The following is a 57,671-nucleotide window of genomic DNA, read 5'->3' as shown; positions in this document are numbered from 1 at the left end:
CGGACTCGACGTTGGAGAACTTCACGTACAGGGCGAAGCCGAACAGCATCAGCATCAGGACCGGGATGGCCCGGAAGAACTCCACGACCGTGCCGACCGGTATGCGTACCCAGCGGTGGTCGGAGAGCCGGCCGATGCCGAGCAGCGCGCCCAGCGGAAGCGCGATCACCATGGCGATCACGCCGGCCTTCAGCGTCTCCAGCAGACCGGGGATCAGGAACGTCGTCCAGACCTCCCCGTCGGTGACGAACGGGCTCCACTTCTCGCCGTCGAGCTGGTGCTTGTCCGCCATGAGTCCCAGCGCCCACCACAGGGCCAGACCCAGCAGCACGACGAAGACGGCGGAGTAGATCCGGTTGCGGACCTTGGCCTTCGGGCCGGGGGTGTCGTACAGCACGGAGGTCATCGCTTCACCGCCATTCGCTTGGCCACCCAGCCCAGCAGCAAGCCGGTGGGCAGGGTCAGTACGACGAAGCCGAAGGCGAACACCGCGAAGACCGCGAAGAGCGCGTCCGCCTCGTTCTCGATCATTTCCTTCATCAGCAGGGCCGCTTCGGCCACGCCGATGGCCGCCGCCACGGTGGTGTTCTTGGTGAGGGCGATCAGTACGTTGGTGAGCGGCGCGACGACCGCACGGAAGGACTGGGGGAGCACGATCAGGGTGAGCACTTGGAAGAAGCTCAGGCCCAGCGCGCGGGCCGCCTCCGCCTGGCCCACGGGCACGGTGTTGATGCCGGAGCGCAGCGCCTCGCAGACGAAGGTGCCGGTGTAGGCGGTCAGACCCAGGACGGCCAGCCGGAAGCCGGTCTCCTTGAAGGTCTCGCCGCCGAGCGTGATGCCCAGGGTCTGGCTGAGCCCCAGCGAGCAGGCGATGATGAGCACGGTCAGCGGGGTGTTGCGCACCACGTTGACGTACACGGCGGCGAAGCCGCGCATCAGCGGGACCGGGCTGACCCGTATCCCGACCAGGACGGTGCCCCATATGAGGGAACCGACCGCCGAGTAGAGGGTGAGCTGAACCGTCACCCAAAAGGCTCCGAGCAGGTCGTACTGCCCGGAATCAAGAAAGTCGAACACGTTGCCCTGCGCTCTCCCCAGAGATGGCCGGTGGGGCGCGCCGCCGCCCGCGGCAGGCGGGCGGCGACGTTCCTCACCGGGGAATCAGCTGCCTTCGGTGATCTGCGGGGCAGGCTCGTTCTTGTAGTCGGCCGGCCCGAAGTTCTTCTTCACGGCCGCCTCCCAGGCACCGTCCGCGACCATCTTCTTGAGGGCGGCGTTGACCTTGGTCTGGAGGTCCTTGTCGCCCTTCTTGAGGCCGATGCCGTAGTTCTCGTTGCTCAGGTTCAGCCCGACCAGCTTGAACTTGCCCTTGTTCTTCTCCTGCGCGGCGTAACCGGCCAGGATCGAGTTGTCCGTGGTCAGCGCGTCCACGGCTTTGTTCTCCAGGCCGGTGAGGCACTCGGAGTAGCCCGGGAACTCCTGGAGGTCGGCCTCGGGCGCCAGCTTGGTCTTGACGTTCTGCGCCGAGGTGGAGCCGGTGACGGAGCAGAGCTTCTTCTTGTTGAGGTCCTCGGCCTTGGTGATCGAGGTGTCGTCGGCGCGGACCAGCAGGTCCTGGTGGGCCAGGAGGTACGGACCGGCGAAGTCGACCTTCTGCTTGCGCTTGTCGTTGATCGAGTAGCTCGCGACGACCAGCTTGACGTCGCCGTTGGCGATCAAGTTCTCGCGCTCGGAGCTGACGGCCTGCTTGAACTCGATCTGGTTCGGCTCGTAGCCGAGTTCCTTGGCCACGTACGTCGCGACGTCGACGTCGAAACCGGTGAACTTGCCGTCCGGGGTCTTGAGACCCACACCCGGCTGGTCGAACTTGATGCCGATGACGATCTTGCCCTTGGAGTCACCGGACGCACCGCCGCCACCGGAGGACTTGTCGCTGCTGCCGCCACAGGCGGTCGCGGTCAGGGCGAGAGCGACGGCCGCGGCGACGGCCGCACCAGCCTTGTAAACCTTCATCGTGAACTTCCCTCGGATGAGACGTGGTTGAACGCCGGGCGGGACATGATCCGTGACGTGATCTGCCGACGCGTCCGGTCGTTGCGGTGTTCTGACACCGGATCACTACCAGAGCGGGACCGTCAGTGGTGCAGGATCTTCGACAGGAAGTCCTTGGCGCGGTCGCTGCGCGGGTTGGCGAAGAACTGCTCCGGGGTGGCCTCTTCGACGATCTTCCCGTCGGCCATGAAGACGACCCGGTTGGCAGCGGAGCGGGCGAAGCCCATCTCGTGCGTGACGACGACCATCGTCATCCCCTCCCGGGCGAGCTGCTGCATGACCTCCAGCACCTCGTTGATCATCTCCGGGTCGAGGGCCGAAGTGGGCTCGTCGAACAGCATCACCTTCGGGTCCATCGCCAGCGCCCGGGCGATCGCCACGCGCTGCTGCTGACCACCGGAGAGCTGCGCCGGGTACTTGTCCGCCTGCGAGCCGACCCCCACCCGGTCGAGCAGCGACTTCGCCTTCTCCAGCGCCGCCGCCTTGTCCGCCTTGCGGACCTTGAGCTGTCCCAGCATCACGTTCTGCAGCACCGTCTTGTGCGCGAACAGGTTGAAGGACTGGAAGACCATGCCGACATCGGCCCGCAGCCGAGCCAGTTCCCTGCCCTCGGAAGGCAGTTCCTTGCCGTCGACCGTGATGGTCCCCGAATCGATCGTCTCCAGCCGGTTGATGGTCCGGCACAGCGTGGACTTGCCCGATCCCGAGGGACCGATCACCACGACGACCTCACCGCGGGCAATGCTCAGATCGATGTTCTGAAGCACGTGCAGCGCGCCGAAGTGCTTGTTGACGTTGCTCAGTACGACCAGGCCGTCCGCGGCCCCCGCCGCGTCCTGCACGTCCTTGGTCACTGATACTCCGCTCATCGGCTTCTTGCTCCGTCCTCCGTCGGTTGGGAGGACAGTAGTGACGTGATGCTCACACCGTCATCACATCTGAGGGAGAATTGAGCATAACGATCCGGCCTCGCCCGGATACGCTCCGTGGGCGACCGCGGTCCGCGCTCTCCGTACGCGTACCGGGTGCATAACGGAAGACTCGCGAGACCGGAACCCTCTTGACGTGGCAGTCTGCATCGGCGTGGATGCAGGGTGGCCACGCCGTGCGCCATGGACCGATCGAGGAAACCGATCGAGGAAGGGGACCCCGTGAGACTTCTGCTCGTCGAGGACGACGACCACGTCGCCGCCGCACTGTCCGCGATCCTCGCCCGGCACGGCTTCCAGGTCACCCACGCCCGCAGCGGCGAGGAGGCCCTCCACGCCCTGCTCCCGCCCGGCGCGCCGGCCGCCGCCTCTCCCTACGGGGTGATCCTGCTCGACCTCGGCCTGCCCGACCAGGACGGCTACGAGGTCTGCGGCAAGATCCGCAAGCGCACCGCCACACCCGTCATCATGGTGACCGCGCGCGGCGACGTGCGCTCCCGCATCCACGGCCTGAACATGGGCGCCGACGACTACGTCGTCAAGCCCTACGACACCGGCGAACTCCTCGCCCGCATCCACGCCGTCGCCCGCCGCACGGGAGCCTCCGAGGAGGCCGCCGCCACCGGGAACGGCGCCCCGTCCGTGGTCCGGCTCGGCCCCGTGGCCATCGAACTGCCCACCCGCCGCGTCACCGTGGACGGCGCCGACGTCCCCCTCACCCGCAAGGAGTTCGACCTGCTCGCACTGCTCGCCCAGCGCCCCGGCGTCGTCTTCCGACGCGAGCAGATCATCAGCGAGGTGTGGCGCACCAGTTGGGAGGGCACCGGGCGGACCCTCGAAGTCCATGTGGCCTCGTTGCGCTCCAAGCTGCGTATGCCCGCCCTCATCGAAACCGTCCGCGGGGTGGGCTACCGGCTCGTCGCCCCGGCCGCCCCCTAGCAAGGTCCCGTCGTGCGCGCCCGGCTGCTTCCCCTGCTCATCGTCCTCATGGCGGGCGTCCTGCTCGCGCTCGGCTTCCCGCTCGCCGTCAGTCTCGCCGCCGGCCAGCAGCAGCGCGTGGTCGTCGACCGGATCGACGACAGTGCCCGCTTCGCCGCCCTCGCCCAGTTCGTCATCGACGCCGAGGGCTCCGCCTCACCCGGCGTCGAACAGCGCCGCGAGACCCTCCAACTGGAACTGGCCCGCTACCAGGCGCTGTACGGAATCCGCGTCGGCATCTTCAACCGCGACGACAACGCCATGGCCCGCGCCCCCGGTTGGTGGCAGCTCCCGGAGTCCGGCGAGGGCCGCACGGCCTTCGAGGAGGCCCTCGCCGGACGCCGCAGCCACGACCCGGGCCAGGTGTGGCCCTGGCAGACCCAGGGGAAACTGCTCGTCGCCTCCCCGGTCGTCCTCGACGGGGACGTCGTGGCCGTCGTCGCCACCGAGTCGCCCACCGACCAGCTGCGCGCCCGCATCCTGCAAGGCTGGCTGCTGATCGCGGGTGGCCTCGCCGCCGCCATGCTCCTCGCCTTCGGGGCCGCCCTGCGGCTCACCAGCTGGGTCCTCAAACCCGTCCGCACCCTCGACGCCGCCGCCCACGGCATCGCCACCGGGCGGATGAACTCCCGGGTCGCGGCCGCCGGCGGTCCACCGGAACTCCAACGCCTGGCCCACTCGTTCAACGAGATGGCCGACAACGTGGAAGACGTACTGGAGCAGCAGCGGGCGTTCGTCGCCGACGCCTCCCACCAACTGCGCAACCCGCTCGCCGCGCTGCTCCTGCGGATCGAGCTGCTCGCCCTCGAACTGCCCGAGGGCAACGAGGAGATCGCCTCCGTACGTACCGAGGGCAAGCGCCTGACCCAGGTCCTGGACGACCTGCTGGACCTCGCGCTGGCCGAGCACGCCACCGCCGAGATCAGCCTGACCGATGTCGGGGCGCTCGCATCGGAACGGGTCGCCGCCTGGCGGCCGTACGCCGAGGAGAAGGGTGTACTGCTGACCGAGACCGCTCCGGCCGCCGTCACCGGGTGGGCCGATCCCATCGCGCTGTCCAGTGCGCTGGACGCCGTCATCGACAACGCCCTCAAATTCACCCCCGAGGGGGAGGAGGTCGAGGTCTCGGTCACCGCGCGGGGCAACTCCGTCCAGGTCGTCGTCGCCGACCGGGGACCGGGTCTGACCGAGGAGGAACTCCAGCGCGTCGGCGACCGCTTCTGGCGCAGCGGACGCCACCAGAACGTCAAGGGCTCCGGCCTCGGGCTGTCCATCTCCCGGGCGCTGCTCGCCTCGGGCGGCGGGTCCCTTTCGTACGAGACGAACCCGCCCCACGGACTGCGGGTGACGGTCACGGTCCCGCGCACAGCCCCGCACGCCTCCTGACCCTCAGCCCCACGCCAGGGTGGTACGGGCCGGGGCGGAGACGGCGTACACCTCGTCGACGGACCGGACCTCGAATACGGCATCCCGCTCCCGGCCGCAGCGGATGACGTCGGGGAGGTACAGGGCCGTGCCGCAGGTGCCGCCGAGGAAGCGGCGGGTGCCGTCGGGCAGGCGTCGGTGCAGCTCGTAGTGCCGGACCGGGCCGGCCGCCCGGCGCCAGGAGAGGCGGAGCTCGGCCGTGCCGTCCCGCCGGGCCGAGGCGTCCACCGTGAGGGCACCCGGGGCCGCCGGGGGCCGCCGCGCCGTGGTGTCGCGTACCGACACGGCACCGATCCGCCGGCGCACGGGCACGGTACCGCGCGAGGTGATCCGTACGGCACATCCGTACACGGTCGTCCCCGGCGGCGCGTCGAACACCGCCCGGGCCCGCAGCCAGCCCCGCCCGGCGCCGCGGGTCACGGCCGTGAGCCAGGTGTACGGGACCGGTTCCCCCGGCGCGGCCGGCTCGCGCAGGGCGATCCCGACCTCCACCGTGACCGGGTCCGACCCGGCGGAGTGGACCAGCTCCACGACGGTGGGACCGGACAGGGGGAGCCGGGTGGAGTGCAGGCCGATGACGACCGGCGCGGTGAGCCGGCCCGCCACGAGCAGGCTGGAGCCGCCGCGCCAGGCGTCGGCGAAGTCCAGGGTCACGGCGGGGCGCTCCCCGTCGGTGTCCACGACCCAGCGGCGCCCCGGAAGCCGGTCCTGGAGCCCGAGGTGGTTCCAGGGTGCGTCCGAGGTGACCTCCCCGTCCTCGTACCACCGCAGCCCGTGCCCGGTGTTGAAGGCGCAGGCGAAGGGCAGCGCGTCGACGGTCGAGCGGTCCGCGACGGCCGTCGCCGGAGCCCGCCAGCCGGTTTCGGGCGCGGGACGGGCCGGATCGAGGGACTCGCCCGTCCAGAAACGGTCGTCGGCCCGGTGGAAGGCGCCGGGGGAGCGGTCGGAGAGGTGGCCGAGGGTCCACTCGGGCCGGTAGAGGCCGTAGCCGGCCACGTGGTCGCGGTCGCGGGGGATCACTGCGTCCCAGTCGACGGGTGTGTCCCAGCCCCGGGACTCGGTGTCCACGGCCGCCCACAACTCGTAGGGGGAGCGGCCCAATCGGGTGGCGAGCGCGCCGGACGCGGCCAGGGAACGCGCGGTCCAGCGGAAGTCGACGAACATCGTGTCCGCGACCCGACCAGCCCGGTCCTCGAAGAACTCCTGGTTGAGGGCGTCCAGTTCCCCCTGCCAGCCGACCCTTCCCGTGCTGTTCATGGCGTCGTACCAGGTGATACGCAGGCCGTACGGCTCGCCGGCGGCGCGCAGCGCGCGCAGGAACTCCCGCATGCGGTCGGCGAGCGCGCTGTCCCCGCCGTCGGTCTCGGCGTTGACGAACCAGCCGTCGAAGCCGTACGCGCGCGCCACTTGGGCGAGTTTGAGGGCGATCGGGAACCGGCCCGCGCGATCGCGTCGCACCAGGTCCCGCGTCCACTGGAGGTCACCGCCGTACGCGACGGGCGGCAGGAAGACGTTGCCGAGGACCCGGACGCCGTTGCGGTGGGCGGCGTCGACGACGGGCGCGTTCGGCGCGAGCACGAGGCCCTCGCCGGCGGAGCCGCCCCAGAACACCAACTCGTCGAGGTACGCCCAGTGGGTCAGGGCGTAGTAGTCGGCGGTCGCGGAACCCTGGGAGGGGTTCCGCGCGGTCGGCGCGAAGGAGACCAGGGCGGAGATGCGGGCCTGGCCGGCGCGGGCGCCCGGGTGCGGCGGCAGCGGGGTGAACCGGGGCGCGAGCGGAACGGTCGCGGTGTTGTGGGCCAGGTCGGGGTCGGATGCGGGTGTCCACGCGGCGAGGGAGCGCCAGGTGATCCCGGGGCCGGGGACGCCGTCGGGCAGCGAGCCGGGGAACCAGTAGGAGGCGTACGGGGCCAAGGTGGAGGCGGTCGGTGCGGTCGGTGCGGTCGGTGCGGTCGGTGCGGTCGGTGCGGGCCCGGTGGGCGGGGTGTCGGCCCGGGCGGGGGCTCCCGCGCCCAGGAGGGCGACCGCCCCGGAGGCGGCCCCGGCGGCGAGCAACCCACGCCGACTCGGCCGTGCGGGGGTGGCGCGGACGGCGGGCGTACGGGACTCGGCGCTGTTGCCGGACTCGGGCACGGCGGGCTCCTCGAACGGTGCGGCGGTGGCGGGTACGGGGGCGGGTATGGGGGCGGGTACGGGGGCGGAGGTATCGGCAGGCGGTGCGGGTCGGGCGGTGTCGGTGACGCCGTCCACGCGCGGTACCCCGGTGATGCCTCGCGCGGCCGGATCGAGGCAGGGCGGCACCCGTCGGGCATGGGGTCCAGGGTTCGCAGGTACGCGCCGGACTCCCCGCAAAATGCCGGGTGTTCGCGGCGACGTCAACGGGGCCATTCGCGCCGTGCGTGCGACGCGTCCTGAACTGCCTTGTGGCACCGTCGACTTCGTGGTCCATCACTCAACTCAGGTATCCGGCCCCGCCCGTGCCCTGGGACTACCCCTCGGTAAGGGGCCTGCCGCGCCGGGATCGCGTACGGTCCGGGCCATCGCAGTTCGCGCCACCGCAGGAGGATGAGCCGGCCATGGCCCGCAGACCCACGATCAAGGACATCGCCCGCCGGGCCGGGGTGTCGGAGAGCGCCGTCTCCTTCGCGCTCAACGACCGGCCGGGCGTCTCCCGGGACACCCGGGCCCGGGTCCGGCGCGTCGCCGAGGAACTCGGCTGGCAGCCCAACAGCGCGGCCCGTGCCCTGTCCGGGGCGCGCGCCGGTGTGGTGGGGCTGGTCCTCGCGCGGCCCGCCCACACCCTCGGGGTCGAGTCGTTCTTCCTCCAACTCGTCTCGGGCATACAGGAGGTGCTGGCGGCCGGCCGGATAGCGCTCCTGTTCCAGGTGGTGGCGGACGTAGACGCCGAGTGCGCGGTCTACCGGCGCTGGTGGGCGGAACGGCGCGTGGACGGTGTGATCGTCGTGGACCCGCGGACCCGGGACCCCCGCCCGGAGTTGCTGGCCGGCCTCGGCCTCCCCGCGGTGATGGTCGGGGCGACGGCGACGAGCCCGACGAACGCCCCGCCGATCGCCCCGACAAGCGCTTCGGCGGACGAGACGGCGGACGAGACGGCGGACGAGACGACCGACGGCTCGGCTGACGAGACGACCGACGGCTCGGCGGGCAGCGTCGCCGCAGGGCCGCCCGCCACCCTGTCCACGGTGTGGGCGGACGACGCCGGGGCCATGGCCCAGGTACTGGACCACCTCCACCGGCTCGGGCACCGCCGGATCACCCACGTCGCGGGACTGCCCGGCCTCGCCCACACCGCCCGCCGGATGGCCTCGCTGCGCGCCTGGTCCGAGCGGCACGGGCTGGGCCCCGGCCACGTCCGATCGGTGGTGACCGACTACTCCGACGCCGAGGGCGCCGCGGCCACGCGAAGGGTGCTCGCCGACCCGCGGCCGCCCACCGCCCTCGTCTACGACAACGACGTGATGGCGGTGGCCGGCGCCGCCGTCGCCGCGGAACTCGGGATTCCCGTCCCCGCCAGGCTCTCCCTCGTCGCCTGGGACGACTCGGCCCTCTGCCGGGTCACCCACCCCCGGCTGACCGCCCTCGTCCGCGACACGGCGGCGTTCGGCCGGCTCGCGGCCGAGGAACTCCTCGCCGTTCTGGCCGGGGGCCCGCCGCGGGTACGGGAGAGCGAACCGCCCCGGCTGGAACCCCGGGACAGTACGGCGCCGGCCCCCACCGCATACTGAATGCCGACCCCTTCCAGGAGAGCGCCGCCGTGACCACTCCCCCCTCCGTCCCCTCCGCGCACCCCGGCCCCGGCCCGGCAGACGGGCTCACCGTGGCGATCGACATCGGGGGGACGAAGATCGCCGGCGCGTTGGTGCACCCCGACGGCGCGATGACGGCCACCACCCGCCGCCCGACCCCCCGCGGGACGGACGCCGAGGCGGTGATGGTCGCGGTCGCCGAAGTCGTCGCCGACCTCGCGCGCAGCCCGCTGTGGCCGTCGGTGGTCCGCTGCGGTGTCGGCAGCGCCGGCCCGGTGGACACCTCGCGCGGCACGGTCAGCCCGGTCAACATCGGTGCCTGGCGTGGTTTCCCGGTCCTGGACCGGGTCTCGGCGGAGCTCGCGGCGCACGGCGCCCGCATCCCGACCGTGCTGGCGGGCGACGGGGTGGCCATGACGGCGGCCGAACACTGGCTGGGCGCCGCGCGCGGCCACGCCGACGCCCTGTGCATGGTCGTCTCCACCGGCGTCGGCGGTGGTCTCATCCTGAACAACCGTCTTCACCCCGGACCCACGGGCAACGCCGGTCACATCGGCCACATCAGCGTCGCCTTCGACGGCGAGCCGTGCGTCTGCGGCGGCCGGGGCTGCGTCGAATCCCTCGCCTCCGGTACGGCCATCGCCCGTTGGGCCCTGGCCCAGGGCTGGACCCCCACCGGGGACCAGGACGCCTCCGCGGCGGGAGTGGCCGCCGCCGCCCGGACCGGCGATCCCGTCGCCGTCGCCGCGTTCGACCGCGCGGGCCGGGCCCTGGCCGCCGCCATCGCGGCCACCGCCACCCTCGTGGAGACCGGCATCACCGTCATCGGCGGCGGGGTCGCCGCCTCCGGGGACACCCTCTTCGAGCCGATCCGGCGGCACCTGGCCTCGTACGCGACCCTGTCCTTCGTACGGGACCTCCAGGTCGTCCCCGCGCGCCTCGGCACGGACGCGGGCCTGATCGGCGCGGCCGCCGCGGCGACGATGCTGCTCTGAGCGGAACGGGCGCGCGGACGGCGACGGCGCCTACGGCTTGACCGAGCGGTAGTACCGCGCCGCGCCCTCGTGCAGGGGCAGCGGATCGGTGTAGATCGCCGTCCGCAGGTCCACCAGTTGCGCGGCGTGCACCTCGTGGCCGATCCGGTCGCGGCTGGAGATCACCGTGCGGGTGAACCGCTCGGTCAGCGCGGGACTGGTGTCGTCCCTGGTCACCAACAGGTTCGGCACCGCCAGCGTGGCCACCGACGACGTGTTGCGGGCCCGGGCGTAGGCGTCCTGCGGCATCACCGCCGACCGGTAGTAGCGGGACGGGGTGCCGCTGCCCTGGAGCCGGTCGACGAGGTCGCCCAACTGCACGAGCCGGATATCGAACCGCTCGGACAGTTCGCGCACCGCCGTGGTCGGCAGGCCGCCCGACCAGAAGAACGCGTCGATCCGCCCCGCCTCCAGCTCCGCCGGCATGGTGTCGATGCCTATCGACACGGGGGTGATGTCCTTCGCCGGGTCCAGCTGGGCCGCCGCCAGCAACCGGTCCGAGATGAGCCGCACCCCGGACCCGGGCTGGCCGACCGCGACCCGCTTGCCCTTGAGGTCCCGCGCCGACTGCACCGGCGACCCGGCGGGCACCACCAGCTGCATGTAGTCGTCGTAGAGCCGCGCGACGCCGCGCAGCCGCTCGGCGCCGGGCTTCCCGTCGAGCCGGTACTTGGCGACCGCGTCCGCCGTCGCGATGGTGAAGTCGGCCTCCCCGGCGGCCACCCGCCGGAGGTTCTGCTGCGACCCCTCGCTGGGCTCCAGCCGGACCTCCATACCGGGCATGTCCGTCGCGAGAGCCTGTTGCAGCAGATCCCCGTAACGGTGGTAGACCCCGGTGGGCACCCCCGTGCTGAAGGTGATCTCACCCCTCGGTTCCGACTCCCCGAAGGGCCTCAGCCACCACACCGCCAGCGCGAGGACGGCCAGCAGCGCCGCCAGGCCCCACAGGGCGCGACGCCGGCTCACGCGGGGCGGTACGAGGTGCACGCCGGCGATCCTGCCACCCCGCCCGGCGTCCTGTCACGGCCCGGCGGCGTGCGGAGGGGGAGACCGGTGGCCCACGCGCCCTCGGGGCCGATGGGCGTCCGGGGAGCACCTACCCTTGTTCCATGACCAGCAGCAGCGACCGGAGCACGGCAGTGGACGTCAAGGGAACTTACGAGGTGCGCACCTACGGGTGCCAGATGAACGTGCACGACTCCGAGCGACTCTCCGGTCTGCTGGAGGACGCCGGCTACACGCGGGCGCCGGAAGGCTCCGACGGCGACGCCGACGTCGTCGTGTTCAACACCTGCGCGGTCCGCGAGAACGCCGACAACAAGTTGTACGGGAACCTCGGCCGGCTCGCCCCGATGAAGACCAAGCGCCCCGGCATGCAGATCGCCGTCGGCGGCTGCCTCGCGCAGAAGGACCGGGACACCATCGTCCGGCGGGCGCCGTGGGTCGACGTCGTCTTCGGCACCCACAACATCGGCAAGCTGCCCGTCCTGCTGGAGCGGGCCCGCGTCCAGGAACAGGCGCAGGTCGAGATCGCCGAGTCGCTGGAGGCCTTCCCCTCGACGCTGCCGACCCGCCGCGAGTCCGCGTACGCGGCCTGGGTCTCGATCTCCGTCGGCTGCAACAACACCTGCACCTTCTGCATCGTCCCCGCGCTGCGCGGCAAGGAGGAGGACCGCCGCCCCGGCGACATCCTCGCGGAGGTGGAGGCCCTGGTCGCCGAGGGCGTCTCGGAGATCACCCTGCTCGGGCAGAACGTCAACGCCTACGGCTCCGACCTCGGTGACCGCGAGGCGTTCTCGAAGCTGCTGCGCGCCTGCGGGCAGATCGAGGGCCTGGAGCGGGTCCGCTTCACCTCCCCGCACCCGCGCGACTTCACGGACGACGTGATCGCGGCGATGGCCGAGACCCCGAACGTGATGCCGCAGCTGCACATGCCGCTCCAGTCCGGCTCCGACCCGATCCTCAAGGCCATGCGCCGCTCGTACCGGCAGGAGCGCTTCCTCGGCATCATCGAGAAGGTCCGCGCCGCCATCCCGCACGCCGCGATCTCCACCGACATCATCGTCGGCTTCCCCGGTGAGACCGAGGAGGACTTCGAGCAGACGATGCACGTGGTGCGCGAGGCCCGCTTCGCGAACGCCTTCACCTTCCAGTACTCCAAGCGCCCCGGCACCCCCGCGGCGGAGATGGAGGGGCAGATCCCCAAGGAAGTCGTCCAGGAGCGGTACATGCGCCTGGTCGCCCTTCAAGAGGAGATCTCCTGGGAGGAGAACAAGAAGCAGGTCGGCCGCACCCTGGAGGTCATGGTCGCCGAGGGCGAGGGCCGCAAGGACGGCGCCACCCACCGGCTCTCCGGCCGCGCCCCCGACAACCGCCTCGTGCACTTCACGAAGCCGGACGAGGAGGTCCGCCCCGGTGACGTGGTGACCGTCGACATCACCTACGCCGCCCCGCACCACCTGCTGGCCGAGGGCCCCACCCGCTCCGTGCGACGGACGCGCGCCGGCGACGCGTGGGAGAAGCGCAACGCCGCCCCGGCCCAGCCGGCCGGCGTCATGCTCGGCATCCCCACCCTGGGCGTCCCGGCCCCTCTCCCGGTCACCACCTCCGGTTGCGCGGCTCCCTCGGCCTGAGGCGCCCCCATCCGGCTCGGCGGGCAAACCCGACGTCGGCGGGGCCGATCCAGCCTCGTGGGGGTCACCCGGAGCGGTAGCTGCGGGAGTTTGAGGCGCGAAGCCGGGCAAATCAGCCTCGCCGGCGTTTGAGGCGTGGGGTCCGGGGTGAAGCCCCGGGAAGCCCGGCGCAGCCGGGGCCGCGTGCGCCGGGGCGCCGCACTCGAACCGCCCGGCGCCGGGGCTCGGCCCCGCCCCGGCTTCGGAAGGCGAACGCCCGGCCCGAGCCCCGCCGCGCCCGGCGACGGCTAGGCTGCGGATCATGCTCGTAGCCGCCGCCGTCTGTCCCGCCCCGCCGCTCCTCGTGCCGGAGGTCGCCGCGGGGGCCGCCGCCGAACTCGACGGTGCCCGCACCGCCTGCTCCGACGCGCTCGCCGTGCTCGCCGCGTCCCGCCCCGATCTGCTGGTCGTCGTCGGCGCCGCCGGGCCCGGCGAGGCCGGTCGGTATCCCGCGGGCTCCCGGGGCGGGTTCCGCGCCTTCGGGGTCGACGCCGGTGTACGGCTCGGCGAAGGCCCGGACGACGACGGAACACGGACGCTCCCACCGACCCTGGCCGTCGGCGCCTGGCTGCTGGGCCACGCCCGCTGGGGCGCCGCGCCCGTCGAGGGGCTGGCGGTGGAAGAGTCCCTGGAAACCGAGGCGGCACTGCGCGCGGGCCGCGACCTCGCCGACCGGGCCGACCGGGTCGCCCTGCTCGTCATGGGGGACGGCAGCGCCTGCCGCACCGTGAAGGCGCCCGGCTACCTCGACGAGCGGGCCGAGCCCTTCGACGCCGCCGCCGCGACGGCCCTCGGCGCCGCGGACACCGCCGCGCTCGCCGCCCTCGACATGACGCTCGCCGCCGAACTCAAGGCCGCCGGGCGGGCGCCCTGGCAGGTCCTCGCGGGCGCTGCGGAGGACGCGGGGCTCGACGGGTGGCTGCTGTACGAGGACGCCCCGTACGGGGTGGGTTACTTCGTCGCCGCCTGGTCCTGAAACCCGCCCGGCGGCCCCGGAGACGCGGAAGGGGTGCGGGGTCCGTCAAAGACCCCGCACCCCTTCACGGACCGCGTCAGGGAGCCGCCGGCGGCGTCGGCCCGCCGGTACCGTCCTTGTGGGCGATCTTGCCCAGGGCGTCCTTGGCCTTGCTCGCGCCGCTCGTGATCTGGCCGCTGTACTTGCCCTTGGTCTTGGAGTCCACGACCTTGGCGATCTTGTCCAGACCCTCGCCGATCTTGCCCTCGTGCTGCTGTGCGAGGTCGCCGACCTTCTCCTTGGCCGGCCCGAGCTTGGCCTTCAGATTGTCCAGGAGGCCCATGGGTCACCTTTCCCTTTGCCGGTGGCTATGTACGGGCGCCCTCGCCGGTCTCGCTGTCCGCGGCCGCCTCCACCGACTGCTGCTTGGGGATCTCGACGGCCTCCGCCGTCTGGACCTCCGCCTCCGCCGCCACGGCCTCCGCGTCCTCGGGCGTGGCCGTCAGAGTCTCCGGAACGGCCGCTTCGGTCGTCGCATCCTGATCCTTACGGCCAAAAAACCGGCCAAAAACACCCATGTCTACTCCCATAAACGTTACTCGTGCGAGTGGAGTTCCGCCTTGGCCGGATCGGCCGCTCCCGGGCGCGCCGGGCCCGGAACCCCGCCAAGGCAACGACCCCGACCCCATCCCGTCACGTCACCCGATCGGGTATCCGCCGCAGGGTTTGCGAGACTGTGGCAGTGAGGAATGCAGCCCCCGCCCCGCGGGTCATCGCCGTCGTCGGTCCCACCGCGGCCGGAAAGTCCGACCTGGGCGTAGCCCTGGCCCACCACTTCGGCGGGGAGGTCGTCAACGCCGACTCCATGCAGTTGTACCGGGGGATGGACATCGGCACCGCCAAGCTGACGCCGGAGGAACGCGAAGGCGTTCCGCACCACCTCCTCGACGTATGGGACGTCACCGAGACCGCGAGCGTCGCCGAGTACCAGCGCCTCGCCCGCGCCGAGATCGACAAGCTGCTCGCCGAGGGCCGCACGCCGATCCTCGTCGGAGGCTCCGGGCTGTACGTCCGTGCCGCGCTCGACGCGATGGAGTTCCCCGGCACCGACCCGGCCGTACGGGCCCGGCTGGAGGACGAGCTCACCCTGCGCGGCCCCGGGGCCCTGCACGCCCGGCTCGCCGCCGTCGACCCCGACGCGGCCCACGCCATCCTGCCCAGCAACGGCCGCCGGATCGTCCGCGCCCTGGAGGTCATCGAGATCACCGGGCAGCCGTACACCGCCAACCTGCCCGGCCACGAGTCCGTCTACGAGACCGTCCAGATCGGTGTCGACGTGGCCCGGCCGGAGCTGGACGAACGCATCGCCCTGCGCGTGGACCGGATGTGGGACGCCGGGCTGGTCGACGAGGTCCGGGCGCTGGAGGCGCGCGGTCTGCGGGACGGGATCACGGCCTCCCGCGCGCTCGGGTACCAGCAGGTGCTCGCCGCCCTCGCGGGCGAGTGCACCGAGGACGAGGCGAGGGCCGAGACGGTCCGCGCCACCAAGCGCTTCGCCCGTCGCCAGGACTCCTGGTTCCGCCGGGACCCGCGCGTGCACTGGCTCAGCGGAGCCGCCGCGGACCGGGGGGAACTCCCCGGACTCGCGCAGTCGTTGGTCGAACGAGCGGTCACAGCCTGATCACGTGATGGCATCGGGAAGCCCCGTGCGCCCGTCTCGGCCTCTGGACCGTGCCATCATCAAACTGCTGAACAGCGGCGTACGAAGTCCGAGTGGGGAGGGCGCGTGGCTATGGAGGCCGGCCCTCGTGACACTGGGCGGGACGACACCAGACGAGAAGCGGACCCGATGCTTCACAGCGGGACCGCGGAGTCTGCCGGACCCGCGCCGGACCCTGCCTCCGGGCCGGTGCCGCGACAGGAACCGCAACCGCGACAAGAACCCGGACCGCGGTCTGCCGGGCCCGACGCGGCCGGCGTGCTCGGGGCTCCCGGTGTGCTCGGGCTGCCCGCCGACCCCGCCCGCCTGACCCCCGACGGCCCGGACGCCCCGGACCCCGCGGTCGAGGGCGCCACCGGCCCCGAGTTCGAGGTCGAACTGCGCCCGCAGCGCCGCCTGCGGATCTGGCAGATCACCCCCATCGTGATGCTGGCCGCCGCCGGCTCGCTGATGTTCGCGTTCCCCCTCGCCTTCGAGTTCGGCGACGGCGGAGCCGTGGTCGCCATGCTCGGCTTCCTCATCAGCTGTTGCGCCGGCGGCTGGGGGATGATGGCCGCGCGCCGGGTCGGGTACTCCCTGCCCGGGCTCCCGGCTCGGGGTGCCGGCCGAGGGCCAGACTGGCGCATGGTCGCGCTGTACGCGCTGGTCGCGCTGGCCGTCGTGGCGCTGGCCGTGTACCGGGTGGCCCGGCTGCGCTGACGCCCGTCCTTTACGATGGGCCGGTGACGCACAGCACCCTCTCCTTCCTCAAGGGCCACGGGACCGAGAACGACTTCGTGATCGTCCCGGACCCGGACAACGCCATCGAGCTGCCCGAGGGCGCCGTCGCCAAGCTTTGCGACCGCCGGGCCGGCATCGGCGCGGACGGAGTGCTGCATGTGGTGCGGTCCGCCGCCCACCCGGAGGCCGCCCACATGGCCGGCGAAGCCGAATGGTTCATGGACTACCGCAACAGCGACGGCTCCGTCGCCGAGATGTGCGGCAACGGCGTGCGCGTCTTCGCCCGCTACCTCCAGTACGCCGGCCACGTCGAACCCGGCGACCTCGCCGTCGCCACGCGCGGCGGCGTCAAGCACGTGCACCTGGACAAGACCGGCGACGTCACCGTGTCCATGGGCCGCGCCGAACTGCCCGAAGGCGAGGTCACCGTCTCCGTCGGCGAGCGGACCTGGGCCGCCCGGAACGTGAACATGGGGAACCCGCACGCCGTGGCGTTCGTTGAAAGCCTCGACGACGCCGGAACCCTCTACACCGCCCCGCCGTTCAGCCCGGCGTCCGCCTACCCCACGGGGGTCAATGTCGAGTTCGTCGTCGACCGCGGCCCCCGGCACGTCGCCATGCGCGTGCACGAGCGCGGCTCCGGCGAGACCCGCTCCTGTGGCACCGGCGCCTGCGCCGTCGCCGTGGCCGCCATCCGGCGGGACGGCGCCGACCCGGCCGTCACCGGGCAGCCGGTCACGTACACCGTCGACCTTCCCGGCGGCACGCTCCTCATCACCGAACACCCGGACGGGCGGATCGACATGACCGGACCGGCCGTCATCGTGGCCTCCGGGAAGTTCGAGGCGGCCTGGCTCACCGAAACGGCTTTCGCCTGAAGCTTCCCTCTAATGGGTGATCCGTTTCACGCTGTGCGAGAGGTGGACTGCGCCACGTGGTGGGGTCGGTAACATCAGGCACCGGCCCTGAGGGCTCACCCCATGCCCACCACCGCCGGTCGAAGCCGCCGGAGGTTCCCATGAGTGCAGAGGCCACGAACCCCGAAGCACATCCCGAAGCGCGCCCTGAGCTGCGCAGACGGAGCCGGACCAGGCTTGACCTGCGTCGGCTCGGGCGCGCCGCCCTGCTCGGCCCCCCGTCCCGCGACCGGCTCCCCGACGCCATCGGGCACGTCGCGGAGGCCCACCGTGCCCACCATCCGGACGCCGACCTGTCCATCCTGCGGCGCGCCTACCTCCTCGCGGAGACCTCCCACCGCGGCCAGATGCGCAAGAGCGGTGAGCCGTACATCACACACCCGCTCGCCGTCACCCTCATCCTCGCCGAACTCGGCGCGGAGACCACCACGTTGACGGCCTCCCTGCTCCACGACACCGTCGAGGACACCGAGGTGACCCTCGAACAGGTCCGCGCGGAGTTCGGCGACGAGGTCTGTTTCATCGTCGACGGCGTCACCAAGGTCGAGAAGATCGACTACGGCGCCGCCGCCGAGCCCGAGACCTTCCGCAAGATGCTCGTCGCCACCGGCAACGACGTCCGCGTCATGTCCATCAAACTCGCCGACCGGCTCCACAACATGCGAACCCTCGGCGTGATGCGCCCCGACAAACAGGCCCGCATCGCCAAGGTCACCCGCGACGTCCTCATCCCGCTCGCCGAACGGCTCGGCGTACAGGCCCTCAAGACCGAGCTGGAAGACCTCGTCTTCGCGATCCTGCACCCCGAGGAGTACGAGCGGACCCGCGCGCTCATCGCCGCCCACGCCGGCGAGAACGATCCGCTGCCCGCCATCGCCGACTCCGTACGCGCCGTCCTGCGCGACGCCGGCATCGCCGCCGAAGTGGTCGTCCGCCCGCGCCACTTCGTCTCCGTCCACCGCATCTCCCGTACCCGCGGCGAGCTGCGCGGCTCCGACTTCGGGCGCATCCTCGTCCTCGTCGCGGAGAACGCCGACTGCTACGGGGTGCTCGGCGAACTGCACACCTGCTTCACCCCGGTCGTCTCCGAGTTCAAGGACTTCATCGCCGTCCCGAAGTTCAACCTCTACCAGTCGCTGCACACCGCCGTCGCCACGCCCGACGGACATGTCGCCGAAGTCATCGTCCGCACCCGGCAGATGCACCGCGTCGCGGAGGCCGGCGTGGTCGCCCTCGGCAACCCGTACACCACCGGCGAAGCCGCCGACTGCGACGAGGAGCGCGTCGACCCGACCCGCCCCGGCTGGCTCTCCCGCCTCCTCGACTGGCAGCAGTCCGCGCCCGACCCCGACACCTTCTGGACCGTCCTGCGCGCCGAACTCGCCCAGGACCGGGAGATCACCGTGTTCGGCGTCGACGGCGCCGCCGCCACCCCGCGCGCCCTGACCCTCCCGGCCGGCGCGAGCTGTATCGACGCCGCCTACGCCCAGTACGGCGAGGCGGCCCACGGCTGTATCGGCGCCCGCGTCAACGGGCGCCTCACCTCCCTGTCCTCGCGACTCTCCGACGGCGACACCGTGCAACCGCTGCTCGCCCACGACGCCTCCTCCGGGCCGGCCGCCGACTGGCTGGAACACGCCACCACCCCAGCCGCCCGGATCGCCATCAGCAGCTGGCTCGAAGCGCACCCCGACGACGCCGCGGCCACCACCCCCGCCGCACGAGCCCCCCTGTCCGTCGTCGGCGCGCGCGGGGGCGGCGGCAACGCCGTCGCCGACCTGCCGAACGCACACGTACGACTCGCGGGCTGCTGCACCCCCGTGCCGCCCGACGCGGTAGCCGGGTTCGTCGTACGGGGCGGGGCCGTCACCGTGCACCGCGTCCACTGCCCGGCCGTGGCCCAGATGCGCGCCGTGGGCCGCACCTCGGTCGCCGTGCACTGGCGGGCCACCGCCGACTGTCGCGTCACCCTGGTCGCCGAATCGTTCGGCCGCCCGCACCTGCTGGCCGACCTCACCGAAGCGATCGCCCGTGAGGGGGTCGAGGTGGTCTCCGCGACCGTGGAACCGCCCGTCGAACAGCGGGTCCGGCACACGTACACCCTCCAGCTCCCCGACGCGGCCGGCCTCCCGGCGCTGATGCGGGCGATGCGCGACGTGCCGGGCGTCTACGACGTCAGCCGGGCGTAGGGGATGTCCGGCACTTCACGGCCGGGCCCGGGTTCCCGGGGGCCCGTCCGCGCGTAGGCCGGTCCACGGCCGGGCGGCCCCGTTCGGGTGGCCCCGTCGCGCGCCGGTCGCGACGGGACACCGGGCCCTGGTAAGCGATGGTGGATGCAGCTCACCTCCCCCCGCCTGCGCGCCGCGCTGCTCACCGCGGCCTCCCTCACCCTCGTCGCCGCGGTACTGCCGCCGCCGAAGGCGCTCGGCATCGGCGACCGCCTCTTCCCGGAGCTCGGCAACCCCGGCTACGACGTCCTCTCGTACGACCTGTCCTTCACGTACAAGGACAACAAGAGCCCGCTCGACGCCGTCACCGTCATCGACGCCCGGGCCCTGGAGGACCTGGAGCGGGTCAACCTCGACTTCACCCACGGCACGGTGGCGTCCGCCGAGATCAACGGGGAACCCGCACGCTTCGAGAGCGCGGGCGAGGACCTCGTACTGACCCCCGCGCGACCGGTGCCGGCGCACACGCCGATGCGCGTCGTCGTCCGGCACACCAGCGACCCGCGAGGCCGCGACGACGGCGGCTGGGTGATCACCGACGACGGGCTCGCCATGGCCAACCAGGCCGACGCCGCCCACCGGGTCTTCCCGTGCAACGACCACCCCGCCGACAAGGCGTTCTTCACCTTCCGGATCACCACCCCGGCCGGCTTCACCGCCGTCGCCAACGGCCTGCCCGCCACCCTCCCGGCCACCCTCCCCGCCACGGTCCCGGGCCGGCGCTCCGGAGCGCCCACGACCTGGACCTACCGCACCCGGCACCCCATGGCGACAGAACTCGCCCAGGTCTCCATCGGCGCCTCGGCCGTCACCTCCGGCACCGGACCGCACGGGCTGCCGCTGCGCGACGTGGTGCCGGCCGCCGACCGGCAGCGGCTGGAACCCTGGCTCAAGAAGACCCCCGAGCACATCGCGTGGATGGAGAAGCGCGTCGGCCGTTATCCCTTCGAGAACTATGGGGTGCTCATCGCCCGCGCCAAGACCGGGTTCGAGCTGGAGACCCAGACCCTCTCCCTCTTCGAGAGCGGCCTGTTCACGGCCAACACCTACCCCCAGTGGTACGTCGAATCCGTCATGGTCCACGAGCTCGCCCACCAGTGGTTCGGCGACAGCGTGAGCCCGCGCAGCTGGTCCGACCTGTGGCTCAACGAGGGCCACGCGACCTGGTACGAGGCGCTTTACGCGGACGGCCTGGGCAAGTACTCCCTGGAGCGGCGCATGCGCGAGGCGTACCAGCGCTCCGACCAGTGGCGCGCGGCCGGCGGCCCTCCGGCGGCCCCCAAGCCGGCCCCGCCCGGGGAGAAGATCGGACTGTTCCGGCCGGTGGTCTACGACGGTTCCGCGCTGATCCTGTACGCCCTGCGCCAGGAGATCGGCGCCGACGCCTTCGACCGCGTCGAGCGGCGCTGGGTGGCCGAGCACGCGGATTCCACCGCCGGCACGGACGACTTCGTACTCCTCGCCTCACGGGAGGCCGGACGGGACCTCGAAGCGTTCCTGAAGCCGTGGCTGTACGGGGCGACCACCCCGCCGATGCCGGGCCACCCGGAGTGGAGCGCGCCCGAGGCGCCGAAGACGGCCGGTACCCCGAAGCCGGGCGAGGCGGGGAAGAAGGCCTGAGACCCGAAAAGCGTGTGACGGGCGCCGAACGGGCATGTCACCATCGACGGGCCGGTCCGCCCGGCCGCCCGGCCCGGGCCCCCGGGTACGGGAATCTCCGTGCGGTGTGACACGTTGAACCTGACAGTGCTGTGTCACGACGTGTCGTGTCACGCACGGCGACAGCCTCGGCGGCCGCCGCCCGCGGACGCATTCGAATCGACGTAAGGATCCAATGACCTCCTCTTCTTCCCCTTCCCAGGACGCGCGGGACGCACAGGACGTGCAGGACTCGCCGAGCTTCACCGAGAGCCTTCGGGCCGATGCCCTGATGGAAGAGGACGTCGCCTGGAGCCACGAAATCGACGGAGATCGCGACGGCGACCAGTTCGAGCGCTCCGAGCGCGCGGCCCTGCGCCGCGTCGTCGGCCTCTCCACCGAACTCGAGGACGTCACCGAGGTCGAGTACCGACAGCTCCGCCTGGAGCGGGTCGTCCTCGTCGGTGTCTGGACCTCCGGCACCGTGGACGATGCCGAGAACTCCCTCGCGGAGCTCGCGGCGCTCGCCGAGACGGCAGGTGCTCTCGTACTCGACGGCGTGATCCAGCGCCGCGACAAGCCCGATCCGGCCACCTTCATCGGTTCCGGCAAGGCCCGCGAACTGCGCGACATCGTCATGGAGAGCGGCGCGGACACCGTCGTCTGCGACGGCGAGCTCAGCCCCGGCCAGCTCATCGCCCTCGAAGACGTCGTCAAGGTGAAGGTGGTCGACCGGACCGCTCTCATCCTCGACATCTTCGCCCAGCACGCCAAGTCCCGAGAGGGCAAGGCACAGGTCGCGCTCGCGCAGATGCAGTACATGCTGCCGCGACTGCGCGGCTGGGGCGCGTCGCTGTCCCGGCAGATGGGTGGCGGCGGCGGTGGCGGCATGGCCACCCGAGGTCCCGGTGAGACCAAGATCGAGACCGACCGGCGACGGATCCGCGAGAAGATGGCGAAGATGCGCCGGGAGATCGCGGAGATGAAGACCGGCCGCGACATCAAGCGGCAGGAACGGCGCCGCAACAAGGTGCCCTCGGTCGCCATCGCCGGCTACACCAACGCCGGCAAGTCCTCGCTGCTCAACCGCCTCACGGGCGCGGGTGTGCTGGTGGAGAACGCGCTGTTCGCCACCCTCGACCCGACCGTGCGCCGGGCCGAGACGCCCTCCGGCCGGGTCTACACCCTGGCCGACACCGTCGGCTTCGTTCGGCACCTGCCCCACCACCTGGTCGAGGCGTTCCGCTCCACGATGGAGGAGGTCGGCGACTCCGACCTCATCCTGCACATCGTGGACGGCTCGCACCCGGCCCCGGAGGAGCAGCTGGCGGCGGTCCGCGAGGTCATCCGCGAGGTCGGCGCGGTCAACGTGCCGGAGATCGTGGTGATCAACAAGGCGGACGCGGCGGACCCGCTGGTCCTTCAGCGGCTGCTGCGCATCGAGCGGCACTCGATCGCCGTCTCCGCCCGGACCGGCATGGGCATCGAGGAACTCCTCGCGCTCATCGACAGCGAGCTGCCGAGGCCGGAGGTCGAGGTCGAGGCCCTGGTTCCGTACACCCGCGGCTCGCTCATCGCCCGGGCGCACGCCGAGGGCGAGGTCATCTCCGAGGAGCACACCCCGGAGGGCACCCTGCTCAAGGCGCGGGTCCACCAGGAACTGGCGGCGGACCTGGCGCCGTACGTGCCCGCGAAGCACTGACCGGACCGGTCCGAGGGGTCCGACCGGTCCGACGGGTCGGGCCGAACGACCCGCCGGGCTGATCGGACCGTGTGGTCCGAGCCGCCCGATCGGTCGCAGGACATGAGTGAGGGCCCCCGCCCGAGGCGGGGGCCCTCACCGTTTTCGCCTACTTGAACTTGTCGCTCACCGCGGTGTAGACACCCTTGGCCTCCGGGCCCAGCCGCGGGCCCGCCAACCAGCCCGCCTTCGCCGGACCGATCGACGTGTTCGACACCAGCGCGGGCTTGCCGTCGGCGCCCGCCGCGATCCAGCCGCCCCCCGAGGAACCGCCGGTCATCGTGCAGCCGATGCGGTACATCACCGGGGCGGCGGCCGTCAGCGACAGCCGGCCGGGCTTGTCGGTGCACTGGAACGCCCGCTGACCGTCGAACGGGGCCGCCGCCGGGTAGCCAGTCGCGGTGATGCTCGTGACCTTCTGCACCGCCGGAGCCGCGAACTCCACCGGGAGCGCCGAACCGACCGTCTCTTCCAGGGACTTGCCCGCCCCCTTCTCCGGGGTCACGTGCAGCACCGCGAAGTCGTACGGGGCGCCCGCCCCGCCCGTCGGGCCACCGGTCGCGATCCACTGGTCGGAGGTCTGCGCCCAGTCACTCCACCACACGCCGTACGGGGCCACCTGGTCACGCGGCGCGCCCTTGAGCGCCGCCGCCGACTTGCCCGCGTTGTTGTAGGAGGGGACGAAGGCGATGTTGCGGTACCAGCCGCCGGCCTTGCCGGCGTGCACGCAGTGGCCCGCCGTCCAGACCAGGTTGGACTTGCCGGGGTGGGCGGGGTCCTTGACGACCGTCGCCGAGCAGACCATCGACCCTTCCGGGCCGTCGAAGAAGACCTTGCCGGACGCCGGGACGTTCGCGTGGTACGGAGCGGCCGCCTGCTTCGCCTCCACCGGGGCGGGGGTGGGGTCGGTGACGCCCTGATCCTTGCCGGCGTCCGGGTCGACGGCCGGGGGCTGCGGGGTCTTGTCGGCGTCCCGCATCCGGTCCGGGTCCCACAGGCCCTCGATGATCGGGTTGATGTAGTCGCCCGCCTCGCGGAGCCAGTCCTCCCGCTTCCAGTTCTTCCACGCACCCCCCTTCCACTTCTCCATGTCGATGCCGTGCTGCTTCAGCCTGTCCTTGATGTCGTCCGGGATCTTGATCCCGCCGGTGGAATCGGACGGCAGGCTGGCCGCCACGCTCGGCTTGGCATCGCCGCCGGCTTTGTCGTCACCGGGTCCGCAGGCCGCGGCGGTCAGCACGAGCGCGGCCGCGCACAGGGTCGCGAAGACCGGTCGGTTCGGTCGCATGTCGTAAGTCCCCCTGGTGGTTCGAGGCGTTGAACGGGGTGCGGTGCGGCCGGCGCGCCCCTTCGCGCGCCGCCGGGCACAGCACCCCACTATGCCGCTGCGGTTCAGGACGACACAGGGCGGGGCCGCGGTTCCCCTTCGCCGCCTCCGCACCGGCCGTCGGCCGCCGAGCGGGCAAGGATCTTCCGCCCACCCGTGATCCGTCGCCGTCACCGTCGTTGGTACGTACGGGGGATGGGGGAGCAGCGTTCCTGTTCGAGACGCAATCCGGACGAGAGTTCCGGGCGGGAGGACCGACACTCGTGGCGTGGAGCGAGCCTTTGACCGAGCCGGCCGCAGCCGAGGCCGAGGCGCCTGACGCGGTCGCGACGCGGGACGCGGCGGTGGCCGAACAGGTGCCTCGGCAGGGCAACGGCGTACCGACCGCCGCCGAAGGCATCCTGCGCCGGCAGGCGTTGCGCGAGTCCGCCGCGCGGACGTACGCGCGCTCCCTGCCCATCGTCCCGGTGCGCGCCCGGGGGTTGACGATCGAGGGGGCCGACGGGCGGCGTTACCTCGACTGCCTTTCCGGCGCGGGCACGCTCGCGCTGGGCCACAACCACCCCGTGGTGCTCGAAGCCGTCCGGTCGGTGCTGGACTCGGGGGCTCCGCTGCACGTGCTGGACCTGGCGACCCCGGTCAAGGACGCGTTCACCACCGAACTGTTCGAGACCCTGCCGCCCGCACTCGCGGCGGACGCCCGGATCCAGTTCTGCGGGCCCGCCGGGACGGACGCCGTGGAGGCCGCACTCAAGCTGGTCCGCACCGCCACCGGCAAGTCGGGGCTGCTCGCCTTCACCGGGGCGTACCACGGCATGACGGCCGGGGCACTGGAGGTCTCGGGCGGGGCCTGCGACGTACGGATTGCCCGACTCCCGTTCCCGCAAAACCACCGCTGTCCGTTCGGGGTCGGTGGGGCCGAGGGGGAGCGGCTGTCGGCGCGGTGGACCGAGAGCCTGCTGGACGACCCCAAGGGTGGGGTGCCGGCGCCGGCCGGGATGATCGTCGAGCCGGTCCAGGGGGAGGGCGGGGTCCACCCCGCGCCGGACGGATGGCTGCGCCGGATGCGCGAGATCACCGCAGTCCGGGGCATCCCGCTGATCGCGGACGAGGTGCAGACGGGGGTTGGGCGCACCGGCGCCTTCTGGGGAGTCGACCACGCCGGGGTGGTGCCCGACGTGATGGTCATGTCCAAGGCGATCGGCGGCAGTCTGCCCCTGGCCGTGATCGTGTACCGGGCGGAGCTCGACGTCTGGGCGCCCGGCGCCCACGCCGGCACCTTCCGCGGCAATCAGCTCGCCATGGCGGCGGGGACCGCCACCCTGGCCTACGTCCGACGCAACGGCCTCGCCGAACGGGCCGCCGTGCTGGGGGAGCGGATGCTGACGGTGCTGCGCGAACTCGCCGCCGACCAGCATTGTGTCGGCGACGTCCGGGGCCGCGGTCTGATGATCGGCGTGGAGGTGGTCGACCCCGACACCGGCGCCGGCGCCCCGGAGCTCGCCGCGGCCGTCCGCCAGGAGTGCCTGGACCGGGGCCTGATCATCGAGCTCGGCGGTCGTCACTCCAGCGTCGTACGTCTCCTGCCGCCGCTGACGCTGACCGACGAGCAGGCCGGAGCTGTCCTCGACCGGCTTACCGACGCCATCCCCGCCGCCGCCCGCCGGCCCCGCTGACCTACCCCCAAGGACCCCCCAATGCCCGACCCCACCCCGGCCTCCACCCCCGACCCGGCCCCGCTCACGAGTGGGGCCGAGCACCGGGCCGGCAACCCACCCCCGGCAGCCGTCCCGGCCTCGACCACCCCTCCGGGCACGCCCCCACCTCTCGCCCCCGCCACGACTCCCACCCCGGGCCGGGACGGCAACCCGTCGCCGGGCGCCGATCCGGCCGCCGGCCGGCCCCCGGCCACCGCCCGTAGCCTCGGCGCTGACCGAGGCCCGGCCGGCACCCAGGCGCCGGACAGCATCCAGAGCCCGGGGGGCGCCCAGACCCCGGACCGCACCCAGGCCCTGGGGGGTGCCCCCGGGCTCTGGGGCACCTCGGCCGCGGGCGGGGCAGGGCGCCAGGGCGGCAGCCCGTCCCCAGGGGCCGACCCGGACCGGGGCTCAGCCACGGCCGGTGCCTGGAATCCGGGCGCTGCCCCAGGCCCCGGGCCCGGCGGTGCACCGGCCCAGGGCACCCCGCCGAGCCCGGCCCCCACCACCGCACCGGCCGAGGCGCCTCTCCCCGACCCCGCCCAGCGCCAGGACCCGGCCCAGCGCCCGGACCCGGCCCAGCGCCCCGGTGCCGGGGCGGCACCCGGCCCCGGCCCGGCAGCCGGCGCCGAGCACGGCGGCGGCGTCGCATCGGCTCCGCCGGCCGACACCGGTCCCGCCGCCCATGAGGCGCAGGCGGCAGCGCTACCGGGCGAGCGCCACCGGCCGACGGCCCCGGCCGCCCTGGGCGTTCCACGGCAGAAGCGGCCGACCCTGCGGCCCCGTCCGGCCGGAGCCGGCCTCCTCGGCCCGGACCCGACCGCACTGCCCGACCTGCTGGACCACCCGGACCCCGGAATCGCCGCCGAGGCCGCGACGGTGGAGAACCTGCTGCGCTGCTGGGTCCGCGAAAGCGGCGTCGGCCGCCCCAACGGGCCCCTCGGCACCCTCCTGCGCATCCCCCTCCCCGCATCCGGTGTAGTCCTGCTCGTCGCCGTCCGGCACTGGTCCCCTACCGGCTGGCACCGCTTCGCCCCCGCCCGCCTCGAAGGGGCTCCGGCCGACGCCCCCGCCCTGGACGCCGTCACCCTCGCCGCCCTCATCGCCCGGGAAGGTACCGGCCGCGCCGCGGACCTCGTCGGCCGGGTCGCCGACTCGGTACGCCGCACCACCGAGTTCATCGCCGATCGGCGTCAACGCCCCACCGCGCCCGCCCCGATCGCCGAAAACCGCTTCCTCACCGCCGAACAGTCGCTCCTCCTCGGTCACCCCCTCCAACCCGACCCGAAGAGCCGTGAGGGACTCTCGGAAGCCGACGTACGCCGCTACTCACCCGAACTGCACGGCTCCTTCCCCTTGCACTGGTTCGCGATCGCCCCCTCCGTGCTCGCCACCGACTCCGCCTGGACCGAACGCGGCCGACCCGTCCGCGCCGCTCAGCTCCTCGCCGGCCTGGCCCCCGGCCTGCCGCTACCCGCCGGAACCACCCCCCTGCCCCTTCACCCCTGGCAGGCCCGCGACCTGCTCCACCGCCCCGCCGTCGCCGCTCTGCGCGACGCGGGACTCCTGACCGACCTGGGCCCGTACGGCGACCCCTGGTACCCCACCTCCTCCGTCCGCACCGTCCACCGCCCCGGCGCCCCCGCGATGCTCAAGCTGTCCCTCGGCCTGCGCATCACCAACTCCCGCCGCGAGAACCTCCGCAAAGAACTCCACCGCGGAGTGGAGGTGCACCGGCTCCTGCGCACCGGTCTCGCCGAGGAATGGCAGGCAGCCCACCCCCGCTTCGACATCGTCCGCGACCCCGCCTGGGTCGCCGTCGACACGCCCGGCGGCCTGCCCGTCCAAGGACTCGACGCCCTCCTGCGTCACAACCCCTTCCGCTCCGGCGACGACGCCGTCTGCATCGCCGCACTCACCGCTCCCCGCCCGTGGCCCGGGCGGACCACGATGCGCTCGCGGCTCGCCGAGACGATCTCCCGACTCGCCGCGTCCACCGGCCGCCCCACCCCGGCCGTCGCCGCCGAGTGGTTCCTGCGCTACCTCGACCACGTCGTCCAACCGGTCCTCGCCTTCGACGCACTCGCGGGCATCGCCCTCGAAGCCCACCAGCAGAACACCCTCGTGCTCCTCGACCCGGCCGGCTGGCCGATCGGCGGCCGCTACCGCGACAACCAGGGCTACTACTTCCGCGAATCCCACCGCGCGGAACTGCAATCCCGGCTGCCCGGCGTCGGTGACGCGTCCGACACATTCGTCTCCGACGCCGTCACCGACGAACGCTTCGCCTACTACCTCGGCATCAACAACGTGTTCGGCCTCATCGGAGCCTTCGGGTCACAGCGCCTCGCGGACGAACGCGTCCTGCTCGCAGCCTTCCGCCGATTCCTAGGCAAGGCGTCTCGTCTCGGTCCGCTCCCCGCGCTTCTGCTCGATTCGCCCACCCTCCGCTGCAAGGCGAATCTGCTCACCCGCCTGGGCGGCCTCGACGAGCTCGTCGGCCCCGTCGACACCCAGTCCGTCTACGTCACCATCACCAACCCCCTCCACGCCTGAACGCCGTATCACCGCACCGTTCAACGCCCCACCGTTCAACGCCCGAACGACGGCACGACTGAAAGACCGACGCGCCCCCACCGACTCGGAGAAGAGCCCGATGCCCTCCACCCGCACCCCCATCGGTCCCACCCGCACGGCCACGGCGGCAGCCACCGTCGCGATCACCGGGGGAACCGGCCAACCGCTGTTCAACGCACAGCGGTTGCCGTTGCTCGCCGAGGCGGACCTGCTCGACTCACCGGCTGCCTGGAGCGCCGCCGCAACACCGGTCGGGACCTTCCGCCTGGAACCCGTACGACCGCACCGCGACCTGGAACTCCTCACCCGCTGGATGAACGACCCCGAGGTGGCCGCCTTCTGGGAACTCGCCGGTCCCGCCACCGCCACGGCCACCCACCTGGGGGCACAGCTGGACAGCGACGGCCGCAGCATTCCCTGCCTGGGCCTCCTCGACGGCACGCCGATGAGCTACTGGGAGATCTACCGGGCCGACCTCGACCCGCTCGCCCGCCACTACCCGGCGCGTCCCCACGACACGGGTATCCACCTGCTGATCGGGGACGGCACGAACCGCGGCCGCGGTCTGGGCACCACACTGCTGCGCGCGGTCGCCGACCTGGTGTTCGACAACCGGCCACGCTGCGCTCGCGTGATCGCCGAACCGGACATTCGCAACACCCCCTCCGTATCAGCCTTCCTGAACTCCGGTTTCCGCTGTTCCGCGGAAATCGACCTCCCTGAGAAGCGTGCGGCTCTGATGATCCGTGAGCGGGCGCTGCGCAATCTTCTCTGATTGCCGCCCCGCAGTCCTCGCATCGTCATCGCTCGACGCCTCTGCAATTGAAAACTCCGCGCTGTGGACCGAAGTTCCCGATACCCGAGGAGTCCCGTGTCGAATTTCCCCGCCGCCTCAGGCTCCACAGGCCCCCATTTCTCGGAGGAGGTGCCCGCCTCCCCCCAGCACCCCTGCACACCGCCCGAGATCAACGGCGTGACGTGGGAATCCGCCACCCGCCGGCTGCTCGCCAAGATGCTCGGTGAATTCGCGTACGAGGAGATCATCAGTCCCGTCCCCGTCCCCGTCCCAGCCTCCGCGCCCTCCGGCACCCACCGCACCCCAGACGCCTGGACCCTCACCCTGGACGACGGAAGCAGCCTCGGCTTCCGCGCCCGCCGCCGCTCCTACGGCAGCTGGCACGTCGACGGCGGCACCATCACCCTCACTCCGCCACCCCCCTCCACCCAACCGCCGACCGCCTTCGGTGACCCGTTCGAGTTCTTGATCCGCGCTCGCACGCTCCTGGGCCTCGACGGCGGGACCCTCGGCCACCTCGTCCGCGAACTCAGCGCCACCCTGTCCGCCGACGCCCACCTCGACCACCACGCGCTCACGGCCGACGTCCTCGCCGACCTCGACTACGCCGATCTCGAAGGCCACCAGACGGGCCACCCCTGGCTCGTGCTCAACAAGGGCCGCGTCGGGATGTCGGCGGCCGACACCGCCGCCTGGGCACCCGAATCCCGCAGCCGCCAACGGCTGCCCTGGCTCGCCGCCCACACCTCCCTGGCCGAGTACCGGGGCACCGCCGGGATGGAGGACCCCGCGCGCCTCTACTCCGCCGAGCTGGACGCCGTCACCCGCGCCGGCTTCGACCGGACCCTGCGCGACCGCGGCCTCGACCCCAGCGGCTACCTCTACCTCCCCCTGCACCCCTGGCAGTGGGACGAGATAGTGCTCCCGCTCTTCGCACCAGCCCTCGCCTCGGGCGCGCTGGTACCTCTGCCCGCCGATCCCGACGTACGACTGCCGCAGCAATCGATCCGTACCTTCCTCAACCTGACCCGGCCCGACCGGCACAGCGTCAAGTTGCCGCTCTCCGTCCTCAACACCATGGTGTGGCGCGGACTGCCCTGCGACCTGACCCTCGCCGCCCCCGCCGTCACCGCCTGGATCCACTCCCTGCGGGACACGGACCCGTTCCTGCGCGACGAGTGCCGGGTCCTCCTCCTCGGCGAGGTCGCCTCCGTCACCGTCCGCCATCCCGTCTACGACCGGCTCCCCGAGGTCCCGTATCAGTACAAGGAGCTTCTCGGAGCGATCTGGCGTGAGCCCCTGACCGGCCGCCTCACCCCCGGCGAGCGGGCCCGTACGCTCGCGTCCCTCCTGCACACCGACCCCCGCGGGCGTTCCTTCACCGCCGAGCTCGTCGCCCGCTCCGGACTGGCCCCCGACGTGTGGCTCCAACGGCTCTTCGCCGCCCTGCTGCCGCCGCTGCTCCACTTCCTCTATCGGTACGGCACCGTGTTCTCCCCGCACGGCGAGAACACCATCGTGATCTTCGACGAGGGCGACGTCCCCGTCCGGCTCGCCGTCAAGGACTTCGTGGACGACGTCAACATCAGCCGGGAGCCGTTGCCCGAACACGAAACGATGCCCGCCGACGTCCGCGCCGCCCTGCTCACGGAGCCCCCGGCCTACCTCACGCAGTTCATCCACTCCGGACTCTTCGTCGGGGTGTTCCGCTATCTCTCCGCGATCTGCGAGGACCGGCTGGGAGTACCCGAGAGCGACTTCTGGTCCCTCGTCCGGGCGGAGATCCTGCGCCATCAGGCCCGTTTCCCCGAGCTCAAGGACCGCTACGAACTGTTCGACCTGCTCACCGAGCGGATCGACCGGCTCTGCCTCAACCGGAACCGGCTCCACGAGGACGGCTACCGCGACCGCCCGGACCGCCCGCACGCGGTCACCCACGGGACCGTTGCGAACCCCCTCCACCGACCGTGATCCGTCGGCGATGCGGCTCCTGTCGGTGTGGCCCCGTAGGGTTGGCAGTGCTATGACGAAGCCCTCCCTCCCCGACCTGCTGCATGCCGCCGTCTCCGCCGTCGGCGGCACGGAGCGGCCCGGCCAGGTGGCCATGGCCGAAGCCGTCGCCGAAGCGATCGACGAGAACTCCCACCGGCTGATCCAGGCCGGCACCGGCACCGGTAAGTCCCTCGGCTACCTGGTGCCGGCCCTTGCGCACGGCGAACGCGTCGTCGTCGCCACCGCGACGCTGGCCCTCCAGCGGCAGCTCGTGGAGCGCGACCTGCCCCGGACGGTGGAGGCGCTGCATCCGCAGCTCCGCCGCCGCCCGCAGTTCGCCATGCTCAAGGGCCGCTCCAACTACCTGTGTCTGCACCGCCTCCACGAGGGTGCGCCACAGGACGAGGAGGAAGGCCTCTTCGACCAGTTCGAAGCTGCCGCGCCCACGAGCAAGCTGGGACAGGATCTGCTGCGCCTGCGGGACTGGGCGGACGAGACCGAGACCGGCGACCGGGACGACCTGACGCCGGGCGTCTCCGACAAGGCATGGGGCCAGATCTCGGTCTCGTCCCGCGAATGCCTGGGCGCCACGAAATGCGCCTACGGAGCCGAGTGCTTCGCCGAGGCCGCCCGCGAGCGCGCCAAGCTGGCGGATGTCGTCGTCACCAACCACGCCCTGCTCGCGATCGACGCGATCGAGGGAGCCCCCGTGCTGCCCCAGCACGAGGTGTTGATCGTGGACGAGGCGCACGAACTCGTCTCCCGCGTCACCGGCGTCGCCACCGGCGAACTCACCCCGGGGCAGGTCAACCGGGCCGTCAAGCGCGCCGCCAAACTGGTCGACGAGAAGACCGCCGACGCCCTCCAGACCGCCTCGGAGTCGTTCGAACGCGTCATGGAGCTGGCGCTGCCCGGCCGGCTGGAGCAGGTCCCCGAAGACCTCGGGTACGCGCTGATGTCCCTGCGCGACGCGGCGCGCAATGTGATCTCCGCGATCGGTTCCACCCGCGACAAGTCCCTCCAGGACGAGGATGCCGTCCGCAAGCAGGCTCTCGCCGCGGTGGAGAGCGTCCACTCGGTGGCGGAGCGGATCGTGCTCGGCTCGGAGTACGACGTCGTCTGGTACGAACGCCACGACCGGTTCGGCGCCACCCTGCGGGTCGCCCCCCTCTCCGTCTCCGGCCTGCTGCGCGACAAGCTGTTCGAGGACCGCTCGGTGGTCCTCACCTCCGCGACGCTCAAGCTCGGCGGCGACTTCAACGGGGTCGCGGGCTCACTCGGCCTCTCGCCGGAAGGCGTGGCAGGCGACGACGAGCCCGTGTGGAAGGGCCTGGATGTCGGCTCGCCGTTCGACTATCCGAAGCAGGGCATCCTCTACGTCGCCAAGCACCTGGCCACTCCGGGCCGCGAGGGGACCCGCGGCGACATGATGGACGAGCTGGCGGAGTTGATCGAAGCGGCCGGTGGCCGCACCCTCGGGCTGTTCTCCTCCATGCGCGGCGCCAAGGCCGCCGCCGAGGAGCTGCGCGGGCGGCTGGACAACCCGATCCTGCTCCAGGGCGAGGAGACGCTCGGCGAGCTGATCAAGACGTTCGCGGCGGACCCCGAGACGTGCCTCTTCGGGACGCTGTCCCTGTGGCAGGGGGTCGACGTCCCCGGTCCCAGCTGCCAGTTGGTGATCATGGACCGGATTCCGTTCCCCCGCCCCGACGACCCGTTGATGAGCGCCCGACAGAAGTCGGTGGAGGAGCACGGCGGCAACGGCTTCATGGCGGTCGCGGCCACCCACGCCGCCCTGCTGATGGCCCAGGGCGCGGGCCGACTCGTACGGGCGACCGGGGACCGGGGTGTCGTCGCCGTACTCGACCCGCGGCTGGCCACGGCGCGCTACGGGACCTTCCTGCGCGCCACGCTGCCGGACTTCTGGTACACCACGGATCGCAACCAGGTCCGCCGCTCGCTCGCCGCGATCGACGCCACGGCCCGGGCGGACGGCAAATAGCCTGGGCGTAGACGGCCCCCGGGCCGGGACCCTCAGACACAAAGCAGCTCCGGGACCGGCGCAGAGGTCCCGGAGCTGGATGGGGGCGACGGGTTTCAGACCCGGCGCAGCACGGCGACGACCTTGCCGAGGATGGTCGCCTCGTCTCCGGGGATCGGTTGGTAGGCGGCGTTGTGCGGAAGCAACCAGACGTGGCCGTCCTCGCGCTTGAACCGCTTGACGGTGGCTTCGCCGTCCAACATCGCGGCGACGATGTCACCGTTCTCCGCGACGGGCTGACGCCGGACGGTGACCCAGTCGCCGTCGCAGATCGCCGCCTCGATCATGGAATCGCCGACGACCTTGAGGACGAAGAGTTCGCCGTCTCCGACCAGCTGTCGGGGGAGTGGGAAGACATCCTCCACCGACTCCTCGGCGAGGATCGGGCCACCGGCCGCGATCCGGCCGACCAGGGGCACGTACGAGGCGGCGGGCTTGCCGGTGGTGTCCGTGGGCTGCGAGCTGGGCTGGTCCGAGCCGCGTACCTCGTAGGCACGCGGGCGGTGGGGGTCGCGACGCAGGAAGCCCTTGCGTTCGAGGGCCATCAGCTGGTGGGCGACCGACGACGTGCTCGACAGGCCGACCGCCTGGCCGATCTCGCGCATCGACGGCGGGTAGCCCCGTCGCTGGACCGAATCCCGGATGACCTCGATGACCCTCCGCTGCCGGTCCGTGAGTCCCGAACTGTCGGCGCGGATGCCTGGAGGTCGCCCGGGCAGCGAGCGTGCGGGGCGCACGGACTCCGCCTCGGGGTTCTGACGTACGTCATTCATGGCATGCACCGGCTCAAGTCGGCTCTGGGAGCGGTTCTGGGCAGTGATGGTGGCACTGTCTGCGGTCGTGGTCACGTCGGCCCCTCTCGAAATGTTCTCCCTAGCTGGACAACGGTAGTAGCTTTCGAAAGGTTGCGCCAAACACACGTTCGAGTGAAATATCGCAGATCGTCCACCTGGAGCAGTGCTAGAGGTGTATGGACCGACAGTCTGACCGAACGCGGGTTCGGCCGTACCCGCGGCGCCTACGGTACCCTTCCGGGTCGGATCGCCACCGTGCGGGCCCGTGCCCAGTGTGGCACCGCAGACCCCGTTATCCGGACATCGAGTACCGCGACACGCGGCGGGCCGTAAATCCACCACAACCCAAGATCTAGTGGTTGGATGAGCGCTGCCACCCAGAAGTTGTGGTCCCGGGTCCGCTGCGGGTCCCGGCATCGCATATGCTTGTGGCTGCTTCACGAGCCCCCGGCAGAGCCTCGTTCCTGCCGCTCAGGGGCCCCGTGGGGTGATCAGTCGTGCCAAAGAGGGAGGGTGAGGGAACCATGCACTGCCCCTTCTGCAGGCACCCCGACAGCCGGGTCGTCGACAGTCGCACCACCGACGACGGCACGTCGATCCGCCGGCGCCGTCAGTGCCCCGACTGCTCCCGCCGTTTCACGACGGTGGAGACGGCCTCGCTGATGGTGATCAAGCGCAGCGGGGTGACCGAACCCTTCAGTCGTTCCAAGGTCATCTCTGGCGTGCGCAAGGCATGCCAGGGGCGGCCGGTCACCGAGGACGCCCTCGCCAAGCTCGGCCAACGGGTCGAGGAGGCGCTGCGCGCCACCGGAAGCGCCGAGCTGACCACCCATGACGTGGGTCTGGCCATACTCGGCCCCTTGCAGGAACTCGACCTCGTCGCGTACCTGCGGTTCGCATCCGTGTACAAAGCGTTCGACACCCTTGAAGACTTCGAGACCGCCATCGCGGAACTCCGCGAGCGACGGCCTCACCCCCCTGAGTGCGAGCCGGGCGGGACCCCCGCGGTCGTTCCCGTGCCCGCCTCCGCCGCCGACTGACCGGACGGGCCGCCACGGAGCGGCGGCCCGGGCCCGGTCGGCCAGGCGAGATTCGTAGTTTTCGTAGATTCGTAGATACAGACACACGCACCGTGCTGCGGAATATCGCTGGCACTTTAGGGCGTTTTTGCCCGCATATGGGAGGCGGCATGACAGAGACGGCGAGCGGCTCGGCACGAGGTTCCCGCGCCAAGGGGACCAAGGCTGCCAAGAGCGGCCTGCGGATCGAGCGCATCCACACCACCCCGGGCGTGCACCCGTATGACGAGGTGAGCTGGGAGCGCCGGGACGTCGTCATGACCAACTGGCGCGACGGCTCGGTCAACTTCGAGCAGCGTGGCGTCGAGTTCCCCGACTTCTGGTCGGTGAACGCGGTCAACATCGTCACCAGCAAGTACTTCCGCGGCGCGGTCGGCACCCCGCAGCGCGAGACCGGCCTGAAGCAGCTCATCGACCGGATCGTGAAGACCTACACGAAGGCCGGCGAGGACTACGACTACTTCGCCTCGCCGGCGGACGCCGAGATCTTCGAGCACGAGCTGACGTACGCCCTCCTGCACCAGATCTTCAGCTTCAACTCCCCGGTGTGGTTCAACGTCGGAACGCCCCAGCCGCAGCAGGTCTCCGCCTGCTTCATCCTGGCCGTCGACGACTCCATGGAGTCGATCCTCGACTGGTACAAGGAAGAGGGAATGATCTTCAAGGGCGGCTCCGGCGCCGGCCTGAACCTCTCCCGCATCCGTTCCTCCAAGGAGCTCCTCTCCTCCGGTGGCAACGCCTCCGGCCCGGTCTCCTTCATGCGCGGCGCCGACGCGTCCGCCGGAACGATCAAGTCGGGCGGCGCCACCCGCCGCGCGGCCAAGATGGTCGTCCTGGACGTGGACCACCCGGACGTCGAGGACTTCATCGCCACCAAGGTGAAGGAGGAGGAGAAGATCCGCGCCCTGCGTGACGCGGGCTTCGACATGGACCTGGGCGGCGACGACATCACGTCCGTCCAGTACCAGAACGCCAACAACTCCGTCCGCGTGAACGACGAGTTCATGACGGCCGTCGAGAACGGCACCGAGTTCGGCCTGCGTGCCCGCATGACCGGCGAGGTCATCGAGAAGGTCGACGCCAAGGCGCTCTTCCGCAAGCTCGCCGAGGCCGCGTGGGCGTGTGCCGACCCGGGCATCCAGTACGACGGTGTGATCAACAACTGGCACACCTGCCCGGAGTCCGGCCGCATCACCGCGTCCAACCCGTGCAGCGAGTACATGCACCTGGACAACACGTCCTGCAACCTCGCCTCGCTGAACCTCATGAAGTTCCTCGACGACGACGGCAAGGGCAACCAGTCCTTCGACGCCGAGCGCTTCTCCAAGGTCGTCGAACTGGTCATCACCGCGATGGACATCTCCATCTGCTTCGCGGACTTCCCGACCCAGAAGATCGGCGAGAACACCCGCGCCTTCCGTCAGCTCGGCATCGGCTACGCCAACCTCGGCGCCCTGCTGATGGCCACCGGCCACGCCTACGACTCGGACGGCGGCCGTACGCTCGCCGCCTCGATCACCTCGCTGATGACCGGTACCGCGTACCGGCGCTCCGCCGAGCTGGCCGCGATCGTCGGTCCCTACGACGGCTACGCCCGCAACGCGGAGTCGCACAAGCGCGTCATGAAGCAGCACGCCGACGCCAACGCCTTCGCGCCGCGCACCGACGACCTGGACAACACGATCTGGGCAGCGGCCACCGAGGCATGGCAGGACGTCCTGCGCCTCGGCGAGAAGAACGGCTTCCGCAACTCCCAGGCGTCCGTCCTCGCCCCGACCGGCACCATCGGTCTGGCGATGTCCTGCGACACCACCGGTGTCGAGCCGGACCTGGCCCTGGTCAAGTTCAAGAAGCTCGTCGGCGGCGGCTCGATGCAGATCGTCAACGGCACCGTCCCGCAGGCCCTGCGCCGCCTGGGTTACCAGGAGGAGCAGATCGAGGCGATCGTCACCCACATCGCCGAGCACGGTGTGGTCGTGAACGCCCCGGGCCTCAAGACCGAGCACTACTCGATCTTCGACTGCGCCATGGGCGAGCGTTCCATCTCCCCGATGGGCCACGTGCGCATGATGGCCGCGATCCAGCCGTGGATCTCCGGCGCGATCTCCAAGACGGTCAACATGCCGGAATCGGCGACCGTCGAGGAGATCGAGGAGATCTACTTCGAGGCGTGGAAGATGGGCGTCAAGGCGCTCGCGATCTACCGCGACAACTGCAAGGTCGGCCAGCCCCTCTCCGCGAAGAAGAAGGAAGAGGAGAAGGAGGAGGTCACCGCCAAGGCGGAGGACACCATCCGCGCCGCGGTCGAGAAGGTCATCGAGTACCGCCCGGTCCGCAAGCGTCTGCCGAAGGGCCGCCCGGGGATCACCACCTCGTTCACGGTCGGTGGCGCCGAAGGCTACATGACCGCGAACTCCTACCCGGACGACGGCCTGGGAGAAGTCTTCCTCAAGATGTCCAAGCAGGGTTCCACCCTCGCGGGCATGATGGACGCCTTCTCCATCGCCGTTTCCGTCGGCCTCCAGTACGGCGTGCCGCTGGAGACCTACGTCTCGAAGTTCACGAACATGCGCTTCGAGCCGGCCGGCATGACGGACGACCCGGACGTGCGGATGGCGCAGTCGATCGTCGACTACATCTTCCGCCGCCTGGCGCTGGACTTCCTGCCGTTCGAGACCCGCTCGGCGCTCGGCATCCACACCGCCGAGGAGCGTCAGCGCCACCTCGACACCGGCTCGTACGAGCCGCTGGACGAGGAGGAGCTGGACACCGAGTCGCTGGCCCAGTCGGCCCCGCTCGCGGCGGTCCCGTCGGAGCCCAAGCCGATCGCCGCCGCGCCGGTCTCGGTCCCGGCCCCGAAGACGGCGCACTCCAGCGCCGAACTCGTCGAGATGCAGCTCGGCGTCTCCGCAGACGCCCCGCTGTGCTTCTCCTGCGGTACGAAGATGCAGCGCGCCGGTTCCTGCTACATCTGCGAGGGCTGCGGCTCGACCAGCGGTTGCAGCTGAGCCTGAGCCCTCATCGGGCGTGAGGTAGCGGTTCGGATGGGGTGCCGACGGTGACGTCGGCACCCCACCACGCGTTTCGGCCCCACCGCGGTCGCACGTGACGCGCCGCGTTGGGGACGACGGGTGGCTAGCGCGGGTTTTCGGCTGCCGCTATGGCGCGTCGCAGGGTACGGCGTGCCTGCGCCAGCTCCTCCGCGCGCCGGTCCAGGTGCGCGAGTCGGGCCTGCAGCTTGTCCAGCACCCCCGGGCAGGGACGCAGCGAGTCGTCCGGGAGGGCGCAGGGCAGCACCTGCCGGATCACGTCGGAGGACAGTCCGGCCGCCAGCAGGCCGCGGATCTGTCGGACGGTCCGCTCGGCGTCGTCGTCGTAGTCGCGGTATCCGTTGGCCTGTCGGGTCGAGGCGAGGAGGCCGACGCTTTCGTAGTACCTCAGCAGACGCTCGCTCGTACCTGTTCTCTTGGCCAACTGCCCAATCAGCATCGCTTCTCCACGGAGCTTGACCTTGCCACGGTGTCAACCCTCAACGATGGGGGCATGGACGGCATTCCGTCGCCGTCATGGGTGCCGACCAGGAGAATTCGTTGATCATCGATGCGCACGGTCACGTCCACGATCCGGTGCACAGCCACATCGCCCTGCTGGACGAGGCGGGCGTCGACCGCGCCGTGCTCTTCGGCACCCGACCGCATCCCGAGCGGGCCACCGATCTGGTCGCGTTACGGCGTGAGATGAGCGTCCTGACCGAGACCGTCGGCGGGAGGACGACCGGTCCGGAAGGCTACCGGACCGCGCGGCAGGAGCTGGACTCGGCGTGTGCGGCGTACCCCGACCGTTTCATCGGCTTCGGCAAGGTGGACCTGGGCCTGTCGGCCCGGTGGATCGCCGAGGAGGTCGAACGGGAGGTCGTCGGGCGGGGGTACCGGGGGATCGGTGAGTTGACCCCGTCCCCGGACGGGGCCGGCCGGATCGAACCGGTACTGCGGGCCGCCGCCGATCACGGCGGGCTACCGGTCGTCGTGCACGGCTTCACGTCCACCACCGCGCGGGACCTGGTGACCCTGGCCACTCTCGCGCGCCGCCACCCCACCGTCCCGCTCGTGATCAGTCAACTCGGCGGGCTGAACTGGCTGACCGCGATCGAACTGGCACGGGACACCCCGAACATGTTCCTGGAACTCTCGACGGCGAATGTCATCTTCGCGGTGCGCCTGGCCATCGAGGAGGTGCCCGACCGCACGCTCTTCGGTTCGGACGCGCCCTACGGCGACCCGGTGCTCGCCCGCGCCACCGTTGAGCGCGTGACCCGGTCGGGTGCGCTGCGTGATCGCGTGCTGGGCGGCACCCTCGCGGAAATGCTCGGTCTCTGACCGCGTACGCGCGGGGCCGCCCGTACACGGTGGGAGGAACTGGCGTGGTGGGGCTCTCGCGGCGATCATGGAGGCGGGGTGGGCGAGTGCCGCGGCCCCTTGCGGTCACTGGGGGAGTGGGGGAGCCATGTGGAGCGGTGACGAGTTGGACCTCGACGCGTATCTGACACGGATAGGCATCGGGCGCGGTGACGAACAAGAAGGCCAGGGGCGGGAACTCCGGCCCGACCTGGCGACGTTGTACGCAGTGCACCGGGCCCACACCGCCGCCATTCCCTTCGAGAGCCTTGACGTCACGCTCGGCCACCCCGTCGCGCTGGATGTCGGGTCACTGCAGGACAAGCTCGTGCACCGCCGCCGCGGCGGCTACTGCTACGAGCAGAACTCGCTGCTGGCGGCCGCCCTCCAGCGGATCGGCTTCGAGGTGTCGGGACGCGGTGCCCGCAACAGGGCCCGCGGGGACACCCTGCTGCCGGTGACGCACGCCGTCCTCGTCGTCACCGTCGAGGGTGAACCCTGGCTGTGCGACGCCGGGTTCGGGTACCCCGGACCGTTCGAGCCCGTCCCGCTCGGGCGGCCCGGAGTCGAAGTGCGGCAGGGGGAGTCGACGTACGCCGTCCACCGCGAGGAGGGCGACGTCCTCGTGCTGCGCCGGCTGCGCGAGGGAACCTGGCAGGATCTCTACGCCTTCACTCCGCAGCCCTACTACCCCGTCGACTACGTGGTGCTGAACCATTACAGCTCCTCACATCCCCGCTCGGCCTTTATCGGCAAGGTCATCGTCCAACGCCCCGGCGAGGACGTCAGGGTGGCCCTGCTGGGGCGCGAGTTGACCCACTGGTACCCGGACGGCCGGGTGGAGCGCGGGAGCGTGGACCCGGAAGGGCTGATCGCCCTCCTCGACCGCGAGTTCGGCCTTCGGCTGTCCGAGCGGGACGCGGCTGATCTCGTGCGGATCTTCCGCGCCGAGGACTGACCCGGGCCGCGCCGGGCCCGTACGATGGCGCGGTGCTGGTCAAGTGGATTCGCTGCACGGTGACGGACCGACGCGGGTTCGAGCGTGGGCAGCGCAAATGGGCGGGGCTACCGGGCGAGCCCGGATTCCGGGGGCAGGGCGGCGGATGGAGCCGTGGCCGGCAGGGGGTGGCACATGTCTTCGCGTTCTGGGAGAGCCGCTCCTTCTACGACTCCTTCATGGCGCGCTCGTACGACCGGCTGGCGGCGGCCCAGAACGGCACCTTCACCGACGCGCGGGTCACGCTCTTCGACTACCGCTTCGACGTGAAGACCGGCTTCGAGCCCCGTTTCTCCGACGCCGACGTGGTCCGGGTCGCCCACACCCGGGTGCGGGAGGGGCGCGTGGAGCACTTCGCCCTGATGCAGGAGAAAGTCTGGAACCCGGCCATGGCCGGGTCGCCCGGCATGATCCGCGGACTCTTCGGGGAGGCACCGGGGCGGGAGTTCCTGGTGTTGTCGATGTGGCGAGCAGCAGCCGAGCACGGCAAGTACCGGCAGGAGCGGGTCGAGCGGCTTTCGCTGCGTGCGCAGACCGAGGCCGATGTGGAGGCGCTCACCGGCGATGTCGTCGACCTCGAACCCTCCTGGACGGTATGACCGTAAGACGAGCGGCTTCCTGATCGGCGTGCCCGTTCGAACCGCGCACCGGTGGCCGAATAGGGTCGTGGAATGGTACGACCACGGCGCATCGTCCTCGTCCGGCACGGGGAATCCCAGGGCAATGCCGATGACACGGTGTACGAGCGCGAGCCCGACCACGCCCTGCGGCTGACGCCGGCCGGGCGCGAGCAGGCCCGGCAGGCCGGCGCAAAACTGCGCGAACTGTTCGGGGACGAGCGCATCAGCGCCTACGTCTCCCCCTACCGCCGCACCCTGCAGACCTTCCGCGAGCTGCGACTGGACCCCACCCGGGTCCGCATGCGCGAGGAACCGAGGCTGCGCGAGCAGGACTGGGGCAACTGGCAGGACCACGACGACGTACGCCTGCAGAAGGCGTACCGGGACGCGTACGGGCACTTCTTCTACCGATTCGCGCAGGGCGAGTCGGGCGCCGACGTCTACGACCGGGTCGGGTCCTTCCTGGAGAGCCTCTACCGCAGCTTCGAGGCTCCCGACCACCCCGAGAACGTACTCCTCGTGACCCACGGACTGACGATGCGGTTGTTCTGCATGCGCTGGTTCCACTGGTCGGTGGCCGAGTTCGAGGCCCTGTCCAACCCCGGGAACGGTGAATTCAGGACCCTCCAGCTGGGCCCGGACGGCCGTTACCGCCTGGACCGCCCGTTTGAGCGGTGGACCACACCGGAGCCTTACGACCTGGACGACTAAAGTGACGCGGGATGACCGCTGACTCCACTCCCGAGACGCGCTACGCACGCGCCCTGTCCAGCCTCCGCGGGCTGGCCCTGGGGGACGCCCTGGGCTCCCAGTACTTCGTTCCCGTGAACTACCCGCTGCTCAAGCGGCGCGAGCTGCCCGAGGGCGGCGAGACGTGGCAGTGGACCGACGACACCGAGATGGCCTGCTCGGTCCTGGCCGTCCTCGCCGAGCACGGCCGGATGGACCAGGACGCGCTGGCCGCCTCGTTCGCCCACCACCACGACTTCGACCGCGGCTACGGGCCCGCCGTCAACCGGATGCTGCGCCTGATCCGGGAGGGTGAGGACTGGCGCACCTTGGCCGCCGAGCTGTTCAACGGACAGGGCTCGTGGGGCAATGGCGCGGCCATGCGCATCGCACCCCTCGGCGCCTGGTACGCGGACGATCCCGAGCAGGCCACGCACCAGGCGGAGATCTCCGCGTACACCACCCACCAGCACCGCGAGGCGGTGTGCGGGGCGATGGCCGTCGCCGCCGCGGCCGCGCTCGCGGCCGACGCCGCGGGGCCGCCGAAGGCAGCCGACCTGCTGGACGGGGTGATCGCGTTGGTGCCGCGCAGCGCGGTGGGCGCCGGGCTGCGGCGGGCGAGGGACATGCTGGACTACGGCGACGCCACCACCGTCGCGGCGGTCCTGGGCTGCGGTCGGCGCACCAGTGCGCACGACACGGTGCCGTTCGCCCTGTGGTCGGCGGCGCGTTCGCTGGACGACTACGAGCGGGCATTCTGGACCACCGCCCAGGTGGGCGGGGACGTGGATACCACCTGCGCGATCGTCGGCGGGGTGCTGGGAGCACGCGGCGAGGCGGTACTGCCGCAGGCGTGGCTGGCGCGGACCGAGTCCCTGCCCGAATGGCTGCCCGGGGCGCCCCGCTGAGGGCCGGGCCGGTCGACGTGTGACGGACGCGGCTCGGGCGCCCGGATGTCTCCGGGCGCCCGAGCCTGAGTACGGTCGTCCCCGCTCAGGCCGCCGGACCGGCTTCGGCGGCGACTCCGTTCAGGGCCTCCAGGTCGCTCCTGCGTACCCGGATCACCAGCAGCGCGGTGGCCAGGGCGAGCCCCGCCATCGCCACGGCGGCCAGGAACGCGGTGGAGATGCCCTGGGTGAGGACGAGGTCGCCCCACGGGTCGGGCAACCTGTGGGTCGCCTTGAAGGCAGCGAGCTGCTCGGGGTTGGCCTTCGTCAGGAAGTCCGGGGCCTGCTTGGCGGCCTCGTCGCGGCTCGCCGTGCCGAAGACGGTGACCAGGATCGACAGGCCGAGCGAGCCGCCCACCTGCTGGCTGGCGTTGAGCAGCCCGGAGGCCGCGCCCGCCTCGCGTGGTGCCACCCCGGAGACGGCGGTGAGCGTGAGGGTCACGAAGTTCAGGCCCATGCCGAAGCCGAACACGATCATCGGGCCGAGCACCCCGGACATGTAGGAGCTGTCGGTCTCGATGAAGCTCAGCCAGGCCAGCCCCGAACCGGTGAGGGCGGACCCGGCGACCATGAACGGCTTGGGCCCGAAGCGCGGCAGGAACCGCTGTGAGAGCCCGGCGGCGGTGACGATGGCGACGGTCACCGGGAGGAAGCCCAGACCGGATTGGATCGGCGAGAAGCCGAGCACGTTCTGGACGAACTGGACGATGAAGAAGAACATGCCGAACATCGCCGCGGCGAGGCCGAGCATGATCAGGTAGGTGCCGGCGCGGTTGCGGTCGGCGAACATGCGCAGCGGGATGATGGGTTCGCGGGCCCGGGACTCGATGACGACGAACAGCGCGAGCAGCACCACCGCGGCGGCGAAGGAGCCGATGGTCAGCGAGTCGCGCCAGCCGTCCTCGGACGCGCGGATGAATCCGTAGACCAGTGAGGCCATGCCGCCGGTGGAGGTGAGCGCTCCGGCGATGTCGAACCGGCCGGGATGGCGTTCGGACTCGCTGATGAACAGCGGGGCGAGGGACCCGGCGGCGGCCGAGGATGTCGCCGGCCCGGCCGCCGAGCAGGAGCAGCCCGCCGAAGGTGAGGGTGTAGGCGCTGAGCACCCAGGACAGATCGGTGGTGGAGAATGCGAGCGCGGTCTGGATGTGCGGGAGCGCGATGTTCACGATCGTCGCGTCGAGCACGACCATGAGCTGGCACGCGGCGATCACCGCGAGCGCCACGCCGGGCCGGTTCGGGTGGTGCGCGGCCCCCGGTATCCGAGGTTTGTCGAGTTGAACGCTTCTCACTGAGGATCCCCCCAAAGTGAAATAGTGAACGCATTCGTTCACTGGTGACCCACCGTAGGAGCTACATTTAGTGAACGCAAGCGTTCACTAAGGCTGAAAATATGTGCGATGGGCACGCGGGCCGGTCGGAGGTATGGAGATGACGGGTTCCCGCTGGTCGGAGCCGCCGCCTGTGCGCAGGAGGGGCCCGGAGCTCGAACGAGCCATCCTGGACGCGGCCCTGGAGCAGTTGAGCACCGTCGGCTGGAACGCGCTCACGATGGAGGGGGTCGCTGCCGCCGCGCGGACCGGCAAGGCGGCGCTCTACCGGCGCTGGCCGTCGAAAGTCGCACTCGTGGCCGAGGTGCTGCGGGCCGGGTTGCCGCCGCTGGACGAGATCCCGGACACCGGATCGATCCGTGACGACCTCTACGGGTTGTGCGCGCGGATGTGTGAGGTGCTGCGTTCGCGCGCCGGAGTCGCTCTGCGCGCGGTGCTTCACGAATGCGACCACGAGGACGCGGACCGGTTCCGCGGGGTGACCTGGAACGGCCTGCACGAGCCCGCGCAGGAGATGATCAGGGCGCTGGTGCGACGCGGGATCGAGCGGGGCGATGTCCGACCGGACGCGGACACTCCGTTCCTGGTCGACGTCATTCCCGCCATGCTGATGTACCGCGCGAAGATGTACGGAAGCGAATGGGACGACCAGGACATCGCTCAGCTGATCGACCGGGTGATGGTGCCGATGCTCCGGGTGTGAGCACGCGGGGGACGTCGGCCGCACTCCCCGCCCGGGGCGGGGTGTGCAGGCGGCGCGGGGCGGCGTACCCTTGCTGGCGCCATGCCGTACGAAGCACCCACCCACACCGTCGAGCGCTCCCTCCGTGCAACCACCGGCGCCAAGGTCATCGCCGGGGTCGACGAGGTCGGACGAGGGGCCTGGGCCGGTCCGGTCACCGTGTGCGCGGCGATCACCGGTCTGCGCCGGCCGCCCGCGGGACTCACCGACTCCAAACTGCTCACCCCCAAACGTCGGGACGCGCTGCTCGACATCCTGGAGGGCTGGGTCACCGCCCACGGTCTCGGGCACGCCTCGCCGGAGGAGATCGACGAGCTGGGCATGACCGCCGCCCTGCGGCTCGCGGCGATACGTGCGCTGGAGGCGCTGCCGGTGCGGCCCGACGCGGTGATCCTCGACGGCAAACACGACTACCTCGGCGCGCCCTGGCGGGTCCGTACGGTGATCAAGGGCGACCAGTCCTGCGTCGCGGTCGCCGCGGCCTCGGTGATCGCCAAGGTCCGACGGGACCGGATGATGGCCGAACTCGGCGAAGGGATCGCCTCCGTCAAGGACTTCGCCTTCGCCGCGAACGCCGGCTACCCCTCGCCCGTGCACCGGGCGGCCCTGGAGGAGCTGGGGCCCACCCCGTACCACCGGCTCTCGTGGGCGTACCTCGACGCACTGCCCCAGTGGCGGCACCTCAAGAAGGTGCGCCGAAGCGAGGAATCGACGGAGCTGGAAAACGGAGGCCAACTCGGCTTCGATTTCTGATCGCGTCCACGTGCCATCCGCCGGTACGTTTCGTACCGGTGTTTGATAGATGTCAACTCATGCCTCTCACCCCGAGGAGCCTCAGATTCACGAGAGTGCCCAGGGTCCCCGCGTTACGCCGGCCGCGAGCCGCACCGCGCAGACCCCCCGCCCCGTACCTGGTCCCCGTCCGGCCGCCGTACCCCGGCCCGGCCGCCCCGGGCCCGCCCCCGCAGCGGCAACCCGTGCGGGAAGTGCCCCCAGGCCCGCCCCGCCCGTGCAGCGGGCGGCGCAGGCCACCCCCGTTCCCGTAGCCCCGACCGCGCCGTCCGTCTCGGCGGCGGTGCCCCAGGTCCAGCTGATCCCGGCTTCCGCCGAGGGTGCGCTGGACGCGGCCGAGGAGGCCGTCGACCTGCTGCTCGACACCGGACGCGCCCCCGGCGACATCCTGGTGCTCACCACCGGCGACCCGCACCCGTGGGCCGCGCACGAACTGTCCTTCGGCGAGGCCGCGTACTGGGCCCAGCACGATGCCCGGGACGACGTGTTCTACGCGGACGCGGCGCAGGCGAAGCGCGCCGCGGACCGTCCCGTCGTGGTCTTCGCGGCCAACGGCGGTCCGGCTGACGCGGTGGCGGGCGCGCTGCCGGTGGCCCTGACCCGGGCCGGCGCGCTGCTGATCGTGTGCGGCGACGCGCAGCAGATCAACTCCGTGCTCGGCGCGGACGTCTGACGGTCCGTACTCCGGTACGGGTGGGGAGGGCGGGGCGGCCCGGGCGTCGGCCCCGCCGCGGCCCCGCGCTCCGACCGTGCCGCTCGCCGCGGTTCATCGCCGCGGTTCGGCGGAGCGGGTGCGTGGACGTGAACGCGGACGGGCAGAGCATACGGCGGCGGGGGCCGGGGCTGGCCGGACCGGCGTGGAGCTCAGCGTGCGGCGGTGTGACGCAACGCCTCGGCCGCCCCACCACCGGTGCGCAGCGGCACCTGGACCGGCTCGGCGGAGAGCGCGCCGAGGAGTTCGGGGCGGGAGTCCGAGCTCGGTCTGCGCCCGCCGCGGCCTTCGCCGAGCACCTGCCAACCGCCCCGGGTCAGCGTGATGTACGCGCCGCAGCGCAGCCCGTGCAAGGTGCACGCGTCCCGCAGTCCCCACATCCAGGCGCCGTCCTCCTCGGTCCACCGCTCGTCACCCTCCCGGCAGTACAGCAAAACCGCCGTGCGCACGGGCGTCCGGCGCCGCAGGTCGTGCGGCAGGACGCGGCGCAGTCGGGACAGCAGGGCGTTGCGGTATTCCCAGCCGTCGGCCGACACCGACCGCTGCGCGAACGAGGCGCTCGCCACGAGCCGTTCCTCCGGGTCCAGCACGGCGATCACGGCCGTGGACGGCACGGGGTGGTGCCGGGAGTGCAGTCCGCTGACGACCTCGCGCGGATTGCTCAGCAAGGGCACACCCGCCGCCGACCACTCCGCGGGTTCCAGAAGTCTGCCGTGCCGGCTGGCGCCACCGGTGGCCGTGGTCAGGGACGTCGTCGAGGGCGGGGCGAATCCGGTGGTCACGGTCCTCCCTTCGGGTACACGCCCGCGGACGGGCACGGCTGGGATGTGGGCGCGCCGCGGCACGGCCCTGGAGAGTGCCGACGAGCCGAGCGGGAGCTCTCCGATTCTCGCGTGGCCCGCGAGCATGGGGCAATGAGCATTTGGGACCACCGACCGGAATTCGCCGGTATGCCGTTCATATCCTTGCCCCGCCACGCCGTGCATGACGCATTCGTTATGGCTGGAGCGCCAGCACCAGCGGAAACACCTCCTTGGCGCCCGCCCGGCGGAGCAACCTGGCGGCCACGGCGAGTGTCCAACCGCTCTCCGCACGGTCGTCCACGAGGAGCACCGGACCTTCCGCCTGTGTCAGCGTCGCAGCCAGGGCAGGAGGCACGGTCAAGGCGAGACGGAGCCCACGGACGCGCTGCGCACTGTTGGAGGAGGGAAGACCGAACTCCGGTGCCTCGTCCGTGTAGGACAGTGCCCCGAGCAGCGGCATACGTCCGACCTCCGCGATCCGGGCGGCCAGGGAGCCGACCAACTGGGGACGGCTGCGCGAGGGCAACGCGACGACGCCGACCGGCCGCGCGGGAGCATCCGCGGCACCGGAGGCCCAACCGCCGGGCCCCCGGGCCCAGTCGGCGAGCACCGCGACCACGGCCTGTGCGACATCGTCCGGAACCGGCTGATCGGGTGCCTGACGCGCGAGCATCGGGCGCAGCCGGTTGCCCCAGCCGATGTCGGAGAGCCGGCCGAGCGCCCGCCCGGTTGAAGCCAGCTCCCCGGCCGGGATGCGGCCCTTGAGGTCCACGCCCACGGCCGCGAGTCCGGTCGGCCACATCTTGCGCGGCTCCAGTTCCACGCCCGGACGCCCCAGTTCACCCCGGGCGGTGTCCAGGGCGGTGTCGGAGACCTCCGCCGTGAAGCGCGCTCCCGCGCAGTTGTCGCAGCGCCCGCAGGGCGCCGCCTCCTCGTCGTCGAGCTGGCGGCGCAGGAACTCCATCCGACACTGGATGGTTGACGCGTAGTCACGCATGGCCTGTTGTTCAGCGGCGCGCTGCCGGGCCACCCACGCGTAGCGCTCGGCGTCATAGGTCCACGCTTCGCCCGTCGACGTCCAGCCGCCCTTCACCCGGTGTACGGCGCCGTCCACGTCCAGGACCTTCAGCATCGTCTCCAGGCGGGTGCGCCGCAGATCGACCAGGGGCTCCAGCGCGGGGAGCGACAACGGCCGCCCCGCCTGGGCCAGTACGTCCAGCGTGCGGCGTACCTGCTCCTCGGGCGGGAAGGCCACCGAGGCGAAGTACTGCCAGATGGCCTCGTCTTCGCGGCCCGGCAGCAACAGCACCTCGGCGTGCTCCACGCCACGACCGGCGCGGCCCACCTGCTGGTAGTAGGCGATGGGAGAGGAGGGCGAGCCCAGGTGCACGACGAAACCCAGGTCGGGTTTGTCGAAGCCCATCCCGAGGGCGGAGGTGGCGACGAGGGCCTTGACCCGATTGGCCTGGAGGTCGTTCTCGGCCTGCTCGCGGTCGGCGTTCTCGGTCTTGCCCGTGTACGAGGAGACCGTGTGGCCCCGGTGGCGCAGGTAGGCGGTGACCTCTTCGGCGGCGGCCACGGTCAGTGTGTAGATGATCCCGGAGCCGGGGAGTTCGCCCAGGTGATCGGCGAGCCAGGCCAGTCTGTGCGCCGCGTCCGGAAGGGCGAGCACCGACAGGCTCAGGCTTTCCCGGTCCAGCGGGCCGCGCAGCACCAGGGCGTCCGTTCCGGCGCCGGTGCCCAACTGCTCGGCGACGTCGGCGGTCACCCGGGCATTGGCCGTGGCGGTGGTGGCGAGCACGGGCACGCCCGGCGGGAGATCGGCCAGCATGGTGCGCAGGCGTCGGTAGTCGGGGCGGAAGTCGTGTCCCCAGTCGGAGATGCAGTGCGCCTCGTCGACCACGAGGAGGCCGGTGGCGGCTGACAGCTTGGGCAACACCTGGTCCCTGAAGTCCGGGTTGTTGAGCCGCTCGGGGCTGACCAGGAGGACATCGACCTGACCGGCGGCGACCTCCGCCTGGATGCCCTCCCACTCCTCGGGGTTGGCGGAGTTGATGGTGCGGGCGTGGATGCCCGCCCGGGCGGCGGCCTCGACCTGGTTGCGCATCAGCGCGAGCAGGGGGGAGACGATCACGGTGGGACCGGCTCCGCTCGCGCGCAGCAGCGAGGTGGCGACGAAGTAGACCGCGGACTTGCCCCAGCCGGTGCGTTGCACGACCAGTGCCCGACGCTTTTGCGCGACGAGGGCCTCGATCGCCCGCCACTGGTCCTCGCGCAGCCGTGCGGTGCCCGTGGGGTCGCCCACGAGACGGGCGAGTACGGAATCGGCCGAGGACCTCAGGTCTGCGTTCATGCCCCCATGCAACCCGATGCCTGTGACATCGCGCCAATGCCGCTCTGCGCCTGTGGATGTTGAAAGCCGGACGAGTTATCCACAGGGCTTTCGGGAAACGATCAGAGGCGGGACCGTCGACGCATGACGAAGAACCACGAATCACCCAGTCCGGCCGGACGGCGGTCCACCACCCCCTCCGGATCAACCACGGCGTCCCAGATCACCCTGCGCAGTCCGGCCGAGCTGGCCGACGCCCTGCCCTACATGCTCGGCTTCCATCCGACGGACTCGCTCGTCCTGGTCGCAGTCCACGGCGAAGGCGGTCGCTTCGGCGGTCGGCTCCGCGTCGGCATTCCCTCGGCGCCCTCGGAATGGGAGGACACCGCCCGGCAGGTCGCCGAAACCCTGATCCGGGGCAGCGAGCGCAGGGGCGGCAAGCCCGACGGCATCGTCGTCTACCTGTGCCAGGACCCGCTCCTCGGGGAGAGCCCGCAACGGGTCATGACCCGGCTGAGGCCGCTCGCCCACCGGCTGCGGCTGGCCTGCGGGGCGCTCGACGTGCCGGTCATGGAGGCCCTGTGCCTCTCCGGCGCCCGCTACTGGTCCTACATCTGCCCCGACGAGCGCTGCTGCCCGGCGGAAGGCAATCCCATGGCCCTGCCGGGCACCTCGGTCATGGCCGCGGCGGCCACCTTCGCCGGAATCCAGGTCCGGGGATCGCTCAAGGAGATCGAGGGCCGCCTGGCTCCTCTCGGCGGGACGGAAGCCGTCGAACAGGAGAAGGCCCTGGAACGCGCCGCCGTGGCCCTGGTGCCGAAGATCCTCGACGAGGCGAACCGGGAGGAGGTCGGGGCCCAGACGCTCGCGCTGGCCAAAACGCTGATGCGGCGCCTGGCCCAAGCGCCACCCGCCGAGACGGGCCTGGGAGCCGACGGCTGGGACGACGCGCTGCTCGACCACGACGAGGCCGCCGCGCTGATCATCGGTCTCCAGGACCGCGAGATCCGCGACATCGCCGCCGAATGGATGGAGGACGACGAGGCGGCGCCCGCCCTGCGGCTGTGGCGTGCGCTGGCCCGGCGGTGCGTCGGGGCGTACGGGGAGCACGCCGCCGCCCCGTTGACCCTCGCCGGTTGGGTGTCCTGGTCCACCGGGGACGAGCCGACCGCGCGGATCGTGCTCGGGCTCGCCCTGCAAGCCGACGCCGACTACCGGTTCGCCCAGCTGCTCCACCACGCCTGCAACGAGGGCATCGACCCGGAGGGGCTCCGGGCGTGTCTGCGAGAGGAGCGAAGGCGCCGGGAGCCGCGCCGCAAGCGGGCGGGAGCGGGTACCCGCCCACCCGGCCGTCGCCCCAGGACGAACCGTCGCGCGCCGCGCCGGGGTGCGGGGAGCGACCGGTGAACCGGAGCGGGAGGGCATCGGCGTGCCCGCTGCACGGCGCCCCGCGCGAGGGCGCAGACGCCGGGGGCCGACCGCGGGGAACGGTCCTCCCGTGTGTGCGACCGCGGCCGCGAGGCGGTCAGGCTCCGCCGGCGCGGTCGCGCACGGTCGCCTGTGCGGCCGTGGGGCAGATCCGGCACCGTTTACGGGGCGCGCCGCCGACGCCCCCCACCCGGTCGCTGGTCCGTGAAGTCCCGCGCGGCGACCGGCGCGGACCGGGTAGGGGCCCCGCCTGCGGCGGCCCGCAGTTCGGGCTGCGAATCGCCCAGGTCTTCCGCGGCCCGTGCTTTGGGCTGCGGAGTGCCGGGGTCTTGGGCAGAGGCCGGTTCCGGTGGGGGATCGCCGACGGGGGTCTACGGGTGGGTGGACGGGCCGGTCGCCGGGTCGGGCCGCCGCCGGGGCCCGTGACCCGGGCGGGGCTCGGCACGTTCAGCTGGGGGGTGGTGGGTGACCGGCCCCGCCGCCGACCAGCGAAACCGACCGGAGCGCAGACAAGGCGACGCATGGCCCACTCCGTACCGCCCGCCCGCAGGCCCGAACTGCCGCCCGTGCACGACGCAGTCATCTGCGTCGCCGCACCGTGCCTGGTCATCTCGCCTGAGCACGGTCAACTGACCGGCCGGGGGCTCGACGGGATCTACCGCGCGGGGCGCCGGCTGCTCTCCCGGTGCGTCCTGCGCGTCGGGGGCCGCGAGCCGGTCGCCGTGCACGGGCGCGGTCTCGGGGCGGACCGGGCGGCCTTCACCGCCACCGTCCGTACCGGCGCCGAGGCCGGTCCCGACCCGGACATCGGGGTGGAGCGCGTACGCCACGCCGACGGCACCGAGCGGATCACCCTGCGAAGCTATGCGGTCCGGCCGGTACGGCTGCCCGTGGAGCTCTCGCTCGGCACCGACCTGGCGGAGCTGGCCGCCGTGGCGGCCGGTCGGGCAGGAGCGGAACTGCCCGCTGCGGTGCATGCCGCCGGGTTGCGCTGGAGTACGGGTGAGGCGCAGGCCGTCACCACCGCCGAACCGGCTCCGGACGACGCGCTCGCCTCCTCCGGCCTGCTGCGCTGGCAACTCGAACTGGGGCCGGGCGAAACCCGCACCATCGAACTGCGCACCACCGCCGACCGCACCGCGCGGGCCCCGGCCGGGCAGGTCGCGAACCCGCTGTCCGAGGCGCGGGCCGAGGGCGACGACCCCAGGGCGGAGGTCTGGTTCCGGACCAGCGTCCAGGATCTGGGAGCCCTGCTCCTCAGGGATCCCGTCGAGCCGGGTGACGCCTACGCCGCAGCCGGGGTCCCGTGGCGGCTCGGGCTGGCCCCGGCGGAGTCGCTGTGGGCCGCCCGGATGGCACTGCCGCTCGGCGCCGGCCTGGCCGGCGCCACCCTGCGCACCTTGGCCCGGACCCAGATCACGGGACGGGGGCCCGACACCGGGAAGATCCCGGGCCCGCTGCGCGGGGCCGGACCGCAGCTGCCGCCCGGCTGCACCGGGACGGAGGCCACCCTCGCCTTCCCGGCGGTGCTGGCCGAGGCGTGGCGGTGGGGGCTGCCCGAGGCAGAGGTGGCCCGTCTGCTGCCCACTGCCGAGCGCTGCCTCGGGTGGCTGCGCGGGGCCCTGGGCGAGGACGGCTTCCTGGCCGATCCCGATCCGGGACCCCGCCGGTGCGAAACCCAGGCCCACGCACACCGGGCCGCTCTGCTCGGCGCCGACCTGCTCGCCGGCTGCGGGCGGGACGGAGCCGAGGAATGGCGGGAGTGGGCCGCCGGACTGCGGGACAGGTTCCGGGCCGCGTTCTGGGTCGACGGCCCCGACGGTGGGCGCCCCGCCGCGGCCCTGCACCCCGACGGGCGGCCGCTGCCCCGGCTGACAGGGGCCGCCGCCCACCTGCTGGACACCGGGCTGCTGGGCGGTGGCCGCCCGGCCCCCGGCCTGCTCGACCGGGCCCGCACCGGGCAACTCGCCCGACTGCTCGGAGCACCCGGTATGGACTCGGGCTGGGGCCTGCGGAGCATGGCGGCCCGGGAGCCGGGTCACAACCCCTTCGGCCACCGTTCCGGGGCGGTACGGGTCCACGAGAGCGCGGTGGCGGTGGGGGCCCTCGCCCAGGCCGGCTTCGAGAAGGAGGCGGCCGGGCTGCTGCGGGGCCTGCTCGACGCGGCGGAGAGGTTCGGCTACCGCCTGCCGGAGATGTACGCGGCGGAGCAGCGCACCGCGGGCAGTGCGCCCTTCCCGCACCCGGCCGCCTGCCGCCCGGCCGCGGTGGCCGCGGCGGCGGGGATCCACGTACTGACCGCCCTCGCGGGTATCCGCCCGGACGCCCCCGCCGGGACGGTCGCGCTCGCGCCCCTTTCCGGCGCCCCGCTCGGCGCACTGCGCCTCTCGGGGCTGCGCGTGGCCGGGGAACCGTTCGCCCTACGCGTCAGCCGGCTGGGGCTCGGCATGGTGGAGGAGGCGGCGGATGCGCTCCAACTGGGAGGCTAAGCTCCGGATCACCGTCTCCGGGATCACCAAAGCTCTGTTTATCGTCAGGCAGACGACTATGATCGCGGCATGTCGCCCTACGACCCGTCGGCCTTTCCGCCCTTCGCCGTCACCGTCGACCTGGTCGTGCTCACCGTACGGGGCCACGCGCTCTGCGCTCTGGTCGTCCGGCGGGGTGAGCAGCCGTTCCAGGGGCGCTGGGCCCTGCCCGGCGGCTTCGTGCGAGCCGAGGAAGACCTGGCGGCGGCCGCGGCCAGGGAACTCTCCGAGGAAACCGGACTGTGCGCGCACGATCCGGGCGTTCCGGGTGTCGACAACGGCGCGCACCTCGAACAGCTCGCCACCTACGGAGACCCGAAGCGGGACCCCAGGATGCGGGTGGTCAGCGTGGCGCACCTGGTCCTGGCCCCGGACCTGCCGGCGCCCCGTGCGGGAGGCGACGCCAACAGCGCGCGCTGGGCCCCGGTCGACGAGCTCCTCGCCGCGGGTGAGCAAGCCTCCGGGGGGCTCGCCTTCGACCACGCCCGGATCCTCGCGGACGGTGTGGAGCGCGCCCGTTCCAAGATCGAATACTCCTCGCTGGCCACCGCCTTCTGTCCGCCCGAGTTCACGGTCGGCGAGCTACGCCGGGTCTACGAGGCCGTGTGGGGAGTGGCGCTCGACCCCCGCAACTTCCACCGCAAAGTCACCGGGACCCCCGGGTTCCTGGTGCCCGCCGGAGGGACCACGACCCGTCAAGGTGGGCGTCCCGCCCAGCTGTTCCGGGCCGGAGGGGCGACCCTGCTCAACCCGCCGATGCTGCGCCCGGAGGTCTGACGCCCCGGCGCCGGGGCCCGGCCCACCCGGGGGAGGACCGCGCCGCTGCCGCCCGCCGGACTTCCGCCCGGTCGGCCGCGCTCCGGTTGCGACACGGGCGGCTCCACGACCCACCTGCCTCGAAAATCGGACATATCGCGTTATCTTCCTTGCGGAATTCACCCTGCCGCAGAGCGGTCTCACCCCCCGCGAGAGAAGCGATGCTCCAGGCCATCGGACTCACCAGCACATCCCGTCGAGACCTCCCTCCCGTCGTGGACGACCTCACCTTCGAGGCCCGCCCCGGGTGCGTGACCGCCCTGCTGGGCGAACCGGGCTCGGGCAAGACCACCGTGCTGCGGCTCATGCTCGAGCTCGAACCGGGCCGTGGCGTCACCTACTTCCGGGGCCGCCCGCTGCACCGGGTCCCGCAGCCGGGCCGTGAGGTCGGCGTACTGCTCGGGGACGTGCCCGGCAACCCGGCGCGGACCGTCCGCAACCAGCTACGGATGCTCTGCGCCGCCGCCGGCGTGCCGGCCTCCCGGGCCGACACCATGCTGGAGGTCGTCGGCATCGCCGGCCTGCGTGACCACCGGCTCGGCTCGCTCTCGCGCGCCATGGAGCGCCGGTTCGCACTCGCCGCGGCGCTCCTAGCCGACCCGTGCACGCTGCTGCTCGACGAACCCGCCGCCGGGCTGTCGCCCCGCGAACGGAACTGGCTGTACGCGCTGTTGCGCGGACACGCTTCCCTCGGTGGGGCGGTGCTCTTCACCACCGACGACGCGAAGGAGGCCGCCCGGGGCGCCGATCGCGTCGTCTCCATCGAGGCGGGCCGGCTCGTCGCCGACCAGGACGCCGCGGACTTCGCCCGTACCCGGCTCCGGCCGAGGGTCGCCGTACGCACCCCGCACGCGGCCCGGCTGGCCGACGTCCTGGGACGCGAGGCCCGCGCGGCCCGACGCGCGGTCGAGATCGTCGCGGAGAGCGGCACCCGCCTGTCCGTGTACGGCAGCAACTGCGCGGAGGTGGGCGAAGCCGCGTTCCGCAACGGGGTACTGGTCCATCGGCTCGCCGACGAGACCGGAGACGCGAGCGACGCCGGCGAGGCGGGAGCGGCGGCCCGGCCCGTTCCACAGGCCCGCAGCGAAGCCGGTACCGAGGTTCGGGCCGCCGAAACCCGCGCCGCCGAGGCCCGTAGCGTCGACGCCCGTAGCGTCGACGCCCGAGCGGAAGCGCGTATCGACGTCCGGGGGGAAGCGCGAACGGAGGGCGGGCAACAGCCCGCCTCCGAGCTCCGCGCCGGCTCCGGCTCGCCCGGCCGACCCGGCCCATCCGCTGGACCCGGCGGTTCGCAACCCCCCTCCAGGGCCCGGGCCGACACCTGGTCCGGGACCGAGTCCGTCCACGACGTCTCGCCGACCCCCGGCCACGCCCACGACGGCCGCCCCGGGCTCCCGGCCTCGGCGGTCCGTCGCGTCGCCGGCCCGCTGCGGCCCCTGCGCTACGAACTGCACCGCGTCTTCGGCACCGCGACGCCCTGGCTCACGGCGGCCGTGGTCATCGCCGTCTCCGCGCTCACCGCCGTCCTGCTCGCCCGGACCGGCTCCGCGCCGCGTGACCGGATGCTCGCCGCGTGGCCCGAACTCCTGCCCCTGCCGCCCGCCGCCCTCGGCGCGGGGCTCCTGGGCGCCCTGGCCTTCGGCGAGGAGTACCGCTACCCCGCCCTCGCGGCGGCCCGCGGAACCGTGCCGCGCAGGCTGGGGCTGCTCACCGCCAAACTCGGCGTCTGCTCCGCCCTCGCCCTGCTGATCGGCGCCCTCGTCCTCGTCGCCGACACCTGCGCCGTCGGGCTGGTCTTCGGGGCCGCTCCGCTCCGCTCGCCCGCGCAGTGGATCGCTTCGGCCGTGGGCTGGGCGGGACTGCTCACGGGCTGCGCCTGGGCCGGCGTCCTGGCCTCCGCCGTCTTCCGTTCCACGGCCGCCGGCCTGGCCGCGGTACTCGCCGTACCCGTGGCGGTCGTACCCCTGGTGCGCAAGGTGCTCGCCGGACCCTCCGCGTACCCGGCGGGCGGGATCGTCTCGCGGTCGCGCGGGCTGTCCGCCGCACACTGGCCGCCGGAGGCGGACCGCTTCGTCCTGGATCTGCTGCGGATGATGACCCAACCCGTCGGTACGGCTCTGGTGTTGTCGCTGATCGTCCTGTTGTGCGCCTATGGGTTCACAGGACTGCGGAGCCGAGTGCGCTGGTGAAAGACCGATGCTGATCGTTCCGGTGCGGGACGAGGTGGCAACGGGACCGTTGGCGCCCACATCACGTGAAACGGACCGCAACTCCCCGCAATAGGCCCGGTTCTTTACGATAAGTCGTCAATTGCGTAGGTGGCACCGATCACCCTTTCGTGTGCTTTTCACCAAAGACCTCAAGGGTGATGGAGGCACAGCCGACAAAGGATTCGTGAGTACCCTTGCGCACACCATGATGACCGCCGCCCGCCACGCCGACTCCGGTCTCGCAGGCCCGGGCGAACTCGACCGCTACCCCTTCGCGGAGACCCCCGGGTCCGACCGGGTCGGCCCACCCCACTGGGAGGGCGCCGACATCGAGTTGAGCCGCGTGGGCCGCCGCGCGGCAGGCAGCCGGGGCCGCGGACTGCACGGCCAACTCGTCCAGCAGCTCGGCCAGATGATCGTCTCCGGCGACCTCGGCGCGGACCGTCCACTGGTCCCCGAGGAGATCGGCCAGCGCTTCGAGGTCTCGCGGACGGTCGTCCGCGAGTCCCTGCGCGTCCTGGAGGCCAAGGGCCTCGTCAGCGCCCGCCCGAACGTGGGCACCCGGGTCCGCCCGGTCGCCGACTGGAACCTGCTCGACCCCGACATCATCGAGTGGCGGGCCTTCGGCCCCCAACGCGACGACCAGCGCCGCGAGCTCAACGAGCTCCGCTGGGTCATCGAACCGCTGGCCGCACGCCTCGCCGCCGGCCACGGCCGCCCCGACATCCAGCAGCGCCTCGCCGACATGGTCGAGATCATGGGACACGCCCTCGGCCAAGGCGACGCGATCACCTTCGCCCGCGCCGACAACGAGTTCCACGCGCTGCTGATCCAGGTGGCGGGCAACCGCATGCTGGAGCACCTCTCCGGCATCGTCTCGGCCGCCCTCCAGGTCTCCGGCAACCCGGTCACCGCCTGCGACCGGCCCAGCGAGACCTCTGTCGCGCACCACGCCCGCATGGTCGAGGCGCTCGCGGCCGGAGACGCTTTGGGCGCCGAGAACGCCATGCGTCAGCTGCTCACCGTGCACCCGGAGGTCGAGCGCGTGGTCCCGGCCCCGCGCGAGCACTGACAGGGCTACGCGCGGGGGCGCGGGGGTTCACCATGTGTCGCCTCCGCCTTCTTCGGTCAAACCGAGCGGGAAGTGCGCATGCGCGTGCTGGAGGGCCGCCGCAGCCGGCTGGAAGAGCGTCTGGAGAAGATGCGCGCCT

At 72.1% G+C, this 57,671-nt stretch carries 44 protein-coding genes and 3 pseudogenes (1 of these 47 running past the window's edge); 33 read left to right on the top strand and 14 right to left on the bottom strand.

Going from position 1 to position 57,671, the window contains the following annotated elements; all coding sequences use genetic code 11:
* From ABZ934_RS27610 to ABZ934_RS27595, 4 genes are all read right to left on the bottom strand, one after another.
* Positions 1-406, bottom strand: partial view of an amino acid ABC transporter permease gene (locus tag ABZ934_RS27610; protein ID WP_361318245.1) — the beginning only. Its footprint begins 479 nt before the window's first position; the window shows 406 of its 885 coding nt (coding positions 1-406); its start codon is at positions 404-406; its stop codon lies off the left edge, out of view.
* A complete protein-coding gene (locus ABZ934_RS27605) occupies positions 403-1,077 on the bottom strand; it encodes an amino acid ABC transporter permease (RefSeq protein WP_361318243.1) in 675 nt (224 codons plus the stop codon). Before ABZ934_RS27605 ends, ABZ934_RS27610 begins: the two co-directional genes overlap by 4 nt.
* An 84-nt stretch (positions 1,078-1,161) precedes the next feature.
* The gene (locus tag ABZ934_RS27600) at positions 1,162-2,013 is read right to left on the bottom strand and encodes a glutamate ABC transporter substrate-binding protein (protein ID WP_361318241.1); all 852 of its coding nucleotides are present in this window, start codon (positions 2,011-2,013) and stop codon (positions 1,162-1,164) included.
* Positions 2,014-2,135: 122 nt separating this feature from the next.
* A complete protein-coding gene (locus ABZ934_RS27595; protein ID WP_361318239.1) occupies positions 2,136-2,921 on the bottom strand; it encodes an amino acid ABC transporter ATP-binding protein in 786 nt (261 codons plus the stop codon).
* A gap of 282 nt (positions 2,922-3,203) precedes the next feature.
* Between ABZ934_RS27595 and ABZ934_RS27590 the strand changes: the two genes are divergently transcribed.
* On the top strand, positions 3,204-3,920 hold the full coding sequence (locus ABZ934_RS27590; RefSeq protein ID WP_361318237.1) for a response regulator transcription factor: 717 nt from the start codon (positions 3,204-3,206) through the stop codon (positions 3,918-3,920).
* A gap of 12 nt (positions 3,921-3,932) precedes the next feature.
* Positions 3,933-5,345, top strand: a complete 1,413-nt coding sequence (locus ABZ934_RS27585; protein WP_361318235.1) for a HAMP domain-containing sensor histidine kinase — start codon at positions 3,933-3,935, stop codon at positions 5,343-5,345.
* A gap of 3 nt (positions 5,346-5,348) precedes the next feature.
* Here the strand turns inward: ABZ934_RS27585 and ABZ934_RS27580 are convergent, their stop codons facing one another.
* The gene (locus tag ABZ934_RS27580) at positions 5,349-7,439 is read right to left on the bottom strand and encodes an endo-beta-N-acetylglucosaminidase (protein ID WP_361318307.1); all 2,091 of its coding nucleotides are present in this window, start codon (positions 7,437-7,439) and stop codon (positions 5,349-5,351) included.
* A gap of 521 nt (positions 7,440-7,960) precedes the next feature.
* Here ABZ934_RS27580 and ABZ934_RS27575 point away from each other — a divergent pair.
* Positions 7,961-9,130 carry a LacI family DNA-binding transcriptional regulator gene (locus ABZ934_RS27575; protein ID WP_361318233.1) on the top strand — a complete coding sequence of 390 codons (1,170 nt, stop codon included), beginning with the start codon at positions 7,961-7,963 and terminating at the stop codon, positions 9,128-9,130.
* A gap of 92 nt (positions 9,131-9,222) precedes the next feature.
* A complete protein-coding gene (locus tag ABZ934_RS27570; protein ID WP_361318305.1) occupies positions 9,223-10,146 on the top strand; it encodes an ROK family protein in 924 nt (307 codons plus the stop codon).
* Between the two features lie 30 nt (positions 10,147-10,176).
* Here the strand turns inward: ABZ934_RS27570 and ABZ934_RS27565 are convergent, their stop codons facing one another.
* The gene (locus ABZ934_RS27565) at positions 10,177-11,133 is read right to left on the bottom strand and encodes a TAXI family TRAP transporter solute-binding subunit (protein WP_361318303.1); all 957 of its coding nucleotides are present in this window, start codon (positions 11,131-11,133) and stop codon (positions 10,177-10,179) included.
* Positions 11,134-11,294: 161 nt separating this feature from the next.
* Between ABZ934_RS27565 and miaB the strand changes: the two genes are divergently transcribed.
* Together miaB and ABZ934_RS27555 are read left to right on the top strand one after the other, a co-directional pair.
* Positions 11,295-12,818: a tRNA (N6-isopentenyl adenosine(37)-C2)-methylthiotransferase MiaB gene (gene miaB, locus ABZ934_RS27560; protein ID WP_361318231.1), complete on the top strand. Its 1,524-nt coding sequence runs from the start codon at positions 11,295-11,297 to the stop codon at positions 12,816-12,818.
* Positions 12,819-13,119: 301 nt separating this feature from the next.
* On the top strand, positions 13,120-13,833 hold the full coding sequence (locus ABZ934_RS27555) for a class III extradiol dioxygenase subunit B-like domain-containing protein (RefSeq protein ID WP_361318229.1): 714 nt from the start codon (positions 13,120-13,122) through the stop codon (positions 13,831-13,833).
* Positions 13,834-13,909: 76 nt separating this feature from the next.
* Here ABZ934_RS27555 and ABZ934_RS27550 read toward each other — a convergent pair whose 3' ends face one another.
* Complete coding sequence (locus ABZ934_RS27550) at positions 13,910-14,155, bottom strand: antitoxin (RefSeq protein WP_361318227.1); 246 nt, start codon at positions 14,153-14,155, stop codon at positions 13,910-13,912.
* 25 nt (positions 14,156-14,180) lie between these two features.
* Complete coding sequence (locus tag ABZ934_RS27545) at positions 14,181-14,390, bottom strand: gliding motility protein (RefSeq protein ID WP_361318225.1); 210 nt, start codon at positions 14,388-14,390, stop codon at positions 14,181-14,183.
* Positions 14,391-14,554: 164 nt separating this feature from the next.
* Here ABZ934_RS27545 and miaA point away from each other — a divergent pair, with 164 nt between their 5' ends.
* The 6 genes from miaA to hflX all read left to right on the top strand — a co-directional run bounded on the left by miaA (position 14,555) and on the right by hflX (position 22,737).
* Positions 14,555-15,493 carry a tRNA (adenosine(37)-N6)-dimethylallyltransferase MiaA gene (gene miaA, locus ABZ934_RS27540; protein WP_361318223.1) on the top strand — a complete coding sequence of 313 codons (939 nt, stop codon included), beginning with the start codon at positions 14,555-14,557 and terminating at the stop codon, positions 15,491-15,493.
* 315 nt (positions 15,494-15,808) lie between these two features.
* On the top strand, positions 15,809-16,231 hold the full coding sequence (locus ABZ934_RS27535; RefSeq protein WP_361318301.1) for a hypothetical protein: 423 nt from the start codon (positions 15,809-15,811) through the stop codon (positions 16,229-16,231).
* Between the two features lie 23 nt (positions 16,232-16,254).
* A complete protein-coding gene (gene dapF, locus ABZ934_RS27530; RefSeq protein WP_361318221.1) occupies positions 16,255-17,130 on the top strand; it encodes a diaminopimelate epimerase in 876 nt (291 codons plus the stop codon).
* Positions 17,131-17,270: 140 nt separating this feature from the next.
* Entirely contained in the window at positions 17,271-19,358 is a 2,088-nt protein-coding gene (locus ABZ934_RS27525) for an HD domain-containing protein (RefSeq protein WP_361318219.1), read from the top strand.
* A gap of 144 nt (positions 19,359-19,502) precedes the next feature.
* Positions 19,503-21,017 (top strand): M1 family metallopeptidase, encoded by a 1,515-nt coding sequence (locus ABZ934_RS27520; RefSeq protein ID WP_361318217.1) that lies wholly within the window; start codon positions 19,503-19,505, stop codon positions 21,015-21,017.
* A gap of 214 nt (positions 21,018-21,231) precedes the next feature.
* Positions 21,232-22,737: a GTPase HflX gene (hflX, locus tag ABZ934_RS27515; RefSeq protein WP_361318215.1), complete on the top strand. Its 1,506-nt coding sequence runs from the start codon at positions 21,232-21,234 to the stop codon at positions 22,735-22,737.
* 148 nt (positions 22,738-22,885) lie between these two features.
* On the opposite strand, the gene ABZ934_RS27510 is transcribed toward hflX, so the two are convergent.
* Positions 22,886-24,064 carry a hypothetical protein gene (locus ABZ934_RS27510; RefSeq protein WP_361318213.1) on the bottom strand — a complete coding sequence of 393 codons (1,179 nt, stop codon included), beginning with the start codon at positions 24,062-24,064 and terminating at the stop codon, positions 22,886-22,888.
* A 395-nt stretch (positions 24,065-24,459) separates the two neighbouring features.
* Here ABZ934_RS27510 and ABZ934_RS27505 point away from each other — a divergent pair, with 395 nt between their 5' ends.
* The 5 genes and pseudogenes from ABZ934_RS27505 to ABZ934_RS27485 all read left to right on the top strand — a co-directional run bounded on the left by ABZ934_RS27505 (position 24,460) and on the right by ABZ934_RS27485 (position 33,167).
* Positions 24,460-25,779, top strand: a complete 1,320-nt coding sequence (locus tag ABZ934_RS27505; RefSeq protein WP_361318299.1) for a diaminobutyrate--2-oxoglutarate transaminase family protein — start codon at positions 24,460-24,462, stop codon at positions 25,777-25,779.
* Positions 25,780-26,631: 852 nt separating this feature from the next.
* Positions 26,632-28,356, top strand: a pseudogene (locus ABZ934_RS27500) (IucA/IucC family protein); the annotation flags it as partial.
* Positions 28,357-28,456: 100 nt separating this feature from the next.
* The gene (locus ABZ934_RS27495; RefSeq protein WP_361318211.1) at positions 28,457-29,152 is read left to right on the top strand and encodes a GNAT family N-acetyltransferase; all 696 of its coding nucleotides are present in this window, start codon (positions 28,457-28,459) and stop codon (positions 29,150-29,152) included.
* Between the two features lie 150 nt (positions 29,153-29,302).
* A complete protein-coding gene (locus ABZ934_RS27490) occupies positions 29,303-31,144 on the top strand; it encodes an IucA/IucC family siderophore biosynthesis protein (protein WP_361318209.1) in 1,842 nt (613 codons plus the stop codon).
* Positions 31,145-31,196: 52 nt separating this feature from the next.
* A complete protein-coding gene (locus tag ABZ934_RS27485; protein WP_361318207.1) occupies positions 31,197-33,167 on the top strand; it encodes an ATP-dependent DNA helicase in 1,971 nt (656 codons plus the stop codon).
* Between the two features lie 95 nt (positions 33,168-33,262).
* Here ABZ934_RS27485 and lexA read toward each other — a convergent pair whose 3' ends face one another.
* Positions 33,263-34,054: a transcriptional repressor LexA gene (gene lexA, locus ABZ934_RS27480; RefSeq protein WP_361318205.1), complete on the bottom strand. Its 792-nt coding sequence runs from the start codon at positions 34,052-34,054 to the stop codon at positions 33,263-33,265.
* A gap of 470 nt (positions 34,055-34,524) precedes the next feature.
* Between lexA and nrdR the strand changes: the two genes are divergently transcribed.
* On the top strand, positions 34,525-35,040 hold the full coding sequence (gene nrdR, locus ABZ934_RS27475; RefSeq protein WP_361318297.1) for a transcriptional regulator NrdR: 516 nt from the start codon (positions 34,525-34,527) through the stop codon (positions 35,038-35,040).
* A 149-nt stretch (positions 35,041-35,189) separates the two neighbouring features.
* Positions 35,190-38,087 carry a vitamin B12-dependent ribonucleotide reductase gene (locus tag ABZ934_RS27470; protein ID WP_361318203.1) on the top strand — a complete coding sequence of 966 codons (2,898 nt, stop codon included), beginning with the start codon at positions 35,190-35,192 and terminating at the stop codon, positions 38,085-38,087.
* Positions 38,088-38,214: 127 nt separating this feature from the next.
* Here ABZ934_RS27470 and ABZ934_RS27465 read toward each other — a convergent pair whose 3' ends face one another.
* Complete coding sequence (locus tag ABZ934_RS27465) at positions 38,215-38,568, bottom strand: MerR family transcriptional regulator (protein ID WP_361318201.1); 354 nt, start codon at positions 38,566-38,568, stop codon at positions 38,215-38,217.
* 77 nt (positions 38,569-38,645) lie between these two features.
* On the opposite strand from ABZ934_RS27465, the gene ABZ934_RS27460 reads away from it, so the two are divergent.
* The 5 genes from ABZ934_RS27460 to ABZ934_RS27440 all read left to right on the top strand — a co-directional run bounded on the left by ABZ934_RS27460 (position 38,646) and on the right by ABZ934_RS27440 (position 42,727).
* Positions 38,646-39,455: an amidohydrolase family protein gene (locus ABZ934_RS27460; RefSeq protein ID WP_361318199.1), complete on the top strand. Its 810-nt coding sequence runs from the start codon at positions 38,646-38,648 to the stop codon at positions 39,453-39,455.
* Positions 39,456-39,582: 127 nt separating this feature from the next.
* Positions 39,583-40,431 carry an arylamine N-acetyltransferase gene (locus ABZ934_RS27455; RefSeq protein WP_361318197.1) on the top strand — a complete coding sequence of 283 codons (849 nt, stop codon included), beginning with the start codon at positions 39,583-39,585 and terminating at the stop codon, positions 40,429-40,431.
* A gap of 32 nt (positions 40,432-40,463) precedes the next feature.
* Positions 40,464-41,069 carry a YdbC family protein gene (locus ABZ934_RS27450; RefSeq protein WP_361318195.1) on the top strand — a complete coding sequence of 202 codons (606 nt, stop codon included), beginning with the start codon at positions 40,464-40,466 and terminating at the stop codon, positions 41,067-41,069.
* Between the two features lie 72 nt (positions 41,070-41,141).
* A complete protein-coding gene (locus ABZ934_RS27445) occupies positions 41,142-41,801 on the top strand; it encodes a histidine phosphatase family protein (protein WP_361318193.1) in 660 nt (219 codons plus the stop codon).
* 11 nt (positions 41,802-41,812) lie between these two features.
* Complete coding sequence (locus tag ABZ934_RS27440; protein WP_361318188.1) at positions 41,813-42,727, top strand: ADP-ribosylglycohydrolase family protein; 915 nt, start codon at positions 41,813-41,815, stop codon at positions 42,725-42,727.
* An 85-nt stretch (positions 42,728-42,812) separates the two neighbouring features.
* On the opposite strand, the pseudogene ABZ934_RS27435 reads toward ABZ934_RS27440, so the two are convergent.
* Positions 42,813-43,959 (bottom strand): annotated as a pseudogene (locus ABZ934_RS27435) (MFS transporter).
* 238 nt (positions 43,960-44,197) lie between these two features.
* Between ABZ934_RS27435 and ABZ934_RS27430 the strand changes: the two are divergent.
* The 3 genes from ABZ934_RS27430 (at position 44,198) to ABZ934_RS27420 (ending at position 46,304) form a co-directional block, all read left to right on the top strand.
* Positions 44,198-44,800, top strand: a complete 603-nt coding sequence (locus ABZ934_RS27430) for a TetR/AcrR family transcriptional regulator (protein ID WP_361318186.1) — start codon at positions 44,198-44,200, stop codon at positions 44,798-44,800.
* A gap of 81 nt (positions 44,801-44,881) precedes the next feature.
* Positions 44,882-45,592, top strand: coding sequence for a ribonuclease HII (locus ABZ934_RS27425; protein ID WP_361318184.1), 711 nt, complete (start codon positions 44,882-44,884; stop codon positions 45,590-45,592).
* A gap of 49 nt (positions 45,593-45,641) precedes the next feature.
* Complete coding sequence (locus ABZ934_RS27420; RefSeq protein WP_361318182.1) at positions 45,642-46,304, top strand: hypothetical protein; 663 nt, start codon at positions 45,642-45,644, stop codon at positions 46,302-46,304.
* Positions 46,305-46,495: 191 nt separating this feature from the next.
* On the opposite strand, the gene ABZ934_RS27415 is transcribed toward ABZ934_RS27420, so the two are convergent.
* Together ABZ934_RS27415 and ABZ934_RS27410 are read right to left on the bottom strand one after the other, a co-directional pair.
* A complete protein-coding gene (locus ABZ934_RS27415) occupies positions 46,496-47,125 on the bottom strand; it encodes a hypothetical protein (RefSeq protein ID WP_361318180.1) in 630 nt (209 codons plus the stop codon).
* Positions 47,126-47,339: 214 nt separating this feature from the next.
* Complete coding sequence (locus ABZ934_RS27410) at positions 47,340-49,499, bottom strand: RecQ family ATP-dependent DNA helicase (RefSeq protein WP_361318178.1); 2,160 nt, start codon at positions 49,497-49,499, stop codon at positions 47,340-47,342.
* A 123-nt stretch (positions 49,500-49,622) separates the two neighbouring features.
* Here ABZ934_RS27410 and ABZ934_RS27405 point away from each other — a divergent pair, with 123 nt between their 5' ends.
* The 6 genes and pseudogenes from ABZ934_RS27405 to ABZ934_RS27380 form a co-directional block, all read left to right on the top strand.
* Positions 49,623-50,885: a DUF4192 domain-containing protein gene (locus ABZ934_RS27405; protein WP_361318176.1), complete on the top strand. Its 1,263-nt coding sequence runs from the start codon at positions 49,623-49,625 to the stop codon at positions 50,883-50,885.
* A 542-nt stretch (positions 50,886-51,427) separates the two neighbouring features.
* Positions 51,428-53,395, top strand: coding sequence for a glycogen debranching N-terminal domain-containing protein (locus tag ABZ934_RS27400; protein ID WP_361318174.1), 1,968 nt, complete (start codon positions 51,428-51,430; stop codon positions 53,393-53,395).
* Positions 53,396-53,464: 69 nt separating this feature from the next.
* Complete coding sequence (locus tag ABZ934_RS27395) at positions 53,465-54,211, top strand: NUDIX domain-containing protein (RefSeq protein WP_361318172.1); 747 nt, start codon at positions 53,465-53,467, stop codon at positions 54,209-54,211.
* Positions 54,212-54,411: 200 nt separating this feature from the next.
* Entirely contained in the window at positions 54,412-56,439 is a 2,028-nt protein-coding gene (locus ABZ934_RS27390) for an ATP-binding cassette domain-containing protein (protein ID WP_361318170.1), read from the top strand.
* A gap of 205 nt (positions 56,440-56,644) precedes the next feature.
* The gene (locus ABZ934_RS27385; RefSeq protein ID WP_361318168.1) at positions 56,645-57,532 is read left to right on the top strand and encodes an FCD domain-containing protein; all 888 of its coding nucleotides are present in this window, start codon (positions 56,645-56,647) and stop codon (positions 57,530-57,532) included.
* Between the two features lie 45 nt (positions 57,533-57,577).
* A pseudogene (locus ABZ934_RS27380) lies at positions 57,578-57,671 on the top strand (PadR family transcriptional regulator); the annotation flags it as partial.

The organism is Streptomyces sp. NPDC046557, from assembly GCF_040645975.1.
Lineage (GTDB): Bacteria > Actinomycetota > Actinomycetes > Streptomycetales > Streptomycetaceae > Streptomyces.
This window is presented reverse-complemented; position numbering and strand designations above follow the sequence as displayed.

Coding starts and splice junctions, on each gene's coding strand:
- ABZ934_RS27600 (WP_361318241.1), bottom strand. CDS start 2,013: ATGAAGGTTTACAAGGCTGGTGCGGCCGTCGCCGCGGCCGTCGCTCTC.
- ABZ934_RS27595 (WP_361318239.1), bottom strand. CDS start 2,921: ATGAGCGGAGTATCAGTGACCAAGGACGTGCAGGACGCGGCGGGGGCC.
- ABZ934_RS27575 (WP_361318233.1), top strand. CDS start 7,961: ATGGCCCGCAGACCCACGATCAAGGACATCGCCCGCCGGGCCGGGGTG.
- miaB (WP_361318231.1), top strand. CDS start 11,295: ATGACCAGCAGCAGCGACCGGAGCACGGCAGTGGACGTCAAGGGAACT.
- ABZ934_RS27555 (WP_361318229.1), top strand. CDS start 13,120: ATGCTCGTAGCCGCCGCCGTCTGTCCCGCCCCGCCGCTCCTCGTGCCG.
- ABZ934_RS27550 (WP_361318227.1), bottom strand. CDS start 14,155: ATGGGCCTCCTGGACAATCTGAAGGCCAAGCTCGGGCCGGCCAAGGAG.
- ABZ934_RS27545 (WP_361318225.1), bottom strand. CDS start 14,390: ATGGGTGTTTTTGGCCGGTTTTTTGGCCGTAAGGATCAGGATGCGACG.
- ABZ934_RS27525 (WP_361318219.1), top strand. CDS start 17,271: ATGAGTGCAGAGGCCACGAACCCCGAAGCACATCCCGAAGCGCGCCCT.
- ABZ934_RS27520 (WP_361318217.1), top strand. CDS start 19,503: ATGCAGCTCACCTCCCCCCGCCTGCGCGCCGCGCTGCTCACCGCGGCC.
- hflX (WP_361318215.1), top strand. CDS start 21,232: ATGACCTCCTCTTCTTCCCCTTCCCAGGACGCGCGGGACGCACAGGAC.
- ABZ934_RS27510 (WP_361318213.1), bottom strand. CDS start 24,064: ATGCGACCGAACCGACCGGTCTTCGCGACCCTGTGCGCGGCCGCGCTC.
- ABZ934_RS27495 (WP_361318211.1), top strand. CDS start 28,457: ATGCCCTCCACCCGCACCCCCATCGGTCCCACCCGCACGGCCACGGCG.
- ABZ934_RS27485 (WP_361318207.1), top strand. CDS start 31,197: ATGACGAAGCCCTCCCTCCCCGACCTGCTGCATGCCGCCGTCTCCGCC.
- nrdR (WP_361318297.1), top strand. CDS start 34,525: ATGCACTGCCCCTTCTGCAGGCACCCCGACAGCCGGGTCGTCGACAGT.
- ABZ934_RS27470 (WP_361318203.1), top strand. CDS start 35,190: ATGACAGAGACGGCGAGCGGCTCGGCACGAGGTTCCCGCGCCAAGGGG.
- ABZ934_RS27465 (WP_361318201.1), bottom strand. CDS start 38,568: ATGCTGATTGGGCAGTTGGCCAAGAGAACAGGTACGAGCGAGCGTCTG.
- ABZ934_RS27460 (WP_361318199.1), top strand. CDS start 38,646: ATGGGTGCCGACCAGGAGAATTCGTTGATCATCGATGCGCACGGTCAC.
- ABZ934_RS27455 (WP_361318197.1), top strand. CDS start 39,583: ATGTGGAGCGGTGACGAGTTGGACCTCGACGCGTATCTGACACGGATA.
- ABZ934_RS27445 (WP_361318193.1), top strand. CDS start 41,142: ATGGTACGACCACGGCGCATCGTCCTCGTCCGGCACGGGGAATCCCAG.
- ABZ934_RS27440 (WP_361318188.1), top strand. CDS start 41,813: ATGACCGCTGACTCCACTCCCGAGACGCGCTACGCACGCGCCCTGTCC.
- ABZ934_RS27430 (WP_361318186.1), top strand. CDS start 44,198: ATGACGGGTTCCCGCTGGTCGGAGCCGCCGCCTGTGCGCAGGAGGGGC.
- ABZ934_RS27425 (WP_361318184.1), top strand. CDS start 44,882: ATGCCGTACGAAGCACCCACCCACACCGTCGAGCGCTCCCTCCGTGCA.
- ABZ934_RS27420 (WP_361318182.1), top strand. CDS start 45,642: ATGTCAACTCATGCCTCTCACCCCGAGGAGCCTCAGATTCACGAGAGT.
- ABZ934_RS27410 (WP_361318178.1), bottom strand. CDS start 49,499: ATGAACGCAGACCTGAGGTCCTCGGCCGATTCCGTACTCGCCCGTCTC.
- ABZ934_RS27405 (WP_361318176.1), top strand. CDS start 49,623: ATGACGAAGAACCACGAATCACCCAGTCCGGCCGGACGGCGGTCCACC.
- ABZ934_RS27400 (WP_361318174.1), top strand. CDS start 51,428: ATGGCCCACTCCGTACCGCCCGCCCGCAGGCCCGAACTGCCGCCCGTG.
- ABZ934_RS27395 (WP_361318172.1), top strand. CDS start 53,465: ATGTCGCCCTACGACCCGTCGGCCTTTCCGCCCTTCGCCGTCACCGTC.
- ABZ934_RS27390 (WP_361318170.1), top strand. CDS start 54,412: ATGCTCCAGGCCATCGGACTCACCAGCACATCCCGTCGAGACCTCCCT.